This is a genomic window from Sutcliffiella sp. NC1, assembly GCF_027594365.1.
Taxonomy (GTDB): Bacteria; Bacillota; Bacilli; order Bacillales; family Bacillaceae_I; genus Sutcliffiella; species Sutcliffiella cohnii.
The window spans coordinates 2,855,664-2,913,334 of sequence record NZ_CP115153.1 but is presented as its reverse complement, the minus strand read 5'-3'; the positions used below and the strand labels follow the sequence as shown (position 1 = coordinate 2,913,334).

Here is a 57,671-nt window from a genome sequence, read left to right as displayed (position 1 = left end):
TAACTTCGAAACAATTCAAAAACGTATTTCTCGTTTAAAACAAATCGAAAAAATGCGTGAAGATGGTACATTTGATGTACTACCTAAAAAAGAAGTTGTTATGTTAAACAAAGAGTTAGAGCGTCTTGAGAAGTTCTTAGGCGGTATTAAAGATATGAAAGAGCTACCTGATGCATTATTCATCATTGACCCACGTAAAGAGCGCATTGCTGTAGCTGAAGCAAAAAAATTAAACATTCCTATCGTTGGTATCGTAGACACTAACTGTGATCCAGACGAAATCGATGTTGTAATTCCAGCTAACGATGATGCAATTCGTGCTGTGAAATTATTAACTGGTAAAATGGCAGATGCTATCTTAGAAGCTAAACAAGGTGAAGAGACAGCAACAACTACTGCTTAATGATGAACCAAAAAGGTGATAAGAGGGTATAGCCTTTTATCACCTTTTTTTGAAAAAAATTGTTTCAAAGAACATTCGTATGGCATACTATTCTTTGGGAACATATATGTAATGAAAAATCTAGTGTTACAATGCAGGTGGTTGAAGCCATCTCTTATACATAATTGAAGGAGGATTTACTAATGGCAATTACTGCTCAAATGGTAAAAGAATTACGTGAAAAAACAGGTGCTGGAATGATGGATTGTAAAAAAGCACTAACTGAAACAAATGGTGATATGGACCAAGCTATTGATTACTTACGTGAAAAAGGTATTGCGAAAGCTGCTAAAAAAGCTGATCGTATCGCTGCTGAAGGTTTAACTGCAGTTGTGACAAACGGAAATGAAGCAGTTATTTTAGAGGTGAACTCTGAAACTGATTTCGTTGCAAAAAACGAAGGTTTCAAAACATTAATTGGTGAGCTAGGTCAATTCCTACTTGCGAATAAACCAGCTACAGTTGAAGAAGCTTTAACTGCAACAATGGACAATGGCAACACTGTTGAAGCTCATATTAATAGTGCAATTGCAAAAATTGGTGAGAAACTTACGTTACGTCGTTTCGTAGTAGTTACTAAAAATGATGCTGATTCTTTTGGTTCTTACTTACACATGGGTGGACGTATCGGTGTATTAACTGTATTAGAAGGTACAACTGATGAAGCAGCAGCTAAAGACGTTGCAATGCATATCGCGGCAATCAACCCTAAATATGTTTCTCGTGACGAAGTTTCTGCAGAAGAAACTGAACGTGAGCGTGAAATTTTAACTCAACAAGCATTAAATGAAGGTAAACCAGAAAATATCGTTGCGAAAATGGTAGAAGGTCGCCTTAGCAAATATTTCCAAGATATTTGCCTACTTGATCAGCCTTTCGTTAAAAACCCAGATCAAAAAGTACGTGATTTTGTAAAGAGTGTTGGAGGTACAGTAAAATCATTTGTACGTTATGAGGTTGGAGAAGGTATCGAAAAACGTCAAGATAACTTTGCTGAAGAAGTAATGAGCCAAGTTAAAAAATAAGAGGAACAATGTTTATATAGGGAACACTCCATGTGTTCCCTTTTTTAAGAAATACTTTTCCTATTTATTTATGGGAAGACTATCTATTAACAATATCCTTTTATTAAAGTGGAGGTAAAAATGGCTCAAGCAAAATATAAACGCGTCGTATTAAAGTTAAGTGGAGAAGCTCTTGCAGGTGATCAAGGGTTTGGAATTAATCCAACTGTCATCAAATCTGTAACTAGTCAAGTTAAAGAATTAGCTGAACTAGGTGTTGAAGTTGCTGTAGTTGTTGGTGGTGGAAACATTTGGAGAGGAAAAGTTGGTAGCGAAATGGGCATGGATCGTGCTACGGCTGATTACATGGGCATGCTAGCAACTGTGATGAACTCATTAGCATTACAAGACAGCTTGGAAACATTTGGGGTTGAAACGAGAGTACAAACCTCAATTGAAATGAGACAAGTAGCGGAACCTTACATAAGAAGAAAAGCAATTCGTCATTTAGAAAAGAAAAGAGTAGTAATTTTTGCAGCAGGTACTGGGAATCCATACTTTTCTACTGATACAACGGCAGCATTACGTGCAGCGGAAATAGAAGCGGATGTTATTCTAATGGCTAAAAACAATGTTGATGGTGTATATAGTGCAGATCCAACAATTGATGCTACAGCAACTAAATATGAAACATTATCTTATTTAGATGTTTTACGTGAAGGTTTAGCAGTTATGGATTCTACTGCATCATCATTATGTATGGACAATGATATTCCAATCATCGTCTTCTCTATTATGGAAGAAGGAAATATTAAACGAGCAGTATTAGGTGAAAATATTGGTACAATAGTGAGGGGGAAATAACATGAGTAAACAAGTAATTTCTTCAGTAAAAGAAAAAATGGAAAAGGCAATTGCAGCTTATTCGCGAGAGCTAGCAAGTGTTCGTGCTGGACGTGCTAGTGCAAATCTTTTAGATAAAATTACAGTAGATTACTACGGTGCACCTACACCTGTTAATCAACTAGCTTCTATAAACGTTCCTGAAGCTAGATTATTAGTAATTCAACCATATGATAAGTCTTCTATTGGAGATATTGAAAAAGCAATAATGAAATCAGACTTAGGTTTAAATCCTACAAATGACGGTTCTGTACTTCGTATTTCTATTCCTGCTTTAACAGAAGAAAGACGTAAAGATTTAACAAAAGTAGTCAAAAAATATGCAGAAGAAGCGAAAGTAGGTATCCGTAACATCCGTCGTGACGGTAATGATGACCTTAAGAAGCTAGAGAAAAGTGGAGATATTACGGAGGATGAATTACGTAGCTTCACAGAAGACATTCAAAAGCTAACAGATGACCATGTGGCAAAAATTGATAAATTAACTAAAGAAAAAGAACAAGAAATAATGGAAGTATAAGCTAATTAGTTGTAAAATAGAAGAAGTAAAAAGACCCTCTAATGATTACAGGGGGTTTTTTTGTTAATACTGTTACTATAAATAGAATGAAGAGTAAAAACAAAAAAACTCTTGATTTATTTATCTCATTGGAGGATTTTTATGCTGAAAAAAATACAACAATGGAGAGGCAAAGAACCCTCTGGAAATTATAGCAAAGAAGATATTCTTCAAATGCCTGTACCAGAACATATTGCTATTATTATGGATGGTAATGGTAGGTGGGCTCAAAAAAGAGCATTACCTAGAATTGCGGGCCATCATGAAGGAATGAAAACGGTACGGAAGATTACAATTTGTGCTAATGAGCTAGGGGTAAAAGCATTAACGATGTATGCATTTTCAACTGAAAATTGGAAACGCCCTAAAATGGAAGTTGAATATTTAATGAAATTACCAGAAGAGTTTTTAAGTACTTTTCTTCCAGAATTGGTAGAAAAAAATGTAAAAGTTCAATTGATGGGAAACAGAGATGCCATTCCGAATCATACACTTAATGCTGTGGATAAGGCAATCGAAGAAACAAAGCATAATACGGGACTCACATTAAATTTTGCATTAAACTATGGTAGTCGAGATGAAATAGTTCATGCAGTCCGAAACATAGTGGATGATGTTAAAAATGGAAAAATAATAGAATCTGAAATAAACGAGAGTTTGTTTAGCGGTTACTTATATAGTCATGCACTCCCTGATCCTGATTTGCTTATTCGAACAAGTGGAGAATTAAGATTGAGCAATTTTATGTTATGGCAGCTAGCATATACAGAGTTTTATTTTTCAGATGTATTATGGCCAGATTTCAGTGAACAAGAGTTATATAGAGCAATTGCCACTTTTCAGAAACGAGGAAGAAGATTTGGTGGTATATAAGAAGGTGTGGAACATAAAATGAAACAACGGATTATTACAGCAATAGTAGCTGGTGCTATTTTTTTACCGATCGCAATATATGGTGGCCTTCCTTTTGTGATTCTAGTATATTTAATGGCAACAGTCGGTTTATTTGAAGCATTTCGTATGAAAAAAATAGGTCTGACTAGTGTACCAGGAATAATAAGTCTTTTACTTTTATGGTTTTTATTAATACCGAGCAGTTTCCAACTGCATGAATACATCAAGTTATCTAAACTCGAATTAGTTTTGATTGCGGTATTACTATTTCTGACGTATACAGTCATTACAAAAAATAAATTTTCATTCGATGATGTAGGATTTAGTTTGTTATCTATTATTTATGTTGGTCTTGGATTTTATTATTTAATTGAGACAAGAGAACTAGGCATTATCTATCTAATTTTTGCTTTATTTGTTATTTGGACTACGGATTCAGGAGCTTATTTTATTGGGAGATCAATTGGTAAAAATAAATTATGGCCAGAAATAAGTCCAAATAAAACGATAGAAGGTTCTTTAGGTGGGATTTTTTGTGCGGTAATAGTAGCTACAGGTTTTTACTTTCTAGTAAATTTTGATGAACCCCTTGTCGTTATCATAATTTTAGCTATATTACTGTCCATTTTTGGACAAATTGGGGATTTGGTAGAATCTGGTTTAAAGAGACATTACGACGTGAAAGATTCAGGAAGTTTATTACCTGGCCATGGTGGAATTTTAGACAGATTCGATAGTCTACTATTCATCCTTCCTATTCTCCATTTTTTACATAGATTTTTAGCGTAGACATCATGTAAGTAAAAAATTGGACCATGCCCACACACATAGTGTAAAGATTTTTGTTTGTAACGGAAGAAACGGACAAGAAGGTCTAACTATTGCGGAGCTTATTTTCTATTCTATTATTACCTTTCATGTTTTAAAGAGAGAGAGGAGTTCACAAAAGTGAAACGAATTAGTTTATTGGGTGCATCAGGTTCTATCGGTACCCAAACATTGGATGTCATTCGACAACATCCAGAACATTTTGAACTGATAGCTTTTAGTGTCGGAACGAATGTACAAATGGCTATAGAAATTATTAAAGAATTTTCACCAAAACTAGTATCTGTTAATGATATGGATGCGTGGAAAGAATTAAAAACAAAAACCTCTTCTTCCCAGCATGTAGAAATTTTGTATGGAGAAGAAGGAAACCTAGCGGTAGCAACGATACAAGAAGCTGATATATTAGTTAATGCTGTGGTCGGAAGCGTAGGTTTAATACCAACATTACAAGCAATAGAATGTAAAAAAACCATTGCATTAGCAAATAAAGAAACTTTAGTTACTGCAGGACACCTCGTAATGGAGGCTGCAAAGAAAAATGATGTGGACATCCTTCCTGTGGATAGTGAACATTCCGCAATTTTTCAATGTTTACAAGGTGAGCGAGAAAAAAATATACATTCTTTAATCATTACAGCCTCTGGTGGAAGCTTCCGTGATAAAACGAGAGAGCAGTTAGTCGGAGTTACGGTTGATGAAGCTTTACAACACCCAAACTGGTCGATGGGAGCTAAAATAACGATAGATTCTGCCACGATGATGAATAAGGGATTAGAGGTAATTGAGGCTCACTGGTTATTTAACATTCCGTATGACCGCATAAATGTTCTTCTACATAGAGAAAGCATTATTCATTCAATGGTAGAATTCCATGATACAAGTATTATTGCGCAACTAGGCACCCCAGATATGAGGGTACCTATACGCTACGCTTTAACCTATCCAGATAGACTTCCATACGAAGCTGGTAATCGATTAAGTTTGGCCGATATTGGACGGCTGCATTTTGAACAAGCTAATTTTGAGCGATATCGTTGTTTACAATTTGCGTTTGAAGCTGGAAAGATAGGTGGTACTTTACCTACCGTATTAAATGCAGCAAATGAAATAGCTGTATCTGCATTTTTGAATAAACAAATTGACTTTTTAACGATTGAAAGTTTCATTGCACAAGCTATGAACAGACATCAAGTTTTACAAAACCCAGATTTACCAACTATTCAAGACGTTGATAAAGAAACTAGGGAGTTTGTTCGTTCACTATTTGAATAAGAGGTGAGGAACCACGTGGAAACAGTTATTTCTTTTATTATTATTTTTGGAGTGTTAGTTTTTGTTCATGAATGGGGACATTTAATATTTGCGAAACGTGCAGGTATTTTATGTAGAGAGTTTGCTATAGGATTTGGACCAAAAGTGTTTTCTTTTAAGAAAAACGAAACCGTTTATACGATCCGTTTATTACCGATTGGTGGTTTTGTTAGAATGGCTGGGGAAGACCCAGAAATGATTGATGTAAAGGCTGGATATCACGTTGGCCTCTTATTTAATGAGCAGGGTGAAGTTAATAAAGTTGTTATTAACAATAAAGATAAATATCCAGATGCAAAAATAATAGAAGTCGAACATGCAGATCTTGAGCATGAAATGATTATTAAAGGTTACGAGCTTAGTGATGAAGAAACATTAACCTTATATAAAGTTAGTGATGAATCGTATTTTATTGTTGACGGACAAGAAGTGCAAATTGCTCCTTATAAACGTCAGTTTGCATCAAAAACATTATGGCAACGTACAATGGCTATTTTTGCTGGTCCAATGATGAACTTCGTTTTAGCATTTATCATTTTTGCTTTTCTCGGTATTGTCCATGGCTATCCTGTGAACGAGGCGAAGTTAGGGGATTTAACACCAGATGGACCTGCGTTAGCTGCAGGTTTCCAAAAGGACGATACTGTTATTGCTATTAATGACACAACAGTTTCTACATGGGAAGAGATAGTCGCGATCATTCAGGCTAGCCCTAGTGAAGAATTATTATTCCATATTGAACGTAACGGGCAATCTATGAATATTCCTGTAACACCAAAAGCTGATGAAGTAGATGGTGAAACTAGAGGTATTATCGGTGTATACATGCCGATGGAAAAATCGATTGTAACAGCAATTCCTAGAGCAGGAGTTGAGACGTATACGTGGACGAAAGAAATTATTATCGGTGTAGGAAAATTAGTTACAGGGCAATTTTCAATCGATATGCTCTCCGGACCTGTTGGTATATATAAATCTACAGAAGTTGTCGCAGAGTCTGGTATCTTTTTATTAATGAGATGGGCGGCTGTATTAAGTATTAACCTTGGTATTATTAACTTATTACCTATTCCTGCACTAGACGGTGGAAGGTTAATGTTTTTCGCGGTAGAAGCTGTTAGAGGAAAACCAATTGATCGACATAAAGAAGGTTTAGTACACTTAATTGGATTTGCACTATTAATGCTACTAATGCTTGTCGTGACTTGGAATGATATTCAACGATTCTTCTTATAAAATGATTAACAAGATACTTGCATCTTTTTTAGATGCAAGTTCTTTCTTGTTGTTGATTAAGTCTATTAGACAAAAAAATTCGTATTCCGGATGAAAAAATGCGGTAATTTGTCGAAAAACTAGTGAAGTGGAAGAAGTTTCGATAAAATATTAGTTCAACATAGCTAAAATAGTGTACAATAAATGGGACAACTAGTTTTCGTGAAATTCGACATTTTTTTAGTTTTTTAATACAATATATATCTATTAGTCGAATCATCAACACCTTCTAGACTATATTTAACTCATAATAATGGGGGAAGACCATTTAACGATACATGCTGTTAGACGGTAAATCCATGTTATGAGTTATTTTTTTGATAAGGGTTTGAAAGTTATTTGAACAAAGGGAAGAAAGGAGATAGGAGAAAATGTCACAATCACAAGAAAGAAAAGAGAGATTCCGTCTTCTCCTCCAGCAGTTACAGCTAACAAACGATGATATTGTTACGTTTTTTCAAGATGCGGAAATAGAAAAATTAGTTGTAAACAAAATAGATAAAAAATGGGACTTTTATTTTGAATTTGAAAAGCTAATTCCTGCAAATATATATGAGATTTTTAAAGCAGCACTAATCAAAAATTTTTCCCATATTGCAGATATAACGTTTCAAATATCTGTGCGTGAAAGGGATTTAAATGAAAAGTTAATTCAAGAATATTGGCCTATCTTTTTAAAAGAAATGGACGGGTCTTCTCCGCTTTTATTAAATTTATTACAAAATCAATTGCCAACATTAACAGGTCAAAAGATTACGATAACTGCAAGAAATGAAGCAGAAGCAATCACGGTTAAAAGAAAACTAAGTTCGATTATTACTTCAACTTATGAATCTTACGGATTTCCAACGATGATGCTAGATACTACTCTTTCATTTTCTGAACAAGAATTCAAACAATTTGAAGAACAAAAAATGCAAGAAGATAGTGAAAAAGCTCTAGCAGCTGTAACAGAAATGCAGAAGAAAGATTCACAACCTGATTCTGCAGATGTTCCTTCAGGACCAATTATGATTGGTTATGAAATTAAAAATGATAATGAATTATTTAAAACATTAGATGAAATCACAGAAGAAGAGCGGAAAGTGGTTGTACAAGGTTACGTTTTTGATGTTGAAACGAAAGAATTACGAAGCGGTAGAACACTTTTAACTTTAAAAATTACAGATTATACTAATTCTATATTAGTAAAAATGTTCTCAAAAGGAAAAGAGGATATTCCGTTACTACAAGCAATCAATAAAGGAATGTGGCTTAAAATTAGAGGTAGTATTCAAAATGACACATTCGTTCGCGATCTTGTTATGATGGCTTCTGATATTAATCAAATTCAAGGTAAAGAGCGAAAGGATAACGCCCCTGCTGATGAAAAAAGAGTTGAGTTACATCTTCATACTCCAATGAGTCAAATGGATGCAGTAACAGGTGTATCTAAATTAGTTGCTCAAGCAAAAAGATGGGGGCATCCTGCAATTGCTGTAACAGACCACGGTATAGCGCAATCTTTTCCGGAAGCATATTCAGCTGGTAAGAAAAATGGAATTAAGATTTTATATGGAGTAGAGGCAAACCTTGTAGATGATGGAGTTCCAATTGCTTATAACTCTGCTCATCGAGAATTGGCCGAAGAAACTTATATTGTATTTGACGTAGAAACAACAGGCCTTTCTGCAATGTATGACAAAATTATTGAATTAGCTGCTGTAAAAATAAAGGGTGGCGAAATTATAGACCGCTTTGAATCATTTGCTAACCCACACCATCCATTATCTGCTACAACGATTGACCTTACTGGTATTACAGATGATATGGTTCGCGATGCGCCGGAAATAGAGGAAGTATTAAGAAACTTTTATGATTGGATCGGTAATGATATATTAGTAGCCCACAACGCTAGCTTTGATATGGGCTTTTTAAATATTGGATTCCAACGAATTGGTTTAGGAAAGTCAAAAAATCCAGTTATAGATACGTTAGAGCTTGGAAGACTACTATATCCTGAGATGAAAAATCACCGATTAAATACACTATGTAAAAAGTTTGATATAGAACTCACACAGCATCACCGCGCGATTTATGACGCTGAAGCAACTGGTTACTTACTAGTAAAAATGCTAAAGGATGCGAATGAAAAAGGAATTACATTCCACGACGAGTTAAATGATAATAGCGGTAAATCCAATGCATATCAACGTGCTAGACCTTCTCATATAACACTTTTAGCACAAAATGATATAGGCTTAAAAAACTTGTTTAAATTAGTTTCTATTTCTCATATAGAATACTTTTTCCGTGTCCCAAGAATTCCGAGATCAGTATTGGAGAAGTATCGTGAAGGTATACTTGTGGGAACTGCTTGCGACAAAGGTGAAGTATTTGAAGGGATGATGCAAAAGACTCCGGATGAGGTAGAAGAAATTGCAGACTTCTATGATTATATAGAAGTACAACCTCCACCTAACTATGCACATTTGTTAGAATTAGAACTTGTAAAAGATGAGAATTCCTTAAAGGAAATTATAACGAATATCGTAAAACTAGGGGAGAAAAAAGGGTTACCGGTAGTTGCAACTGGAAATGTACATTATTTAAATGAAGTGGACAAAATACATCGTGAAATTTTAGTCCGCTCTCAAGCAGGTGCGAACCCGTTAAATCGTCACAGGCTACCAGATGTTCACTTTAGAACGACTGATGAAATGATTGAGCTTTTCTCTTTTCTCGGAGAAGAAAAAGCAAAGGAAATTGTCGTAACGAATACGCAAAAAATTGCTGATATGATAGATGAAATAAAACCGATAAAAGATGATCTATATACCCCTAAAATAGAAGGGGCAGATGATGAAATACGTAACATGAGTTATAATATGGCTCGAAGCATATATGGAGATGACCTTCCTGAAATTGTAGAGAAAAGAATTGAGAAAGAGTTAAAAAGTATTATCGGTCACGGTTTTGCCGTTATCTATTTAATTTCTCATAAACTCGTAAAAAAGTCGTTAGATGACGGATATCTAGTAGGTTCACGTGGATCTGTAGGTTCTTCATTCGTTGCAACAATGACAGAAATTACAGAGGTAAATCCACTACCACCACATTACGTTTGTCCCGCATGTAAGCACTCTGAATTTTTTGATGATGGTTCTGTAGGTTCAGGTTTTGATTTACCAAACAAAGACTGTCCGAAGTGTGGAGCTGCTTATAAGAAGGACGGCCATGACATCCCGTTTGAAACTTTCTTAGGATTTAAAGGAGATAAAGTTCCTGATATCGATCTAAACTTTTCTGGTGAATATCAGCCAATAGCTCATAACTATACGAAAGTACTGTTCGGAGAAGAGTATGTATATCGTGCCGGAACTATCGGTACTGTAGCTGATAAAACAGCCTACGGATATGTAAAAGGTTACGCAAATGATCGTAATTTAATATTACGTGGGGCTGAAATTGATCGACTATCATCTGGTTGTGTTGGGGTAAAACGAACTACTGGACAGCATCCAGGTGGAATTATAGTAGTACCAGATTATATGGACATATATGATTTCTCTCCAATACAGTACCCAGCAGACGATCGAAATTCAGAATGGAAAACAACGCATTTTGATTTCCATTCCATTCATGATAACTTACTGAAGTTGGACATACTAGGACACGATGACCCTACTGTCATTCGTATGTTACAAGATTTAAGTGGTATTGATCCGAAAACGATTCCTACTGACGATCCAGAAGTAATGAAAATATTTAGTGGTACAGAATCACTCGGAGTAACAGAAGAGCAAATAATGTGTAAAACAGGAACGTTAGGGATTCCAGAGTTTGGTACGAGATTCGTTCGTCAAATGTTAGAAGATACGAAGCCATCCACATTTTCTGAACTTGTCCAAATATCGGGGTTGTCGCATGGAACGGACGTTTGGTTAGGGAATGCACAAGAGTTAATTCATAATCAAACTTGTACGTTAAGTGAAGTAATCGGTTGTCGTGATGATATTATGGTTTACCTCATTTATAAAGGATTAGACCCATCTATGGCCTTCAAAATAATGGAGTCTGTACGTAAAGGGAAAGGCTTAACGGACGAATTTAAAGAAGAGATGATTAAAAACAATGTACCAGGTTGGTATATCGACTCATGCTTAAAAATTAAGTATATGTTCCCGAAGGCGCATGCTGCAGCATATGTATTAATGGCTGTACGTATTGCCTATTTTAAAGTTCATTTACCATTACTCTATTACGCTGCATATTTTACAGTTAGAGCAGATGATTTTGATGTTGATGCTATGGTAAAAGGCTCTAATGCAATTAAAAAAATTATAGAAGAGATAAATGCTAAAGGGTTAGATGCATCACCGAAAGAAAAATCGTTGTTAACCGTTTTAGAGTTAGCTTTAGAAATGTGCGAAAGAGGATTTTCTTTCCAAAAAGTGGACTTATATAAATCAAGTGCATCAGAATTTATTATTGAAGGGGATACGTTAATTCCTCCATTCAATTCAATACCAGGGTTAGGAACTAACGCGGCATTGAATATTGTTAAATCTAGAGAATCTGGAGAGTTTTTATCGAAAGAAGATCTTCAGCAACGTGGAAAAGTGAGTAAAACAATTATGGAATATTTAGATAAACACGGCTGTCTCCAAGGTTTACCAGACCAAAACCAGCTTTCACTTTTCTAAGATACAATCCTAATTTTCAAGATGGATCTCCATGCAGGTTAAATTTAGCACCTTAGAGAATGAAAAATAGGGATGTCATTTTTGAACAGTATTAAGGTTTTTTCTGCCAGATTTAGAACCGAGAGTGGAACGAAGCGGAAGACACTTGACTCCAGCGGGAAGTAGAGGGAAGGTTGAGACCCCACAGGCGAAGCCGAGGAGGCTCGACTCCCTCCCGGCGGAAAGCAAGTGTCTGCAGCGAAGTGAAACGGACAAACTTCAAACCACCAACTCATTTTTTTCAGAGTCGACTGAAAATATACGATTTAACTAGTCTATGTCACGTTGTAGTTAGAAGAAAGAATTAATGGTATCAAACTTGATCATTGTCAAGTTTTTCTACCAAAAAATTGTTTGAAGTTTGCATATTATTAGTGGATATGTTATATTTTTATTGGAAATGCTATATATAAGACGTTAGCAAAGAGTGGGGAAACCCACTCTTTCGTTATTATTTACCCTTCTTCTTTTAGCAAATGCTTGTTTTCTCTTCGTACATAACTGTTGGTAATGAGTAATGCATTCGTTCCCCTGCTATTAGCGGGGGATTTTATTCGAAAAATAGGAAATAAAAAGAGAAGGAAAAAGTAAAGTACATCTTCTCCTTACACATGAAAATTCATACTACGCGTTTCCCATTTTGGGAAAGGAGGATAACAATGAGTGAAAAAGTAACAGAAACCGTTCAACAATTAATGGAACCAATTGTCCTTGAAATGAATTTAGAACTAGTCGATATTGAATATTTAAAAGAAGGATCTTCATGGTTTCTACGTGTTTACGTTGATAAAGATGGTGGAATCGATATTGAAGATTGTGGGGTTGTTAGTGAAAAGTTAAGCGAAAAACTAGACGACTTAGATCCAATACCACATAATTATTTTTTAGAAGTTTCCTCTCCTGGTGCAGAACGACCTTTAAAGAAGAAGGAAGATATCGCGCGTGCTATAGGGAAAAATATTAATGTAAAAACGTATGAACCGATTGAAGGAACAAAAACCTTTGAAGGAACTTTAATATCCTTTGACAATGAAACACTTGTTATACAAGTAACTATTAAGACTAGGAAAAAAGAAGTTTCTATTCCATATGAAAAGGTAGCAAAAGCACGATTAGCAATTATCTTTAGTTAGTTAAACTAGAAAAAATATTAAACTTTGTTTTGGATGTAATGAAAAGACATTTGTATTAAGGGGGACTGTTGTTAGATGAGCAGTGAATTATTAGATGCCCTATCCTTAATGGTAAAGGAAAAAGGTATTAGTGAAGATGTTATTATTGAAGCGATTGAAGCTGCACTGATTTCCGCTTATAAAAGAAACTTTAATCAAGCACAGAACGTTCGTGTAGATTTAAATATGGAAACAGGGACTTTCCGTGTATTTGCTAGAAAAGAAGTTGTGGAGGAAGTGTTCGATCCGCGACTAGAAATTTCTGTAGCAGAAGCACGTCAAATTAATCCGAATTATCAAGAGAATGATGTACTTGAAATGGAAGTTACACCTAAAGACTTTGGTAGAATCGCTGCTCAAACAGCAAAACAAGTTGTAACTCAACGAGTAAGAGAGGCTGAGCGAGGTGTTATCTATTCAGAGTATATCGACCGAGAAGAAGATATAATGACTGGAATTGTTCAGAGAATCGATTCGAAATTTATTTATGTTAGTTTAGGGAAAATTGAAGCATTACTCCCAGTCGGTGAACAAATGCCTAATGAAAGTTATAAGCCACACGATCGTATTAAAGTGTATATTACGAAAGTGGAAAAAACGACAAAAGGTCCTCAAATTTTTGTTTCAAGAACACATCCAGGTTTATTAAAGCGATTATTTGAATTAGAAGTACCGGAAATTTATGATGGGACAGTTGAAATAAAGTCTGTTGCGCGCGAAGCAGGCGACCGTTCGAAAATTTCCGTACATTGTCATAATCCTGAAGTTGATCCAGTAGGAGCTTGTGTTGGTCCTAAAGGACAACGTGTACAAACGATTGTTAACGAACTTAAGGGAGAAAAAATTGACATTGTTCGTTGGTCAAGTGATCCTGTTGAATTTGTAGCAAATGCATTAAGCCCTTCTAAAGTTTTAGAAGTAATCGTAAATGAGGCAGAAAAGGCAACAACTGTAGTTGTTCCAGACTATCAATTATCACTTGCGATTGGTAAGCGAGGTCAAAATGCCCGTCTTGCAGCAAAACTTACAAGTTGGAAAATTGATATAAAAAGTGAGTCAGAAGCGGAAGAGCAAGGTATTTATCCGAGTTTAACTCTCTCATCGGAAAAAGAAGATGAAGAAAGTGACGACTTTCGCGATTAAAGAATAGAGAACGTAAGAAAAGAGGTGAAACCAGGTGAACAATCGCAAAAAAATTCCAATGCGTAAATGTGTAGTTAGTCAAGAAATGAAGCCGAAAAAAGAACTCGTAAGAATTGTCCGTTCAAAAGAAGGTGAGGTTTCCATTGATTTGACAGGAAAGAAGTCTGGTCGAGGGGCATATTTAGCTAAAGATAAAGAAATTATTTTATCAGCTAAAAAACGTAACATTTTATCCCGACATTTAGATGTAGCGATTGAAGATTCATTATATGATGAATTAATTCAACTGGTGGATAAGGAGAAACAACAATTGTGATAAATAATAATTGGTTATCCACGCTTGGTCTTGCTACAAGAGCACGTAAAACGGTTACTGGTGAAGAGTTAGTATTAAAAGAAGTCCGTAGTGGAAAAGCGAAACTTGTATTGCTTGCGGGAGATGCTTCCCAAAATACAGCAAAGAAAATACAAGATAAGTGTAAGCATTATGAAATACCGATTAAAGTTGTCGTCGATCGGTATGAGTTAGGTCGAGCTATTGGAAAAGAAGCTAGGGTCGTCATAGCGATAGTAGATAAAGGATTTGCTACGAAATTATTAACAATGCTCGATTAATTTTTCTGGGGGTGAACGTATGACAAAAATTCGAGTTTATGAATTTGCCAAACAAAATAATATATCAAGTAAGGAAGTCATTACAAAATTAAAGGAATTAAATGTCGATGTTGCTAACCATATGTCAACGATAGATGACGCTTCACTAAAAAAATTGCAACAAACATACAGTGCTAAACAAACAAATAAAACAGAAGGTAATGATCAAGTGAAAGAATCTAACAACAAAGAAGTGAAACGTCCTTCTACAACTACAGTAAAAGAAGGAAATAAAAAACAAACAAGTAACAGTGGGCAAGCTTCTAATAATAACAAAAAGCCTGAAAAGAAAAACAATAACACTCAACAGAACCAGAACAATCAAAATCGTGGTAATAAAAATAAAAAGCAACAAAAAAACAGAAACAATCAACAACAACAAAAACAACAAGCTCCACAGCAACCTAAAGTGAAAGAATTACCAAGTAAAATAACTTTTTCTGAATCCTTATCAGTTGCAGAATTAGCGAAAAAGTTACATAAAGAACCTTCTGAAATTATTAAGAAATTATTTATGTTAGGTGTTATGGCCACTATTAACCAAGAGTTGGAAAAGGATGCTATTGAATTAATTGCTTCAGAGTACGGTGTAGAGGTTGAAGAAGAAATTGTACTTGATGTAACAGATTTAGCCAACTATGAAGAAGAAGATACAGAAGAACAATTAGAAGAACGTCCACCAGTTGTAACGATTATGGGTCACGTTGACCACGGGAAAACTACATTATTAGATTCTATTCGTAATACAAAAGTTACAGCAGGAGAAGCTGGCGGAATAACACAGCATATTGGTGCATACCAAGTAACAGTTGAAGGGAAAAAAATTACGTTCCTAGATACTCCAGGGCATGCTGCGTTTACTACGATGCGTGCACGAGGTGCTAAAGTAACGGATATTACCATTTTAGTAGTTGCTGCTGATGATGGTGTAATGCCACAAACAGTTGAAGCAATTAACCATGCAAAAGCTGCGGAAGTGCCAATTATTGTTGCCGTCAATAAAATCGATAAACCAACTGCAAACCCAGATCGTGTAATGCAGGAATTAACAGAACACGGACTCATACCTGAGGACTGGGGTGGAGATACTATATTTGTACCACTTTCTGCATTAACTGGAGATGGTATTGATTCTTTACTAGAAATGATTCTACTTGTTTCTGAAGTAGAAGAATTAAAAGCAAATCCGAATAGAAAAGCTAATGGAACTGTTATTGAAGCACAATTAGATAAAGGTAGAGGATCTGTTGCTACTTTATTAGTTCAAACTGGTACGTTAAAAGTTGGAGATCCAATTGTTGTCGGAAACACTTTCGGTAAAGTACGTGCAATGGTTAATGATTTAGGACGTCGAGTAAAACAAGTAGGACCATCTACTCCTGTTGAAATAACTGGATTAAATGATGTACCACTTGCAGGAGATACATTCCTAGTATTTAGTGATGAAAAATCTGCACGACAAGTTGGAGAGGCAAGAGCTCAAAAACAATTACAAGAACAAAGATCAGAAAAAACTCGTGTAACTCTAGATGATTTATTTGAACATATTAAACAAGGTGAAATGAAAGAAATCAACTTAATTGTTAAAGCTGATGTACAAGGTTCTGCAGAGGCTCTAGCAGCAGCTCTATACAAAATTGACGTTGAAGGTGTAAAAGTTAAAATTATTCACACTGGAGTAGGGGCTATTACAGAGAGTGATGTTATTTTAGCATCTGCTTCTAACGCAATAGTTATCGGATTTAACGTTCGTCCTGACGTAAATGCAAAACGTACGGCAGACGTAGAAAAAGTAGATATTCGCCTACACCGCATTATTTACAAAGTAATTGAAGAAATTGAAGCTGCTATGCAAGGAATGCTAGACCCAGAATTTGAAGAAAAAATTATTGGTCAAGTAGAAGTACGTACTACCTTTAAAGTGTCTAAAGTTGGTACAATTGCTGGCTCTTACGTAACAGATGGAAAAATTACTCGTGATAGTGGGATTCGACTTATTCGTGATGGAATCGTTATTTTCGAAGGCCAATTAGATGCCTTAAAACGCTTCAAAGATGACGTAAAAGAAGTAAGTCAAGGTTACGAGTGTGGAATTACGATCAAAAACTTTAATGATATTAAAGAAGGCGACGTAATCGAAGCATATGTGATGCAAGAAATTGAAAGAAAATGATTTTATATATAGAATGTGAGTGCATTATTTATAATGCACAATCATTAAAAGATAAACGGGCAGTATTACAAAGAGTATTAACTCGACTAAAACAACGCTTTAATATTTCCGTAGCAGAAATGGACTATCAAGATTTATGGCAACGTACAAAAATTGCTATTGTTGCCGTTTCTGCTAGCCAGCAAATGTTGGATAAAGAGTTGAACAAAGTACTACAATACATTGATTCTTTCCCTGAATGGGAACGAGCAGAAACGTCGTTTGATTGGCTGTAAAGAGGTGATAAAAGGTGACGTTAAGAGCAAATCGTGTTGGAGAGCAAATGAAAAAAGAACTTTCCGATATTATAGGTCGTAAAATTAAAGACCCACGTGTTGGTTTCGTTACTGTTACGGACGTGGAAGTTACAGGAGACTTGCAACAAGCTAAAGTTTTTATTTCTGTATTAGGTGACGAAGAAAAGCGCCAAGATACGTTAATTGGATTAGCAAAAGCAAAAGGTTTTATTCGTAGTGAAATTGGTAAACGAATTCGCTTACGTAAAACTCCTGAACTATTCTTTGAATTTGATGAATCAGTTGATTACGGCAACAGAATTGAAAGTTTACTACAGGAAATTAATAATCAATCCCCTTCTGAAAAGGGTGAATAAAAGGATAGGCTTATGTCTATCCTTTTTCTTACTATATTGAGTGTGAATTTTGTAATTTATTTTGAAAGGATGAACAATTTGGAAGGAGTTTTAATACTAAATAAACCAAAAGGTTATACTTCACATGATTGTGTATTTAAGATACGTAAACTGCTAAAAACGAAAAAAGTAGGACATACGGGCACACTTGATCCAGAAGTTACTGGTGTTTTGCCAATTTGTATCGGAAATGCAACTAAAATAGTGGAATATTTAACAGCGGAAGAAAAGACATACGTTGCAGAAGTAACGTTAGGTAGATCAACTACAACGGAAGATCAAACAGGAGAGACGGTAGATGCCGTAGTTATTGATCGGAAAATTACTATAGAGGAAATAGAGGCTGTTACTAAAAGGTTAATAGGTGAAATTGATCAAACCCCTCCAATGTATTCAGCAGTTAAAATAAACGGGAAAAAATTATATGAATATGCAAGGCAAGGAATTGAAATAGAAAGGCCAACTAGAAAAGTTACTATTCATAATATTGATATTGTTGAGGCTCAAAATGTTTATGAAATAGGAGATGACGTCAAGTTTACAATTCGTGTAACATGTAGTAAAGGTACATATATTAGAACGTTAGCAGTTACAATCGGAGAAAAACTTGGTTTTCCAGCGCATATGTCTTCGTTAGTCCGAACCCAATCTGGAATTTTTACATTAAATGATGCAATTTCTTTTGAACAATTAGAGGAAATGGTACAATTAGATAATGTACGCGATGCACTTATTCCTATTGAAAAAGCATTACGTGGATTGCCTGCATTAACAATTAATGATACAGTAGCAGAGAAAGTAAAAAATGGGGCAGTTTTACCCCTACCAGAAGAAATGAAAGATGAAGATCTTTTTGTTGTGTACTATGAAGGGAAATGTCTCGCTATTTATATGAAACATCCAACTAAGGAAGGTCTAATGAAGCCGCGAAAAGTGTTTCATACATAAGTTTTTACAGAAATAAGGGGTTTATCATGAAAACAGTTTATTTATCACATCCGCTTTCAATCGATGCATTACAATTAAAACCGACAGTGATGGCGTTAGGTTTTTTTGATGGAATTCATCTTGGTCATCAAAAGGTAATTAATACAGCTATAAATATCGCAAAAGAAAATGAGATGCAAAGTGCAGTATTAACACTTGACCCTCACCCTTCTGTCGTATTAAGAAACGATATGAAAAACATTCGTTATATAACTCCTTTGAAAGAGAAAGAGGAAATTTTACAAACTCTAGGAGTAGATATTCTTTATGTAGTCTCCTTCACTCCGGAACTAGCAAAGCTATCACCACAATCTTTCGTTGATCAATACATTAAAGGGTTAAATGTAAAACATATAGTCGCTGGTTTTGATTACTCGTTTGGTAGCTTTGGAAAAGGAACAATGGAAACAATGCCACAATTTTCAAATGGGGCATTTACTCAAACTGTCATAGAAAAATTAACAAAAGATAATCAAAAAGTTAGTTCTTCACTCATTAGAGAAAACTTACAACTAGGAAAAGTAGATAAGGTGAAGGAAATATTAGGTCGCTTTTACTCACTCAAAGGCACGGTAGTAGATGGAGATAAAAGAGGACGAACTATTGGTTTTCCAACTGCAAATATTGAATTAACGGATGAGTATATTATTCCAAAGCCTGGGGTATATGCTGTTACAATGGAAATAAACGATGTAATGTATAATGGCGTCTGCAACGTGGGTGTAAAGCCTACATTTACAGATAATACGAAAGTTTCTATTGAAGTGCATTTGTTTGATTTTAATGAAAATATTTACGGTGAACAAGTAAGAGTAAATTGGCATTTTTATATTAGAAGTGAACAGAAGTTTCCTAGTTTTAAGGAATTAGTACAACAAATTGAGGCGGATAAGCAGTTTGCGATTAATTATTTCCAAAAAAACAATGCTTTAACTTGATTTTTACCTCATAAAGGTGTATTCTATTATACGTACGAAAACCATTGCTTGGCATCTCGATTCACCAACGAATGCTCGGTAATTGGGGTTAAATATTGAAGGAGGTGAATAGGATGGCAATCACACAAGAGCGTAAAACAGCTTTGATTAATGAATTCAAAACACACGATACTGACACTGGTTCTCCAGAAGTTCAAATCGCTGTCCTAACTGAAGAAATTAACAACTTAAACGAACATTTACGTACGCACAAAAAAGATCACCACTCTCGTCGTGGTCTATTAAAAATGGTTGGTAAACGTCGTAACTTACTAACTTACCTACGTAATAAAGACGTAACTCGTTATCGTGATCTAATTAACAAATTAGGTTTACGTCGATAATGTGTAAAAAGCGGGATATTTCCCGCTTTTTTGTTAGGTTTTTTTGTTATATATATATTGATATGAAGTACATCTTTCGTTCATACTATACATAATGAAATTAATTTATACAGGCTTTTTCAAATGAAGTTGCTTTTATTAATCCTTATAATGAATTTTACTGGCAACACATGAGTAAAAGCTTATAAGATAAGCTAGAGAGGGGTAAAACATGGGACAAGACAAACAAGTCTTTTCTATTGATTGGGCTGGAAGACGCCTTACGGTAGAATTAGGTCAATTAGCAAAACAGGCAAATGGCGCTGTGTTAGTTCGTTATGAAGATACTGCAGTTTTAAGTACTGCAACTGCATCAAAAGAACCGAAAAATCTTGATTTCTTTCCGTTAACTGTAAACTATGAGGAGCGTCTTTACGCAGTAGGTAAAATACCTGGAGGCTTCATTAAAAGAGAAGGGCGACCTAGTGAAAAGGCAATATTAGCTAGCCGCTTAATCGACAGACCAATCAGACCATTATTCGCTGATGGGTTTAGAAATGAAGTGCAAGTGATTAGTATTGTACTAAGTGTAGACCAAGATTGTTCTTCTGAAATGGCAGCAATGTTCGGATCATCATTAGCGTTAAGCGTATCTGATATTCCTTTTGATGGGCCAATCGCTGGTGTAACGATCGGGAGAATAAACAACGAATTTATTATTAACCCAACTGTTGACCAGCAAGAACAAAGTGATTTACATCTTGTTGTTGCTGGTACGAAAGACGCAATTAACATGGTTGAAGCTGGCGCAAATGAAGTGCCTGAGGAAGTTATGTTAGAAGCCATTATGTATGGTCATGAAGAAATTAAACGACTTATTGCTTTCCAAGAAGAAATTGTACAAGCCGTTGGAAAAGACAAAATGGAAGTTACTCTATATGAAATAGACGCGACTATTGAAGAAAAAGTTCGTGAAATGGCTGAAGCTAATTTAAACAAAGCAGTACAAGTGGTGGAAAAACATGCTAGAGAAGATGCAATTACGGAAGTAAAGCAAGCAGTACTTGCCCACTTCGAAGAGCAAGAAGCTGATGAAGATACGGTGAAACAGGTAAAAGAAACATTAATCAAACTTGTTAAAGAAGAAGTAAGAAGACTTATCACAGAAGAAAAAGTGCGTCCAGACGGCCGTAAAAAGGATGAAATTCGTCCCCTTTCTTCAGAAGTGGGAATCTTACCTAGAACTCATGGTTCTGGACTATTCACACGTGGACAAACACAAGCTTTAAGTATTTGTACTTTAGGTGCGCTTGGCGATGTGCAAATTTTAGATGGTTTAGGAATTGAAGAAGAGAAACGTTTTATGCATCATTATAATTTCCCACAATTTAGTGTTGGTGAAACTGGACCGATGCGTGGACCAGGTCGTCGTGAAATTGGGCACGGTGCGTTAGGTGAAAGAGCTTTAGAACCAATTTTACCTTCTGAAAAGGATTTTCCATATACTGTTCGTGTAGTTTCTGAAGTTTTAGAATCGAACGGTTCTACATCTCAAGCGAGTATTTGTGCAAGTACTCTTGCTATGATGGATGCAGGTGTACCAATAAAAGCTCCTGTTGCCGGTATTGCAATGGGTCTTGTAAAAAAAGGTGAACACTACACGGTTCTTACTGATATCCAAGGTATGGAAGATCATTTAGGTGATATGGACTTTAAAGTTGCAGGTACTTCAAAAGGTGTAACGGCTCTTCAAATGGATATTAAAATCGCTGGATTGTCTAGAGAGATTTTAGAAGAGGCGCTTCAACAGGCGAAAATCGGCAGAATGCAAATATTAGAGTCAATGTTAAAAACAATCGATACACCTAGACAGCAGTTATCGACGTATGCACCGAAAATTTTAACAATGACTATTAACCCTGATAAAATTAGGGATGTTATTGGACCGAGCGGTAAACAAATTAATAAGATTATCGAAGAAACCGGTGTTAAAATAGATATTGAGCAGGATGGTATGGTATTTATCTCTTCTGTTGATGAAGAAATGAACCAAAAAGCGAAAAAGATTATTGAAGATATCGTTCGTGAAGTGCAAGTCGGTGAAATTTATTTAGGTAAAGTAAAACGTGTTGAAAAATTCGGTGCGTTTGTCGAATTATTTAGCGGCAAAGATGGACTAGTTCACATTTCTGAATTAGCAGAAGAACGAGTTAATAAAGTGGAAGATATCGTAAAACTCGGTGATGAAGTATTAGTAAAAGTTATGGAAATTGATAAGCAAGGTAGAGTAAATCTTTCTAGAAAAGTACTTCTAAAAGAACAAAAAGAAAAAAATGAACAACCATCTTAATACTTTCCAAATAAGTCTGGTATATGCCAGGCTTTTTGTCATTTTTGTAATTATATACGTCTAGCTTCTAGGCCCAACTCAAACTTCGCTTTTGACTTAAACGAGTGCTTCCGCGTTTGTCCATATAATTTACAGTCATAACGGTACTAATGTTCTACTTGTACCTCCCATACATAAAATATATATAAATGGTGGAATATAATAGTAAATATATTTCTACACATTCTTATTGATCAATATTGATTAATAAACATAGGGGGATACAAGGTGAACAGACGATTTTCTACTTTTGTTTTTTGTCTTATAGCAATCATTTCCTACCAAACGACACCATATTTTAATAATTCTACTTCTACATCTATTGTTGCACAAGAAGTTGCTGGGATTAAAGATTCATTAATGCTGGAAATTGAAGAAAAAGCATCAGCATATGAGATTCCCCCTCAAGATGCAAGAATAGATAAAGTATGGAAAGCGGTTCCAGGGTACAACGGTAGAACAGTTGATATTAAAGCATCGTATGAAAAGATGAAAAAAAGCGGTGTGTTCGATGAAAAAAAACTTGTATTTAAACAACTGTCCCCACAAATCCATTTAAAGGATTTATCGGCATCACCGATATATAAAGGGCATGAAGATAAAAAAATGGTTTCGTTTATCGTCAATGTTGCATGGGGAAATGAATATATTCCCGATATGCTTGAAACGTTAAAAAAGCATGAAATTAAGGCTACATTCTTTTTAGAAGGTAGATGGGTAAAGGAAAATCCTTCAATAGCAAAAATGATTGTCGATGCTGGTCATGAGGTAGGGAATCATTCTTATAGTCATCCTAATATGAAAACATTAGGTGCCAATGCCGTAAGAGATCAATTATTAAAAACGAATAGCGTAATTGAAGCAACTACAGGTGTGAAAGTAAAATGGTTTGCTCCACCTAGTGGTAGTTTCCGTCAAGAGGTAGTAGAAATTGCAAAACAATATAATATGGGTACAATAATGTGGAGTGTCGATACGATAGACTGGCAAAGACCGGAGCCAAATGTTATTGTGGATAGAGTAATGGGAAAAGTTCATCCAGGGGCCATTATATTAATGCACCCTACAGATCCCACATCTAAATCGTTAGAAACATTAATTGTTTCTATCAAAGAAAAAGACTTACATATTGGAACGATAAGTAGCCTATTAAGTGAAGAAAGGATGGATTAACGTTAATATTCATCAATCTTATTAGGTAGGGAATAGGAGGATTTCTTTTGGTAACAAAACATACTTGTAAAAATGGTGTAAGAGTTGTACTAGAAAATATCCCAACAGTTAGATCTGTTGCGATTGGGATATGGATTGGTACAGGTTCTAGAAATGAAAATGGAGAAAATAACGGTGTTTCTCATTTCCTAGAGCATATGTTCTTTAAAGGAACAAAAACAAAAACTGCCCGAGAAATCGCGGAAAGTTTTGATTCTATTGGTGGTCAAGTTAATGCGTTTACTTCTAAGGAATATACATGTTATTACGCAAAAGTAATGGATGAGCATTCTAATTATGCACTCAATGTTTTAGCAGATATGTTTTTCCACTCTATTTTCGATGAAGAAGAGCTTGGCAAGGAAAAAAATGTTGTTTACGAAGAAATAAAAATGTACGAAGACGCACCAGACGATATTGTCCATGATTTATTAAGTAAAGCTTCTTATGGGAACCATCCTTTAGGATACCCGATTTTAGGAACAGAAACTACGTTATCGGCCTTTAATGGAGAAACGTTACGTAACTATATGAAAGAAACGTATACGCCTGATAATGTCGTTATATCTATTGCTGGTAACATAGAAGAGTCGTTTATAAAAGAAGTGGAAGAATTGTTTGGTAGTTATGAAACGGGTTATACAAAACCATCTATTCAAAAACCAGTATTTGAAACTGGAAAATTAGCAAGAAAAAAGACTACAGAACAAGCCCATCTTTGTATCGGGTACAATGGTCTTCCTGTTGGTGATGAAGATGTTTATAATTTAATTGTGATGAATAATGTTCTTGGTGGTAGTATGAGTAGTCGTTTATTCCAAGAGGTAAGGGAAGAACGGGGATTAGCCTATTCAATCTACTCCTATCATTCCTCTTTTCAAGATAATGGGATGCTAACAATCTATGGAGGAACTGGAGCTGCACAGCTTGACTTACTTTTTGAAACTGTACAATTGACGATAAATAAGTTGAAGCAAGAAGGAATTACAGAAAAAGAATTAAAAAATAGTAAAGAACAAATAAAAGGAAGTTTAATGTTAAGCTTAGAAAGCACGAATAGTAGAATGAGTCGTAATGGTAAAAATGAATTATTATTAAAAAATCATCGTTCTCTAGATGATATTTTAGAAAAGATAAACAGTATTACCGATAAGTCTGTTAATGAACTAACACATCGGATTTTTAATGATCAATATTCTCTTGCACTTATAAGTCCAGATGGAGAACTTCCAAAAGGTATATAAAATAAGAAAAGCGGAGGCGGCTCGACCTGGCCCGACAAGCATAAGATAGGCGCTGCAGGTGGGCGCTTTTTGCCCACCGGAAGTGACTAGCTTATGACCTCGAGGGCCAAGCCGCCGGAGCTAGACAGAAAGAAAAGCGGAGGCGCATCGCCTTGACCCGTACAAACTGGACTGTTTCGGTAGGAGATAAAGGAAACACGGCGAACGTAGAGAGCCGATGTTGACTTATCGTACGGACGGAACAGGAAGTTTGCTAGGGTCAATGCGCCGGAGCTAGACAGAAAGAAAAGCGGAGGCGGCTCGACCTGGCCCGACAATGAAAGTCCAAGTACAATAGGAAGACTCTCATTTGTACCACCCGCGATGACTGGCTGATGTCGTGAGCCCGATTTCCAAAGAATCAAGACGCGACAACGAAAAATTAACCTTTATAATTTAAATAAAAAATGTCTGCTATTAGTTTAACTAGCAGGCATTTTTTTTGGACAATTCTTTATATATATAGTAAGGAGGTTAGAGTGATGAGATTAAGTGAATTGGGTGGAAAAGAAATTGTTGATGTAAAGAGAGCGGAAAGACTAGGTGTATTAGGTCATACAGATTTAGAAATAAACGAAACAACAGGTGAAATAAAATCTTTAATTATTCCTTCTTTAAAATGGTTCGGTTTAAAGAAGGAAGGAGCCGAAATAAAAGTTCCTTGGAAGCATATAAAAAAAATTGGAACGGATATGATTATTATTGATATTCCAGAAGAGGAAGAAAAAAAGTTCGAATAGTGCACCGTAATATTAGCATGCCAAAAGTAAAGTCAGCCTAAGGCTGGCTTTTTTTGTAGTTATTTTTAGGGGAAATCTCTACCTTCAAACGGGAATGGTCTGTTAAATGTTAGTCAGTTCTTAAAGGACGGATAGTGCTTAATATAAAAATAGACTTAACTGGTATGAATTTCATCTCTGTGTACTTATCACATCTTGATTATTAGCTACATAGGATATCGAAGTAAGTAATTATTAACGGCGTTGTTAGAAAGATATAGAAGAAGGTGACATGTATGCTGACCGGTTTGCACATAGCTGTCATTGGCGGTGATGCAAGACAGCTTGAGGTGATTCGAAAGCTTATTGAATTAGATGCAAAACTTTCTTTAATAGGTTTTGATCAATTAGATCACGGATTTACCGGAGCTTCAAAGGAACAAATGGATGAAGTAGATTTTTCAACGGTAGATTCTATTGTCATCCCTGTTTCGGGAACAAATTTACAAGGTCAAGTGGAAACAATTTTTTCAAATGAAAAAATTTTATTGACGGAAGATATTTTAAAGAAAACACCAGAACATTGTGTTGTTTACTCGGGGATATCTAATAGTTATTTAGACTCCATTGTTTCGTCAACTAACCGAAAGTTAGTGAAGTTATTTGAACGAGACGACGTCGCTATTTACAATGCAATTCCTACTGTGGAAGGAACAATTATGATGGTCATTCAACATACCGATATTACTATTCATAATGCTAACATTGCTGTGCTCGGTCTCGGTAGAGTTGGAATGACTGTAGCTAGAACGTTTGCAGCTCTAGGTGCAAAAGTACGTGTAGGTGCAAGAAGAACGGAGCATATTGCAAGAATATTTGATATGGGGCTCACTCCCTTTCACTTGTCAGAACTTAAAAACAATGTGACAGATATTGATGTTTGTATTAATACAATTCCTCATCCTATCTTGTCCGCAAATGTAATCTCTAAAATGCCAGCCCACACGCTAATTATTGATCTTGCATCAAAGCCCGGTGGTACGGATTTTCGTTATGCAGAAAAAAGAGGTATTAAAGCTCTTTTAGCTCCCGGGCTACCAGGAATAGTTGCTCCGAAAACGGCAGGTCAAATTATTGCAAATGTGTTAAGTCAGCTATTAGGAGAAAGCTTGGAAGATAGAAAGGGGAATGAATGATGCAATTAAAAGGAAAAAGAATTGGTTTTGGTTTAACAGGGTCACATTGTACGTACGATGCAGTAGTTCCTGAAATTGAAAAATTAGTCAATGAAGGAGCAGACGTTATACCTGTTGTTTCATTTACCGTTCAAAATACAAATACTAGATTCGGTGAAGGGCAAGAATGGATTCAAAAAATTGAAGAAATAACAGGAAATAAAGCGATAGACTCCATTGTAAAAGCGGAACCTCTTGGGCCAAAAATTCCATTAGATTGTATGGTAGTCGCCCCTCTAACGGGAAATTCAATGAGTAAGCTTGCAAACGCATTAACGGATTCCCCTGTGTTAATGGCAGCAAAAGCAACTTTAAGAAATCATCATCCTGTCGTATTAGGAATTTCTACTAATGATGCGTTAGGCCTAAATGGAATAAATTTAATGAGACTTATGTCTACTAAAAATATTTATTTTATTCCGTTCGGTCAAGATGCACCGGAGAAAAAGCCTAATTCTATGGTAGCACGGATGAACATGTTAGTTCCTACAGTTGTAGAAGCCATTAATAATAAACAAATTCAGCCAGTAATTGTAGAAAAATATTTGGATGACCTAAATTAATAACAAAAGCACCTGAACTAGATGTAACAACAAACATTCCGATGTGAAAATATTCCCATAAGATAAAAAATAGAGAGGAGAAAAAAATTTCTTCTCTCTTTATTTAATTACTATGCTAAAATAGATGATTAAGTAGCACTATTTATTTTGAGAGGGGTTAGACGGATGAAAGGTTTTAATATTGCTTTAGTTGGTGCGACAGGTGCTGTAGGCCAACAAATGTTGAAAACACTTGAAGAAAGAGATTTCCCAATTAAAGAATTAACACTATTATCGTCGGAACGTTCTGCAGGTACAAAAGTGATATTTAAAGATAATGAATATACAGTCCAAAAGGCAGAGCCAGATAGTTTTAATGGTGTTGACATAGCATTATTTAGTGCTGGTGGTAGTGTGTCCAAACTACTAGCTCCAGAAGCTGCAAAAAGAGGGGCAATTGTAGTAGATAATACTAGTGCTTTTCGAATGGATCCTGAAGTTCCTTTAGTTGTCCCAGAAGTGAACGAGCAAGATTTATTCAATCAAAAAGGAATAATTGCAAATCCAAATTGCTCTACAATTCAAATGGTAGTTACACTTGAGCCTATTAGAAAAAAATATGGGTTATCAAAAGTAATCGTTTCAACTTACCAAGCGGTATCAGGAGCTGGGGCTGCTGCTATTGATGAACTGCACACTCAAACACAAGCAATTTTAAATGGGGATGATTTTACTCCTTCTGTTTTACCAGTGAAAGGAGACGAAAAACATTACCAAATTGCATTTAACGCCATTCCTCAAATTGACAAATTCGAAGATAACGGGTTTACTTTTGAGGAAATGAAAATGATAAATGAAACGAAAAAAATAATGCACATGCCAAACCTATCAGTAGCTGCAACTTGCGTTCGATTGCCAGTAGTCACAGGACACTCTGAATCTGTATATATTGAAGTAGAGGATGAAAACGTGACTGTTCAAGATATTCGAAATTTACTGGAAGAAGCTCCTGGTATTACATTACAAGATAAACCGGAAGAACAATTATATCCGATGCCAGCACATAGTGTCGGTTTGAATGATGTCTTTGTTGGGCGTATACGCCAAGATCTAGATAATAAAAAAGGTTTCCACCTATGGATTGTTTCAGATAATTTATTAAAAGGTGCTGCTTGGAACTCAGTTCAAATTGCAGAAACCCTTACTAAGTTAGGAATTGTTAAATAGTTTAAGAGAGGCATATTTTTGCCTCTTTTTCTAACGAATGTATCGACATCCTCTTGAACGAAACACGTCGTTATTCCTCTTCTATAACGAAAAGTGAAAGTTTAAAGCTCCCAAGGTTTTCTTGGAATCCAACAATGAGGTGTCATACAATGAAAATAGTAGTTCAAAAATTTGGTGGTACATCAGTCCGAAACGAAATGTCGAGGGATCACGCATTCCATCATATTCATAAAAGTGTTCAACGAGGTTATAAAGTTGTAGTAGTTGTTTCTGCCATGGGAAGAAAGGGAGAACCTTATGCAACGGATACGTTATTAAGCTTATTAGAGGAAAGTAAAAGTAACGTATCAAAAAGAGAGTTAGATATGCTGCTTTCATGTGGTGAAGTTATTTCATCGATTGTCTTTAGCAGTATGTTGAATAGCAATGGTATTAAAGCTACAGCATTAAATGGTCCTCAAGCAGGTTTTCGAACAAATAATGAACATACGAATGCAAAAATTATTGATATGAAGTGTGATCACTTGTTAGAAGTGTTGCGTCATCATGATGTAGTGGTGGTAGCAGGCTTTCAAGGTGAATCTAGAACAGGAGATATTACGACGATTGGTCGTGGTGGTAGTGACACATCTGCAGCTGCGCTCGGTGCCGCATTAAGAGCTGAATGGATAGACATTTTTTCAGATGTTGAAGGTGTAATGACTGCAGACCCTAATATCGTGGAAAACGCTAAACCGCTAAATGTCGTGTCATACACAGAAATCTGTAATATGGCCTACCAAGGAGCGAAGGTTGTACACCCTCGTGCAGTTGAAATTGCGATGCAAGCGAGAATACCTTTACGGGTTAAGTCAACGTATTCTGACACCCCTGGAACGTTAGTAACGTCATTAGATAAAATAAGTGATCAACATGTTACAGAACGATTAATTACAGGAATCGCTCACGTTTCAGATGTCACTCAAATAAAAGTAACGGCAAAAGAAGGACAATATAATTTACAGTCTGAAGTATTTCGAGCAATGGCTAATGAGCAAATAAGTATAGACTTTTTTAACATATCACCTACAAATGTGATCTATACTATTGCAGACCAAATGAGTGAAAAGGCAATAGCTGTTTTAAACGAATTAGGGTATAATCCGAAGGTGACAAAACATTGCGCAAAAGTTGCAGTTGTTGGGGCCGGTATGACCGGGGTGCCTGGAGTTACATCTAAAATAGTAACCACACTATCGGAACTAGGGATCCAAATACTTCAATCTGCTGATAGCCATACAACGATATGGGTATTAGTGAAACAAGAGGATATGGAAAAAGCAGTAAAGGCATTGCACGATGCATTCGGTCTAGCACATATAAATAGTGCATTTGTATATGATTCAAAGAAAGAAGGAGAGATAAGCTGGCATGATTAATTTTGGAAAAGTTTCTACAGCAATGGTTACACCGTTTGATAATAAAGGGAATATTGATTTCGCAAAAACAACGCAATTAGTAAACTATTTAATTGACAACGGCTCAGACTCTCTCGTTATTGCTGGAACAACTGGAGAATCACCTACATTAACGAAAGAAGAAAAAATTGCCCTTTTTCGTCATGTAGTGGAAGTTGCAAACGGTAAGGTACCAGTTATTGCGGGTACAGGTAGTAATAACACAAGAGAAACAATCGATTTTACAAAAAAAGCAGAAGCTACTGGTGTTGATGCTATTATGCTTGTTACTCCTTACTACAACAAACCAAATCAAGAAGGGTTTTACCAACATTTTAAAGCGATTGTGGAAGAAACAAGCCTACCAGTCATGCTTTATAATGTACCAGGGAGAACTGCTGCTAACATGACTGCTGAAACAGTCATTAAATTATCAGAAATACGTAACGTTGTTGCCGTAAAAGAGGCAAGCGGAGATTTAAGTCAAATGACCGAAATTATTGCCAATACTTCAGAAGATTTTGTTCTATATAGTGGAGATGACGGTTTAACACTACCTGTCCTTTCTATCGGGGGAACAGGAATAGTATCTGTTGCCTCTCACGTAATTGGTAACGAAATGCAACAAATGATTGATCTTTTTGAAAATGGTGATTGGAAGCAAGCTGCATTGCTACACCAAAAGCTTTTACCAATAATGAATGGTTTATTTAGTGCCCCAAGCCCGACACCTGTTAAAACGGCTTTACAGTTCAAAGGATTAGATGTAGGTGGAGTAAGACTTCCACTTGTACCGTTAACTGAAGAAGAACGAAAAAATATTAATAGTTTAATTTCAAGTTTATAGGAAGAAATATAAAGAACAAAACTGCCGGAGCTAGACTAGTAATTCACAAATTTCCAATTTTATAGTTTCCAGATAAACGAGAAAGGCCAGATTTAAGTTTTTAAATCTGACCTTTTTTTCTTTAATAACCTCAAATATCCTCATAATATCCTTTTTACTTTTTATTGTATTCTTACTCAAGTATAGTGAATTAAAATTTAAATAACTTGTATTCCATTTCTTTCATGCGATATAATATTTCTAAATGACTCGTGCGGATTATTAAAATAAAATTTTTTGTTTTAAGTTGTAGCTAGGTCAGCTTTTCTCTATAAGCAGTACAACGGACTATTGTGGCTGACTATGATTATACATATTTTGCTATTTTTCGTTTTATAGTGGGAAAGTGTAAATGAAAACAAATTAATATTTTTTACTACTTATTAAAATATTTACATATTTTAATGCTTTTCGTTATTTATTTTTTTGTAAAAAGAGAAAAAAGGCATCAAGTTTGCCTATTCATTATATATGTAGGAGGAAAAGACATTGGATGCAACAAAGAAAGAGAAAATTAAATTATTCTCCCTTGGTGGGGTAGGAGAAGTTGGTAAAAACATGTATGTGCTAGAAGTTGGGGAGCATATTTATGTTGTTGATTGTGGGGTTATGATACCAGAGGATGGTATGTTTGGTATCGATATGGTAATGCCGGATATTACTTATTTAGAAGATAATGTTGATAAAGTACGTGGTATCTTTTTAACACATGGACATGAAGATCATATTGGGGCACTTCCGTTCGTACTAAGAAAAGTTCAAGCACCTGTTTACGGTACGAAATTAACTTTAGAATTAGCAAAAGATCTAACGCAAAAAGAGAGTAATTATAATGAATTTAAATTTGTAGAAGTGACAAGTAATACAGTTCTATCTTTTCCAAATGTAACCGTTCAATTTTTCTCTGCGAATCATAGTATTCCTGACTCTGTTGGGATTTCGTTTAAAACCGAACAGGGAGCAATCGTTTATACAGGCGACTTTAAATTTGACCAATCTTTAACAGGTGGAAATAATACAGATATTGGAAAAATTGCGAATATTGGTAATGAAGGAGTCTTGTGTTTACTAAGTGACAGCTTAAATGCAGAAAAACCAGGCAATACCATTTCAGAAAGCGTTGTTCAAAGAGAAATTTCTGACGTATTTTATCATACTACGACTAGAATATTCGTTAGTTGTTTAGCTACAAATATCCAAAGAATACAACAAGTCGTCAATGCTGCAGAGGAAACTGGTCGTAAGCTCGTCATTATTAGTTCGAATTCAAATAAAATTTTAGAAATTGCAAAAAAATTAAATTACTTACAAATTCCAGACGACCTTGTAATTCCAGCAAGTGAAATATCTAAATATGATGATAATAAAATAGTAGTTTTAACAGTAGGTACACATGCTCAAATGTTAGTGTCCTTAACAAAAATGGCAAAAGGTACACATAAATATGTTCAAATTAAAGAGGACGACACAGTCCTAATTGCAACCTCTCCGATTCCGGGGATGGAATTAAATGTATCAAAAGTAATTGATAAATTATTCCGTGCTGGTGCGAACGTAATCTATGGGCAACGAAAAATACATGTATCTGGACATGCTTCACAAGAAGAGTTGAAATTAATGATTAATCTCGTTAAACCTAAATATTTATTACCTATTCAAGGAGAGTACAAAATGCAAATGGCATTAGCAAAGGTTGCTGAAAGTACTGGCCTTACTGCCGACTCCATTTTCTTAACAGAAAAAGGCGATGTTATTGAATTCATAAATGGAGAAGCGAAACATGGTGGTAAAGTACCTGCAGGGAATACTTTAATTGATGGTTTAGGTGTTGGAGATATAGGTAATATTGTGTTAAGAGATAGAAGACTTCTTTCACAAGATGGAATTTTAATCGTTGTTGTTACGATTAGTAAAGAGAAAAAGTTGATTGTTTCAGGTCCTGAAATTATCTCACGAGGGTTTGTATACGTAAGAGAATCAGAAAAATTGTTAGAAGATGCAAGTGAACTTGTAAAGAAAATAATGGATGAAAATATTAAAGGTAAAGTAATTGAATGGTCTACATTAAAGTTAAGTATCAGAGAATCGTTAAACCAATATTTCTTTGAGAAAACGAGAAGAAGACCGATGATTTTACCTATTATTATGGAAGTTTAACAATACGTGAGCCATTCTTTATAGAAACCCTATAAAGAATGGCTCTTTACTTTTCTTAAAAGAAGAATGAAATATATCTTGTCGCGAATACTATAAGGGAGTTTGTTATAGTTGTAAATATATAAAAGGAGTAGATTTTATGTCAAATGAACATACATACACATCTTCTGGGCAAGAGGGAGAACCATCCAAGCAAGAATCAACGAAAGACTCATTAGTAAATAAAATTCAGCAATTAGGCCAAACAAATATACCGCAATTACCACAGGACTCTAAAATTCATTGTTTAACGATTGTTGGTCAAATAGAAGGTCATGTACAGCTTCCACCACAAAATAAGACGACAAAATATGAACATGTTATTCCTCAAATAGTTGCAATTGAGCAAAATCCAAAAATCGAGGGACTGCTAGTCATATTAAATACAGTAGGAGGAGATGTGGAAGCAGGATTAGCTATTTCTGAAATGTTAGCTTCCTTATCTAAGCCAACAGTGTCACTCGTTTTAGGTGGAGGGCATTCGATTGGTGTACCAATTGCTGTAAGTTGTGATTATTCCATTATAGCGGAATCAGCAACGATGACGATTCACCCCGTTCGTTTAACAGGTTTAGTAATAGGAGTTCCTCAAACATTTGAATACTTAGATAAGATGCAAGAAAGGGTTATTAATTTTGTAACGAAGAACTCTAACATTACGGAGGAGAAATTTAAAGAACTGATGCTTTCTAAAGGTAATTTAACGAGAGATATTGGAACGAACGTAGTTGGAGCAGATGCAGTTAAATATGGTCTTATTGATCAAACGGGTGGTGTTGGAGAGGCTATTAGAAAATTAAATGAATTAATTGAAACACGAAATGAAGGTCAGGAAGGACAGATGTTACAATGATTCTTTATACGATGATGCCACAAGAGACGATTTTCCCTACAGCAAGTGACGATTATAGTAAGCAGAGAGTAGTAAGCTATAATGGAATTTCTTTTATGGTGCAACAAACGGAAAATAATTCTTTTCAAATTGTTAGAAATTTAAGTACCGATCCTGCACACTACTTAGACGAGCAATATTCTCCTGGTACGGTTATTAATATTACTTTTGAATAAAGGAAAAGCTGGTTATGAAGTTATGGCAACTTTCCTAACCAGCTTTTTCTTTTGTTAGTCAAGTGGGATATATTACTTAATCACGAAAACTAAAACGCAATAGTTCTTAATTGTGATATAATTGTCGATAATAGTACCGCGTTTTCTGTACTAAATTTATGCAAGTTATGGTGAGAAAAAATGTCAAAGAGAAAAAGAAGAAGAAAAAAACAAAACCGGGATGAATGGAAAAAAACGGTCTCGTTTGAAGTAATAGGATTACTTCTGTTAGCGTTAACGTTTATTTCTATTGCAAAGCTTGGAATTGTAGGACAAGCAACTGTATTATTCCTTCGCTTTTTTAGTGGTGAATGGTATATGATTTTGCTATTAGCGATGTTACTCCTATCAGGATATATTATTTGGAAGCGAGACTTACCTCCATTTTTTACACGTCAATTAGTTGGTACATACATAATTATTTTATCTGTTTTACTATTAAGCCACGTAGCACTATTTCAAATGTTATCGGGTGGAGGTACATTCGCTAATCCATCTGTTATTGCTAATACATGGGAACTGTTTTGGTATGAAGTAAACGGTGAATCGAGTACTACTGATTTAGGTGGTGGTATGATTGGGGCGGTGTTATTCTCTGCTTTTCATTTATTATTTGATGCAAAAGGTGCAAAATGGATTGCCATGATTTTTATCATTATTGGCATTATTTTAGTTACTGGTAAATCGTTAAATGATACGGTAATTAAAATTACAACCGTTTTATTTTCTTTCTTGAAAAAACAATGGACTGCGTTTATTCAAGATATGAAAAACTGGAGGTCACAAAGTAAACAACAAAAGAAAGAGAAAAAAGAAAAAGAAATCAAAAAAGACAAGAAAGAAAAGGGTAGCACTGAAGAAGTGGTAGAGGTTACTGCAGCGACTACTATGGAGGAGGAAGTTACTCCACCTATTATTTCTTCCTTTACTGACAATTCGCAGCAAGAAGGGGTAAATGAAGTTGCGGAAAAGAATGCTAAAGTACATCAGGAAGAAGTAGAAGAAGGGGTTCAAGAAGTAATTCCAAACAATATGGCTTTTACAGAATTAGAAAATAAAGATTATGAACTTCCTTCACTTGATCTGCTTAATAAACCGATAACTAACCATCAGACGACAGAACACGAAAATATTTATGCAAATGCAAGAAAATTAGAAAAAACCTTTGCCAGTTTTGGTGTGAAGGCAAAAGTAACAAAAGTTCATTTAGGACCAGCAGTAACTAAATATGAAGTATATCCAGACGTCGGTGTTAAAGTTAGTAAAATAGTTAATTTAAGTGATGATTTAGCATTAGCGCTCGCTGCGAAAGACATTCGAATTGAAGCGCCAATCCCTGGAAAATCAGCGATTGGTATTGAAGTGCCAAACAATGAGGTGGCGATGGTTAGCTTACGTGAAGTGTTAGATGTGAAACTTGCTGATAGACCTGACTCTAAGTTGTTAATTGGTTTAGGGCGTGACATCTCTGGAGAATCTGTAGTAGCTGAATTAAATAAAATGCCACATTTACTCGTTGCAGGTGCGACAGGTAGCGGGAAGAGCGTTTGTATTAATGGAATTATTACTAGCATTTTAATGAGGGCAAAACCTCATGAAGTAAAAATGATGATGATTGATCCCAAAATGGTAGAGTTAAATGTATATAATGGAGTCCCACATTTATTAGCTCCAGTTGTTACGAACCCTAAGAAAGCATCGCAAGCATTAAAAAAAGTAGTAAGTGAAATGGAACGAAGGTACGAGTTATTTTCACATACTGGTACAAGAAATATTGAAGGGTATAATGAATATATACGTAGACATAACCAAGACGGTGAAGCGGTTCAGCCACAACTACCATATATTGTTGTGATCGTCGATGAGTTAGCTGATTTAATGATGGTAGCATCAAATGAAGTAGAAGATTGTATTACAAGATTAGCCCAAATGGCACGTGCTGCAGGGATTCATTTAATTATTGCAACACAACGTCCATCTGTAGATGTTATAACGGGTGTTATTAAAGCAAACATTCCTTCACGTATTGCGTTTAGTGTATCTTCTCAAACGGATTCTAGAACAATATTAGATATGGGTGGTGCAGAAAAATTACTAGGTAGAGGAGATATGTTATTTTTACCAGTTGGTGCATCGAAACCTGTTCGTGTTCAAGGTGCTTTTCTTTCCGATGAGGAAGTGGAGAGAATTGTGGACTTTGTTATTGCGCAACAAAAAGCTCAATATCAAGAAGAAATGATACCGCAAGATGTTACAGAAGAAGTAGCAGAAGTGGAAGATGAGTTATACGATGAAGCGGTACAATTAGTACTGGAAATGCAAACTGCCTCTGTGTCGATGCTACAGCGCCGATTTAGAGTTGGATATACGAGAGCTGCTAGACTTATAGACGCAATGGAAGCTCGTGGCGTAGTTGGTCCTTATGAAGGAAGTAAACCTCGTACAGTTTTAGTACAAAATAATAACGAAGATGTTGGTTCATAAATAGGTAGTCATATGTACTACCTATTTATGTGGGGAAAATTTACTGGAAAACTAACTGAATGTAGTGATAATAGCTACCTAGTAACAGTATTAAATAAACACAACTAGTATTTTTTTGCGAAGTGATTTAAGGAAAAGGGTATCTTAATTTTTATATTTTCATTCTATTAGAAAAATGATATATTTAGTTGGGATAGTAAAATGTCGTTTTTAATGTAAGTTAGTGGGGGAGTCAACATGACGATTAGGCCAGATAGTAGACATCTATATTTATTAGTAGTCGATAGATTAAAACAAGATATAGAAAATAATGTTTATAGAGAAAAAGAAAAACTACCTTCTGAGTTTGAATTATCTAGGCAGCTTGGTGTAAGTAGGGCTACATTAAGAGAAGCGCTACGTGTTCTAGAGGAAGAAGGTTTCGTCATTAGAAGACATGGTGTTGGAACTTTCGTTAGCCCTAGGCCAGTTTTTTCATCTGGAATTGAGCAATTAAATAGTGTTACAGATATGATTATAGATGCAGGTATGCAACCAGGTACGATTCATATATCATCTACTATTCAAAATCCTACTGATGATGACAATGAAAAGTTTAATGGACTTGAAGGAGAACAAGTACATTATTTTGAACGGGTAAGAACAGCTAACGGACAGCCTGTTGTTTATTGTATTGATAAAATCCCAACAAACATTGTGGAAAATTATCAATATAATAAAAATGAATCGCTTTTACACTTACTAGAAGATGAAGCAGGCAGATATATATCATACGCAGTTGCACAAATAGAACCATTAGGGTTTCACGAAAAAGTTTCTCCAATTCTAGAATGTGAGCCTGAAACGGCACTACTAGTATTAAAACAAATGCATTACGATCAAAACGATGAGCCGGTTTTATATTCGTTAAACTATTTTCGTGCAGATCAATTTAGCTTTCATGTTTTACGTAAAAGAACTTAAAGGTAACATTAATTGTTACCTTTTTTCATTTTGATTACCATAATATTATTATGTAAACCTATATGTGTTCACTTGAAAAATTTACTAATATAACGTTATATTGGATATATGAGTAAATTTGTTTGATCTTGAAAAAATATTATTATGCTTTTCTACATAAAATAAAAGAAGCATAAAAAGGAGGATGAATTATTTGAAGCTTATTAATGAAACAATGCACGAATTAAGCGGAATTACTTTACATACATTAAATACTTCGAAATTTAAAACGAATACATTAGTATTAAAGTTAAAGTCTGCCTTAACAGAAGAAAATGTTACAAAACGAGCACTATTACCATATGTTTTACAAACGGCCACCAATACGTATAAAACATCTACGGAGTTAAGGATCTATTTAGATGAGCTCTACGGTGCTACTCTAAATGTAGATTTAAGTAAAAAGGGTGAATTCCATATTATTACATTTAGAATAGATATCGCGAATGAAAAATTTTTAAAAGACTCCACCCCTTTATTACAAAAAGCGATCAATTTATTAGCAGATGTATTATTAAATCCATTAGTAGAAGGCGGTTACTTTTCATCATCGATTGTTGAAAACGAGAAGCGTACGTTAAAACAACGAATCCAATCTATTTATGATGATAAAATGAGGTATTCCAGTCACAGATTAGTGGAAGAAATGTGTAAAAATGAGCCTTATCGATTAGCTGCTAATGGTGTGAAAGACGATGTGGATACGATAACTGCTCAAAATTTATATGAATACTATGAACAAGTTTTAAATACAGATGATATTCATTTATATGCTATCGGTGATTTAGATGAAGAAGAAGTTATTAATTTTGTCGAGAAAGCTTTCCCACTTAAAAGTCGTCAAAAAAGCTTGCATGAAGTTAATAAAGGGAAAAATGTTACTAGCGAAAATGAAGTAATAGACAGAGATGATGTTAAACAAGGGAAATTAAATATTGGTTATCGTACGAACATAACGTACAATGACTCTTTATATCCTGCATTACAAGTATTTAACGGTATATTCGGAGGATTTTCTCACTCAAAATTATTTATTAATGTGAGAGAGAAGGAAAGTTTAGCATATTACGCTGCATCAAGAGTGGAAAGTCATAAAGGGCTTTTACTTGTTATGTCTGGGATTGACTTTAGTAATTATGAAAAAGCAGTGAAGATTATAAAAGAACAAATGGTAGAAATGCAAAATGGGAACTTTACTGATAATGAAATTGCGCAAACAAAGGCTGTTATAAAAAATCAAATATTAGAAACAATTGATACACCTAGAGGCCAAGTTGAAATACTTTATAATAATGAGTTTGGCAGTATAGATAGAAAAGCGATTGAAGATATTATTTCAAATATAGAGAACGTGACGAAAGAAGATATTATTAACGTAGCAAAACAAATTCAATTAGATACTATTTACTTTTTAACAGGAAAGGAGGATTAATGATGAGAGAGATTGTATTTGATCAACTAGCAGAGAAATTATATTACGAACAACTAGAAAATGGCCTTAAAGTGTACTTATTACCGAAGGAAGGTTTTCATAAGACTTATGCTACCTTTACGACGAAGTACGGTTCCATCGACAACGCTTTTATTCCATTAGGGAAAAAGGAATTTTTAACCGTACCAGATGGAATTGCCCACTTTTTAGAGCATAAGCTTTTTGAAAAAGAGCATGGTGATGTTTTTCAAGATTTTAGTAAGCAGGGAGCTTCTGCAAATGCGTTTACTTCTTTTACGAGAACTGCCTATTTATTTTCAAGTACAACCCAAGTTGAAAAAAATCTTGAAACGTTATTAAACTTTGTACAAGAACCTTATTTTACGGAACAAACAGTTGAAAAGGAAAAAGGAATTATCGGTCAAGAAATTACAATGTATGATGATAATCCGGATTGGAGAAATTACTTTGGATTAATTGAAAATATGTTCCATCATCACCCTGTAAAAATTGATATTGCTGGGACGAAAGAATCTATTGCAAACATTACAGCAGACTTACTTTACACCTGCTATGAAACATTTTATCACCCAAGTAATATGTTACTTTTCGTCGTTGGGGCAATGGATCCTGATAAAATGATGAATTTTATAAAAGATAATCAATCGAAAAAAGAGTTTAAACCTGCAGAGGAAATTTCTCGTCATTTTGAAGATGAACCTGCTACAGTAGCGGAAGAGAAGAAAGTGTTAAAAATGAATGTCCATACGTCTAAATGTTTAGTTGGCTTAAAAGAAGTTAGTCCAAATCGACAAGGAACCGAATTATTAAAGCATGAGTTAACAGTGAATATCATTTTAGACTTACTCTTTGGTAAGAGCTCGAAACATTACAAGCAACTATATGAAGACGGTTTAATTGATGAAACATTTTCTTTTGACTATACAGGTGAAAAAGGCTTTGGTTTTGCAATGATTGGTGGCGATACAGAAAAACCAGATGAATTAGAAGCACAATTAAAGAAGATATTATTCCAATTCCGAAATGAAGCGTTTTACGAAGATGAACTAAATCGAGCTAAAAAGAAAAAGATAGGTTCATTTTTAAGAGCGATCAATTCACCTGAATTTATTGCCAATCAATTTACAAGATACGCTTTTAATGAAATGGATCTTTTTGAAGTAATCCCTCAGTTAGAAAAAATAACATCCGAGGATGTAAAACGTGTTGCGAATGAGATATTAGATGAAAAAGCATTTACTGTTTTTCAAATAGTACCTAAATAGTTTGTTCACCCAACAATAATTGTTTGTATTAGTAAAAGATAAGTTATAATGAGAGAGCGCCTAATTAAGGGGCTCTCTTCATTTTTTCAATTAAAGGATGATGTATTTTGAATAAAACAGCATTACTTATTGGTGCTAGTGGTGGAATAGGGAAGGCGATCGCTTCGCAATTATTAAAAAATGGTTATTTTATTTATTTGCATTATAACAAGAATAAAGATGCAATAGAGGAATTAAAACAGCAATTTGGCGAAGAATCATTAGAAGCGGTTCAAGCTAATTTATCCGATATAAATGGTGTTGATTCGCTAAAAAATCAAATTGGCCAACCAATTCAAACCATTATCTATAATGCGGGTATTAGCTATTACGGGTTAATGACTGATATTTCAAAGGACGATATGGAGGGAATGATTCGTTTACATATTACATCACTCTATGATGTTACAAAAAACTATCTTCCTAATATGATAAAAAATAAAAACGGGAATATTATCGTCATTTCTTCGATTTGGGGTGAGATAGGAGCATCATGTGAAGTGCTGTACTCCATGACAAAAGGAGGTCAACTTGCATTTGTAAAAGCGTTAGCTAAAGAGGTGGCCCCTAGTGGCATTAGAGTAAATGCGGTTTCGCCAGGTGCTATCAATACGCAAATGTTAGACCAATTTTCTACAGAAGAATTAATGGATTTGACGGAAGAAATTCCAATTGGTCGATTAGGATATCCTAGTGAAATAGCTGATGCAGTTTCATTTCTTCTTTCCGATAAGTCTAGCTATATAACTGGTCAAGTTTTATCAGTAAACGGTGGGTGGTATTAAGGAATAATATGGAATAATGTATATTTAATCTTTCTCTACGCATACTAACTTTTGAAGTACAGTATTAAAGGAGGAAGAACAATGTCTGTTTTAGAAAATTGGGATCAATGGAAAGACTTTTTAGGCGATCGTTTACATCATGCTCAATCAGAAGGATTAGATCAAAATACAATTTCGCAATTAGCATTTGAAATTGGTGATTATTTAGCGCAAGAAGTAGAAGCTAAAAACCCACAAGAAAAAGTTTTAGCAGACCTTTGGAGAGTAGCTTCCGAACAAGAACAACATGCAATTGCGAATATGATGGTAAAACTTGTTCAAAACGAAGGGACACTTTAAGAGAGGAGCCAACCTCTCTTTTTTAATGTTGTAGAAGTTGTAGAAATAGAAAATGGAATCTTGACTCCAATATATATTGACTTATTTGCCACTACTATACCCAACAATTCGTTCCGCTTAAGATATTTTCCCTTTACACTTCATATAACGCTTTTTTTCCCATTCTCCGTAAACACATCTGTCTTTAATAATAAAAAACTTTTATTATTTATAACATTTCACTTCCTTATTATTTTGAAATTAGCTATCATAAAGATAAGATTACATACATGAATGCCTCAAATAATATACAAAATAGATAGGAGAGGTAGGATGATCAAAAAAGAGTGGTATTTAGAGTATGAAATAAATAAAAATAGACCTGGATTATTAGGGGATATTTCTTCATTACTGGGGATGCTATCTATTAATATTGTGACCATTAACGGAGTCGATGATTCTAGACGAGGACTACTCCTTTTAAGTGAAACTAATGAACAAATTGTTCGTTTAGAATCAATTTTAAATACAATGGATACGATAAAAGTAACGAAATTAAGAGAACCTAAGCTTCGCGATCGGTTAGCGGTCCGCCATGGGCGTTACATTCAAAGAGATGCCGATGATAAAAAAACTTTTCGTTTCGTTCGAGACGAATTAGGTTTACTCGTCGATTTTATGGCTGAGCTATTTAAACGTCAAGGTCATTTACTCGTAGGGATAAGAGGAATGCCTAGAGTCGGTAAAACAGAATCTATTGTTGCTTCTAGCGTTTGTGCAAATAAAAGATGGCTTTTCGTTTCCAGTACTCTTTTGAAGCAAACTATTCGAAGCCAATTAATTCAAGACGAATATGATGAAAATAATTTGTTCATTATTGATGGAATTGTTTCCACTAAAAGAGCGAACGAGAAGCATTGGCAGTTAGTTAGGGAAATCATGAGCTTGTCTGCAGTGAAAGTAGTAGAGCACCCAGATATTTTTGTACAAAACACAGAGTATAAATTGCAAGATTTTGATTACATTATTGAATTAAGAACGAACCCCGATGAGGAAATTACATATGAACCAGTTCAATCAAATCGGATGTTTGACGAAAACCCGTTTGGAGGATTTGATTTTTAATATTTGGAAGGTGTTACCAATTGACAGAACTAGGCAGTCGATTAAAAGAAGCTAGAATAGCAAAAGATATGTCATTAGATGATTTACAAGCAGTAACGAAAATACAAAAAAGATATTTAGTCGGGATAGAAGAAGGTAACTATTCCATGATGCCAGGAGCTTTTTATGTGCGTGCTTTTATTAAGCAGTACGCGGAGGCAGTTGGTTTAGAGCCTGATGAAATTTTTGAACAATATAAATCAGACATTCCTGTAAATGTAAATCAAGATATCCCTGAAAAGTTATCAAGGGTAAAATCAAGAAGACATTTACCGAAGGATGATTCGAAAATTGTTCAACTATTACCTAAATTATTATTAATACTAGGAGCAATTGTACTATTAGTAGTATTTTGGCAATTTCTCCAAAAGTCAGGCAATAACGCAACGGATAATAATAACGATGTGGACAGTGGATTACGTGTTGAACGAGAAACAAACCCAGAAGTAATTGACACACAACCAGATTCCAAAGATGAAGAAGAAAATACGGAAGAAGAGCCAACTCCAGAGGAAGAAGAGGAAGTGGGGGGCCAAGGGGAACTTCAATTAACAAACCAATCTGGACGTCACTACACATATACGCTAACTGGGACGGAAAGCTTTAACGTCGAATTAATTGCTACTGGTAGACCGTGGCTTCAAGTTGAAAATTTCGCAGGAAACGTGTTTTTAAGTAGAACTCTTGAAGAGGGAGAAAGTGAACAATTTGATTTCTCCAATGAGGAAGGGATTTACTTTAACATAGGTAATGTCACATTTCTAACTCTAACGATAAATGGTGAGCCTTTTGAGTTTCCTGATGGAGGAATTACACAAGGAATTAGAATTCAATTTGAGAAAGAAGAGCAACAGTAAAAAGTCATCTTTTTAGGATGGCTTTTTTCTTAGTTTTAATATGATAAAGTGTGTTTTATGGCGATAATAGAAATGGAGTCACCATTCTCTTTTTTTAATCATCAAGTACATAGGAAAGATTAGACAAAATGACAAACATCTTGTATAGTTTAAAGGCAGATTAGGTTAGGAGGAATCACTGTGAACTTACCAAATAAAATTACCGTATCACGAATTTTACTAATTCCAATATTTTTAATTATAATGCTTGCTCCCTTAGATTGGGGTACGCTCCAAATCGGGGATGTCCTTATTCCCTATACACATCTTGTAGGTGCAGTCATTTTTATTTTTGCATCTGTAACGGATTGGGTCGATGGATATTACGCTAGAAAGCTAAACTTAGTTACAAATTTAGGGAAGTTTTTAGACCCTCTAGCAGACAAGCTATTAGTTTCAGCCGCGCTGATTACACTAGTTGAATTAGAAATGGCACCTGCTTGGATAGTAATCATTATTATAAGCAGAGAGTTTGCAGTGACAGGCTTACGTCTTGTTTTAGCTGGAGAGGGAGAAGTTGTTGCTGCGAATATGTTAGGGAAGATTAAAACATGGGCACAAATAGTAGCTATTTCAGCTTTGCTATTACATAATATTCCTTTTGAATTTATCGGAGTCCCTTTTGATAGAATAGCCTTATGGGTAGCGATGATATTTACCATCATTTCAGGGTGGGACTATTTTTATAAGAACCGTACAGCACTTATTAATTCAAAATAATAAGGTTGTATAACTTAGAAGGGGTAGGGTCTGTATGAACAAAAATGCTGAAATTATCGCAGTAGGTTCAGAATTGTTATTAGGTCAAATATGTAATACAAACGCACAATTCCTTTCAAAAGAACTAGCTCAGCTTGGTATTAACGTATATTTTCATACGGTCGTAGGAGATAATGCAGACCGATTAAAGCATGCGATTGAAATTGCTAAAAAAAGGTCAAATCTAATCATATTTACTGGTGGTTTAGGTCCTACTAAAGATGATTTAACGAAAGAAACAATCGCATCAATTCTAGGAAAAAAACTAGTGATGGATGAGGAAGCTTTGTTTTCAATTAAAGAATATTTTCAAAAAACAAAAAGAGTAATGACGGAAAATAATAAAAAGCAAGCACTGGTCCTCGAAGGTTCTCACGTGCTTCCAAATGATTACGGAATGGCACCAGGAATGGTTGTGGAAGAGGCTGGTTATACTTATATGCTATTACCTGGACCGCCCAAAGAATTGCAACCGATGTTTCTATCATATGGAAAACTATCATTAGCTTCGAAAGTGGATGTTAGTGAACATATTATTTCGAGAGTATTACGTTTTTTCGGAATAGGGGAATCCCAATTAGAAACTGAAATTGAATCGTTAATTGATTCTCAAACTAATCCAACGATAGCACCACTTGCTGGAGATCATGAAGTAACACTTAGGATTACAGCGAAACATCAATCAATCGATAAAGCGAATGAGCTATTAAATAATACGGAAAAAGATATTTTATCTATAGTTGGAGAATTTCACTACGGATATAATGACGACACCATCTTTTCTGTATTATTTCAAAAGCTAAAACAGTTAAATGTTTCTATTAGTAGTGCTGAAAGTTTAACTGGAGGAATGTTTGGAGAAGAAATAACACAATTTTCTGGTGCATCTTCCATATTTGATGGGGCTGTTGTTTGTTACACAAATGAAGTAAAAGAAAAAGTATTAGGTGTATCAAGCAATGTTTTATCAGAATATGGAGCAGTAAGTGAACAGTGCGCTAGCTCATTAGCAAACGGAATTAAATCATTAATGAATACGGATATCGGAATAAGCTTTACTGGAGTAGCTGGACCAAGCGATTTAGAAGGGAAACCAGTCGGAACGGTATTTATCGGAATGTCTTTGCCAGATGGTAAAACGATTGTTAAACAGTTGAATATTCCTAGTACTAGGGAAGGTATTCGGATACGAACAGTAAAATACGGTTGTTTTTATTTATTAAAAGAATTAATGCATAGAAATGCTTGAGCGGTTTAAAATCGTTTCAAGCATTTTATCGTTTAACTAATGCAAAATTAAAAAATTGAATGCCGAAAATAATTTTTATAAGCTCAAATTTAAAATTTTGGAATAGAAAAAAGTATTTTTGATAACAATTTCAAAAAATAAAAGCGAATAAACGTTCGTTTTTTAGTTGCTAAAAACAGAAAAAAAAGGTATAGTATTAATAGTTTGATAGAGAAAAAGGAGGAAATTTCGTGAGTGATCGTAAAGCTGCCTTAGATATGGCGTTAAAACAAATAGAAAAACAATTTGGTAAAGGATCTATTATGAAGTTGGGGGAGCAAACAGATCGTAAAATTTCAACATCCCCAAGTGGATCTTTAGCTCTTGATATTGCTTTAGGTGCTGGTGGTTATCCTAAAGGAAGAATAATTGAAATATACGGACCAGAATCATCTGGTAAAACGACTGTTGCTCTTCATGCTATTGCGGAAGTTCAAATGAATGGTGGACAAGCAGCGTTTATTGATGCAGAGCATGCGTTAGATCCTGATTATGCACAAAAGTTAGGTGTAAACATTGATGAATTACTGTTATCTCAGCCTGATACTGGAGAACAAGCTCTAGAAATAGCGGAAGCGTTAGTTCGTAGTGGTGCTGTTGATATTCTAGTAGTTGACTCCGTTGCAGCTCTAGTTCCAAAAGCGGAAATTGAAGGTGAAATGGGAGACTCCCACATCGGTCTTCAAGCCCGCTTAATGTCCCAAGCTCTACGTAAATTATCTGGTTCTATTAATAAATCGAAAACTATTGCTATTTTCATTAACCAAATTCGTGAAAAAGTAGGAGTTATGTTTGGAAACCCAGAAACAACTCCTGGTGGACGTGCCTTAAAGTTTTATTCATCTGTACGTTTAGAAGTACGACGTGCTGAACAATTAAAACAAGGCGGCGACGCAGTAGGTAATAAAACGAAGATTAAAGTAGTGAAGAATAAAATAGCTCCACCATTTAAAACGGCTGAAGTGGATATTATGTACGGAGAAGGTATTTCAAAAGAAGGCGAGCTTATCGATATGGCATCTGAATTAGATATTATTCAGAAGAGCGGTTCTTGGTATTCTTATAACGAAGATCGAATCGGTCAAGGTCGTGAAAATGCGAAACAGTTTCTAAAGGAAAACAAACACATTATGGAAGAAGTATCGAAAAAATTGCGTGACCATTTTGCTTTAGATAAAGACGTAGTAGTACCTGCAGATACTGAAGAAGATCAAGAAGAATTTACTTTATAAGTTAAGTAATCAGGACATCTATAAGTAGGTGTCCTTTTCTGTTATTGATAAGACATAAAAGTTGTCTTTATTACAATGTTTTCCATTATATTAAACATAAAAATAAAATTAATACAAAATATTTTTCAAAAGCTGGCATGTTTTCTGTAATTATGACGTATTTTAGTAATTTCTGTATGAGGACAGGCTTGACAATGAAAATTTACACATTTACAATTAAAATGTATATTTTACATTTTGTTAGAATAAAAGAGCTATAAAAAGCTAAAAGCCTTAGAGCAGTATATTGAAAGATGAAACAATGTACATGCCGACAAATGAAATCTAGCAAGAAACAATTTCATAGCAAGAGGAGGTGGCATTATGGAAGCATTAATACCTATCATCTCCGCTTTGCTTGGTCTAGTCGTCGGTGCAGTTGTTGGCTTTTATGTTCGTAAAACCATTGCTGAACAACGAATTTTAGGAGCGAAAAATGCAGCGGAACAAATTGTCGAAGAGGCAAATAGGGAAGCTGAGTCGTTGAAAAAAGAAGCGTTACTCGAAGCAAAGGATGAAATTCACAAACTTCGCACGGATGCAGAACAAGATATTCGTGAACGTAGAAACGAACTACAAAAACAAGAAAATCGTTTAATGCAAAAAGAAGAGAATCTCGATCGTAAAGATGAAACGTTAGACAAGCGAGAAGAAACCCTTGAAAAACGTGAAGATTCTCTAAACGAGAGACAACAGCATATTGAAGAATTAGAAAGCAAAGTGGAAGAGATGGTGCGCAAACAGCAATCTGAGCTAGAACGCATTTCGGCTTTAACTCGTGATGAAGCAAGAGCAATCATTATCGATCGGGTTGAAAATGAGCTTTCTCATGATATTGCCCTAATGGTAAAAGAAAGTGAAAATAGGGCAAAAGAAGAAGCGGATAAAAAGGCAAAAGAGGTTCTATCTTTAGCTATCCAACGATGTGCTGCTGACCATGTGGCAGAAACAACGGTTTCCGTTGTAAACTTGCCTAACGATGAGATGAAAGGCCGAATTATTGGTCGTGAAGGTCGAAACATCCGTACACTTGAAACACTAACAGGAATTGATTTAATTATTGATGATACTCCTGAAGCTGTTATTCTTTCTGGATTTGACCCAATTCGTCGAGAAACTGCTCGTATGGCTTTAGATAAGCTAGTACAAGATGGAAGAATCCATCCTGCCCGTATCGAAGAAATGGTTGAAAAATCACGTCGTGAAGTAGATGAGTTTATTAGGGAGGCTGGGGAGCAAACAACATTTGAAGTTGGTGTTCACGGCTTACATCCTGATTTAATCAAAATACTTGGTAGGTTGAAATTCCGTACAAGCTACGGTCAAAACGTGTTAAAACATTCGATGGAAGTTGCATTCTTATCTGGTTTAATGGCAGCGGAACTCGGTGAAGATGAAACGCTTGCTCGTCGTGCTGGTTTACTACATGATATCGGTAAAGCTATTGATCATGAAGTAGAAGGAAGTCACGTTGAAATAGGTGTTGAACTTGCTACAAAGTATAAAGAACATCCAGTTGTAATTAACAGTATTGCTTCCCATCATGGTGATTCTGAACCTACGTCTATTATTGCGGTATTAGTGGCAGCGGCTGATGCACTATCAGCAGCAAGACCAGGTGCTCGTAGTGAGACGTTAGAAAATTACATTCGTAGATTAGAGAAATTAGAAGAGATTTCCGAGTCTTATGAAGGTGTAGAAAAATCATTTGCAATACAAGCTGGACGTGAAGTTCGCATCATGGTGAAACCAGATTCGATTGATGATTTAGAAGCTCATCGACTTGCGAGAGATATTCGTAAACGCATCGAAGAAGAACTAGATTATCCAGGTCACATAAAAGTAACAGTTATTCGTGAAACGAGAGCTGTAGAATACGCAAAATAAAGTGGTGGATTTCCGCCACTTTATTTTTTTCTGCGCTTAGGAAAAGATAATACGTAAATGTGGAGGATAACTTCTAATGAGATGTTGTTCGGTTAAACTTCTACCCGACCAATTCAGTTCGTCGGAGCGATACGTCTCCGCTTTTCTTTGTCTAGCTCCGGCGCATTGGCCCTCGAGTCATAAGCCAGTCACTTCCGGTGGGCAAAGAGCGCCCACCTGCAGCGCCTGTCTTATGCTTGTCGGGCCAGAGCGAGCCGCCTCCGCTTTTCTTTGTCTAGCTCCGGCGCATTGACCCTATCAAACTTCCCAGTCCGTCCGTACGATAAGTCAACATCAACTCGCTTTACAGCTCGTTGTGTTTCCTTTATCTCCTACCGGACTAGTCCAGTTTGTACGGGTCAGAGCGATGCGCCTCTGCATTTCTATTTGATAATTACTTTATTGTATGCCAAACTATAAAAAACAAAGCATTACATAGAAGGAAGGACATTGATCTATATGAAAATATTGTTTATTGGGGATGTAGTTGGTTCGCCAGGAAGAGACATGGTGAAAGAGTACGTACCTAAATTAAGAAATAAATATAAACCAGATGTAACAATTGTGAATGGAGAAAATGCTGCTGGTGGAAAAGGAATAACGGAAAAGATTTATCAAGGTTTTTTAGAAGCCGGTGCGCAAGTTATCACTTTAGGTAATCATTCATGGGATAATCGAGAAATATTTGATTTTATAGATGATGCGAAATATTTAATAAGACCCGCTAACTTTCCAGAAGGAAACCCTGGAAAAGGGATTGTATATGTACCTTTTGGTAGTAAGGAAATTGCGATCATTAACCTCCAAGGTAGAGCTTTTCTTCCTCCGATTGATTGTCCATTTTTAAAAGCGGATGAACTAGTAAAAGAAGCGAAAAAAAGAACCCCTTATATTTTTGTTGATTTTCACGGTGAGGCTACAAGTGAAAAACAAGCTATAGGTTGGTATTTAGACGGCAGAGTAAGCGCAGTAGTAGGTACACATACACATGTACAAACAAATGACAATCGCATTTTGCCTGACGGTACCGCATATATTACGGATGTAGGCATGACAGGTCCTTATGACGGAATATTAGGCATGGACCGTGAAGTAGTACTAAAAAGATTTTTAACCGCCTTACCTGTTAGATTTGAAGTGTCAAAAGGAAGAACACAATTGAATGGCGTCATTATAGAACTGGATAAGAAAGATGGAAAGGCGAAATCTATTAATCCAATCATCATTAATGATGACCATATTTTCTTTGAATAGCACAGTTATTCGAAAATTATAAAAATTAAACATATACAAGCAGGAATACATTTCTAAATCTCTGAATATAGTATCAATGAAATTATTTTCAGTAATTGTACTCTACAATAAGTCACGGATACTGTAATGTAAGGAGGAACTAGAAATGGAGATATTAAAGGTTTCAGCCAAGTCCAACCCTAACTCTGTAGCAGGAGCTCTTGCAGGTGTATTAAGAGAAAGAGGTGCTGCAGAAATTCAGGCAATTGGTGCAGGTGCACTAAACCAAGCGGTAAAAGCAGTTGCAATTGCAAGAGGATTTGTAGCGCCAAGTGGAGTAGATTTAATTTGCATCCCCGCCTTTACAGACATATTAATTGATGGGGAAGAACGGACTGCTATAAAACTCATTGTGGAACCGAGATAAAATCTTTACGTAGCCTGTTTGCGTCATGCAAACAGGCTGATTTTATGCCCAGATGTAATACTGCCTAAAAGACGGTACCGCGAAAGCAAACGAGTCAACCAAGTGAACCGACAAACTCTAACGGCAGTGTATTTTCAAAGTAGATGCAAGCCAAAAATTTGCACCACCACAGTATGAATATGAAAATAGGCTATGACTATCGTTAATAACGATAACCGTGAGTGGAACGCAGCGGAGGGAACTTGACTCCTGCGGGAGACGCGTGAGCCTTGAGACCTCTTCGAGAGCGAAGCGTAGGAGGAGGCTCAAGCCACGCCCGCGGAAAGCAAGTTCCCGTAGCGAAGTGAAACGGACAAACTTCAAACCGCTAACCTATTTTCGAAGTAGGATTATTATTATTTAGGAGAGATACAATGAACACAAAAATTTTTGATGCACATAGTGATGTACTTTATAAAATGTGGTTAGACCCAACTATTTCATTTCATAACAGTCCTCAATTGCACATAACTTCACAACAATTAAAATCTAGCGGATCAAAAATACAATGTTTCGCTATTTACGTACCAGAAAACGTAAAAATTCATGCGTTTGAAGTTGCAATTCAAATGATTGATATTTTCTATGAAAAAATAATAAACAAAACTCCAAACTTAAAACTAATACGAACGAAAGAAGATATCAATCATTTAAAAGATGAGGAAATAGGAGCTATTCTCACGCTGGAAGGGTGTGAATCAATAGGTTCTAGTATAGAGCGTTTAAGGGCATTGTACCGCCTTGGAGTTAGTTCGATAGGTCTTACATGGAACTTTGCTAATGAAGTAGCTGACGGCGTTCTAGAAAGAAGAGGTGCTGGGCTAACGAACTTCGGAAGAGAAGTAGTGTTAGAAAACAATAAACATAACATATGGACAGATGTTTCTCACCTTTCAGAAATAGGTTTCTGGGAAGTAATGGAATTAGGTAATCACGTTATTGCCTCACATTCAAACGTAAAAGAAATTTGTAATCATCCGAGGAATTTAACGAACGAACAAATAAAGATGTTAATAGAAAAAGACGGGGTTATCGGTATAACATTTGTTCCGCCCTTTTTAGTAGAAAATGGAAATGCAACTGTATTTGATATTATAAAGCATATTGATCATGTATGTGCACTAGGAGGAGAAAATAATGTTGGGTTTGGCTCTGACTTTGATGGCATCACAGAAACTGTTCAAGGATTAAGTACCTTTTCAGAATATGAGAATTTAATTAATATTCTATTAAATTATTATACTGATACACAAGTTCAAAAGTTTTTATTTGACAATTTCGTTAGAAAATTCCCAGGAAACTAGAAAAATACAGTAAACAGGGAGCGCTTTCATACTTTTCTAAAAAAATTTCTAATTTTTTCAAAGAAATTCATACAAAGTATTGTATTTTTAAAAGAATAGGTCTAAAATGAAAGCGTTTAGTACATATCCAATATTCAATACAAACTTAATTTTTTGAATTATTAAGCGTAATTTATAGTTATTTAATTGGAAAAGTGCTACACTATTGATGAATCATTTTAAAATAATTTTGAATGTATTTTTAAAGGGGTGTAAGTCACATGATCAATCAACTTTCATGGAAAGTTGGAGGGCAACAAGGGGAAGGTATCGAAAGTACTGGTGAGATATTTTCCATCGCGCTAAACAGACTAGGATACTACTTATATGGTTATCGCCATTTCTCTTCACGTATTAAAGGTGGTCATACGAATAATAAAATTCGTGTAAGTACAACACAAGTTCGTTCTATTTCAGACGATCTTGATATATTAGTAGCCTTTGACCAAGAGACAATTGATGTAAACTATCATGAATTACGTCAAGGTGGGGTAGTCCTTGCTGATGCAAAGTTTAAACCAACAATTCCTGAAGACGGAAAAGCGACTTTGTATGCGGTTCCATTTACAGAAATTGCATCTGAATTAGGAACTTCTTTAATGAAGAACATGGTTGCTGTTGGTGCTTCTGCTGCAATTTTAGACCTTGATATCGAATCTTTCCGTGTAGTAGTTCAGGAAATTTTCGGACGTAAAGGGGAACAAATTGTAGAAAAGAATATGGAAGCGATTAAAGCTGGGGAACAGTATGTTAAGTCTCAATCAGAAGATGTTCCTTTAATGAAATTAGAAAAAGCTGATGGAAAACAACGTTTGTTTATGATTGGAAACGATGCGATTGCACTAGGTGCTGTAGCGGCAGGATCTCGCTTTATGCCTGCTTACCCAATCACACCAGCTTCTGAAATTATGGAATACTTAATCAAGAAATTACCTGATTTTGGTGGAACTGTTATTCAGACAGAAGATGAGATTGCAGCTTGTACGATGGCAATCGGTGCAAACTATGCTGGTGTTCGTGCTTTAACTGCATCTGCTGGACCTGGTTTATCATTAATGATGGAGGCTATCGGTCTTTCTGGAATGACAGAAACTCCTCTAGTAGTAGTTGATACTCAACGTGGTGGTCCAAGTACAGGATTACCTACTAAAATAGAACAATCTGATTTAATGGCAATGATTTACGGTACTCACGGTGAAATTCCTAAAGTAGTTATTGCACCAAGTACAGTCCAAGAAGCTTTTCTTGATACAGTAGAAGCGTTTAACATTGCAGAAGAATATCAATGCCCGGTTATTTTACTAACAGATCTGCAATTATCATTAGGTAAACAAACAGTAGAACCATTAGATTATAATAATGTAGAAATAAGACGTGGTAAGTTAGTAACAGAAGAGTTACCAGAAGCTGAAAATAAAGCATATTTTAAACGATATGAAGTAACAGAAGATGGAGTTTCTCCGCGTGTTATTCCAGGTATGAAAAATGGAATCCATCACGTTACTGGTGTTGAGCATGATGAAACAGGTAAACCTTCAGAGGTTGCTGGAAATCGTCAAGCACAAATGGATAAACGTTTACGTAAGTTAAACAACATTAAGTTCAATAATCCTATCCATGTACATGCACCTCATGAAGAACCAGATGTTTTAATAGTAGGATTTAACTCTACTAGAGGAACAATCGAAGAAGCAATGGGAAGATTGGAAAATGACGGTGTGAAAGTAAACCATGCTCAAGTTCGTTTAATCCATCCATTCCCGACGGAAGAATTGCTTCCATATGTGAAAGCAGCGAAAAAAGTGTTTGTTGTGGAATACAACGCTACAGGGCAATTAACAAGCATTCTAAAGATGAATGTTGGACATGCTGAGAAAATAAGTAGCATCTTGAAGTATGATGGAGATCCATTCTTACCGAAAGAAATTCACGCGAAGTGCAAGGAGCTGTTATAAATGGCAACATTTAAAGATTTTCGTAATAGTGTAAAACCTAACTGGTGTCCTGGTTGCGGAGACTTCTCCGTACAAGCAGCTATCCAACGTGCAGCAGCAAATGTTGGTCTTGTTCCAGAAGAATTAGCAGTAATTTCTGGTATTGGTTGTTCAGGACGTATTTCTGGATATATTAATTCATACGGATTCCATGGTATTCATGGACGTTCACTACCAATCGCTCAAGGTGTAAAAATGGCTAATAAAGATTTAACTGTTATTGCATCTGGTGGTGACGGAGATGGGTTTGCAATTGGACTAGGTCATACTATCCATGCCATTCGTCGTAATATTGACGTAACTTATATCGTAATGGATAACCAAATTTACGGTTTAACGAAAGGTCAAACATCTCCTCGTAGTGATGTAGGTTTTAAAACAAAATCTACACCACAAGGTTCAATTGAATCTTCCTTATCTGTAATGGAAATGGCTCTAACAGCTGGTGCTACATTTGTTGCACAAAGTTTCTCTACAGATTTAAAAGATTTAACAGCGCTAATTGAAAAAGGAATTCAACATAAAGGTTTCTCTTTAATTAACGTTTTCAGTCCATGTGTAACATATAACAAAGTAAACACGTATGACTGGTTTAAAGAAAACTTAACAAAGTTAAATGATATTGAAGGTTATGACCCGCATAACAAAGTTAAGGCAATGCAAACGTTAATGGAACATAACGGATTAGTTACTGGATTAATCTATCAAAATACGGAACAAAAATCTTATCAAGATCTTGTTCATGGGTATAGTGAAACTCCATTAGCAACATCAAACATTGAATTAACAGAAGAACAATTTAATAAACTAGTTAAAGAATTCATGTAACAACGATAACCCATCTTACCTAAATAGTAAGATGGGTTTTTCAACTTTTACTATCGTGATTTTACAAAAGCTCTGCACATTCACTACCAAAACTAGCTTCCAATGATTATAGTAATGTCGATGTTTTATTAGTGAAACTCATTATATGGACATATTTTTACAACTATCCTTTTACGGTTGTTTAGTTTAGGATAAAATTATATACTATGATAATGTAGTGTTTGTTTGGTTATAAGGAAAGGAGTTTCAAAATGAACGAGAAACAAAGGTTAGAATCGCAACAAATTGCAACAAAAAATCCATCGGACAAAAAATCCGAAAAGGACTATAGTAAATTTTTTGAAAGTGTTTATGTCGCTCCTTCTTTGAAAGATGCAAAAAAACGTGGAAAAGAAGAAGTAAAGTACCATAAAGATTTTAGTATATCTCAAGAATTTCATGGCTTAGGACAAGGCAAGAAGTTTTATATTAGAACTTATGGTTGCCAAATGAACGAGCATGATACGGAAGTGATGGCTGGTATTTTTCTAGAATTAGGTTATGAACCAACAGACGGTGTGGAAGACGCTGACGTCATTCTACTAAATACTTGTGCAATCCGTGAAAATGCTGAAAATAAGGTGTTCGGTGAGCTTGGTCATTTAAAACATTTGAAAAGTGAAAAGCCAGATCTTTTGATAGGTGTTTGTGGTTGTATGTCGCAAGAGGAATCAGTTGTAAATAAAATTCTTAAAACCTACCAACAAGTTGATATGATTTTCGGTACACATAATATTCATCGTCTTCCTAATATTTTAAATGAAGCTTATATGTCTAAAGAAATGGTCGTAGAAGTATGGTCTAAAGAAGGGGATGTCATTGAGAATCTCCCTAAAGTACGTAAAGGTAATATTAAAGCTTGGGTCAATATTATGTACGGGTGTGATAAATTCTGTACGTATTGTATTGTTCCTTATACACGCGGAAAAGAGCGTAGTAGACGTCCAGAAGATATTATTCAGGAAGTACGCCATTTAGCTGCACAAGGTTATAAAGAAATTACTCTTCTTGGCCAAAACGTTAATGCTTATGGTAAAGACTTTGAAGACAGAAAATACGGTTTAGGCGACCTTATGGACGAAATTCGTAAAATTGATATTCCTAGAATCCGTTTCACGACTAGTCACCCAAGAGATTTTGACGATCACTTAATAGAAGTGTTAGGTAAAGGCGGTAACTTATTAGATCACATCCATTTACCAGTACAATCAGGTAGTTCAGAAATATTGAAAATAATGGCTCGTAAATATAGTCGTGAGCAATATTTAGAACTTGTTCGTAAGATTAAGGAAGCGATGCCGAACGCTTCTCTAACTACTGATATTATTGTAGGGTTCCCTAACGAGACGGAGGAACAGTTCGAAGAAACACTTTCCTTATATCGTGAAGTTGAATTTGATTCTGCTTATACGTTTATTTATTCACCACGTGAAGGTACACCAGCTGCTAAAATGAAAGATAATGTACCAATGGAAGTGAAAAAAGAGCGTCTACAAAGGTTAAACGCTATCGTTAATGAGATTTCAGCTAAAAAACTTAAAGAATATGAAGGTAAAATTGTTAATGTGCTTGTAGAAGGAGAAAGTAAGAAAAATCCCGAAGTACTTTCAGGCTATACAGAAAAGAGTAAATTAGTAAACTTCAGAGCACCTAAATCTGCTATTGGGCAAATAGTATCTGTGAAAATTACAGAAGCAAAAACATGGACATTAAATGGGGAAATGGTTGAACAACCAGTTGAGGTGAAATAAAATGGCGAAATATACAAAACAAGAAATAATTACAAAGGCAAGAGAATTAGCAACAATGATTTCAGAAACAGAAGAAGTTGAATTTTTTACAAAAGCGGAAGAAAAAATTAATGAAAATCAAAAAGTAAAAGAAATGATTGCTAGTGTGAAAAGTTTACAAAAACAAGCTGTAAACTTTCAACATTATGGGAAAGAATCAGCTTTAGAAAAAACGGAAGCAAAATTAGACAACTTATTACAAGAAATTGACGAGATTCCAATTGTTCAAGATTTCAAAGAGTCTCAAAAGGAAGTTAATGATTTATTGCAATTAGTTGCGTCTACCATTACAAAAACGGTAACGGATGAGATCATAAAAACAACTGGTGGAGATGTCCTCCGTGGAGAAACAGGATCATTCGTTCGTAATAGTTCAGGAAGTAGCTGTAATTAATATTTTAAAGGTGAGAGGAATCCATTCCTTTCGCCTTTTTTATTTTTTAAACTGTTTTAAAATCACCTTTCTTTCCTCATTAAATGGCCTTGATGAAAAGTAAAGGTTCGCACCTTCTTACATAGCTTGAAAAAATAGGCACATTTTCTATTATAGCTGCATACAATGAAGTATACGTATTTCTGAAATGATTTTATTTTGAGTATACGGGAATTTAAAAGCACAATAGTCATTTAACCCGCATAGGATGAAATGAACATTGTATTGAGGAGGGTGCATACTCGAATGGCTGACTACAGAGAAATAATTACGAAAGCTGTCACAGGTAAAGGTAGAAAGTTTACGCAGTCTACACATACGATTAAACCTGCACATCGTCCTACTAGCATTTTAGGTTGTTGGGTTATCAACCATAAATATAATGCAAAAAAGGTAGGAGACGCAGTCGAAGTGAAAGGAACATACGACATTAATACGTGGTTCTCTCATAGCGACAATACAAAGACAGAAGTAGTGACAGAGACAGTTTCTTACACTGATGTTGTGAAGCTTAAATACAGAGATGAAAACAGTTTAGGTGATGAAATTGAAGTAGTCGCTCGTGTTTTACAACAGCCAAATTGCTTAGAGGCTAGTATT

The 57,671-nt window shown here is 35.3% G+C and carries 51 protein-coding genes (2 of these 51 cut by a window edge); all 51 read left to right on the top strand.

Features of this window, described 5'->3' with window-relative positions:
- Nucleotides 1-403: the 3' portion of a 30S ribosomal protein S2 gene (gene rpsB / locus O1A01_RS15185; RefSeq protein ID WP_066413309.1), read on the top strand. It extends 305 nt beyond the left edge of the window; 403 of the gene's 708 nt are visible here — the last part of the coding sequence; the start codon falls outside the window, past its left edge; its stop codon occupies nt 401-403.
- 182 nt (nt 404-585) lie between these two features.
- Nucleotides 586-1,467, top strand: coding sequence for a translation elongation factor Ts (tsf, locus tag O1A01_RS15180; protein ID WP_066413307.1), 882 nt, complete (start codon nt 586-588; stop codon nt 1,465-1,467).
- Between the two features lie 120 nt (nt 1,468-1,587).
- Nucleotides 1,588-2,310, top strand: coding sequence for a UMP kinase (gene pyrH / locus O1A01_RS15175; RefSeq protein WP_066413305.1), 723 nt, complete (start codon nt 1,588-1,590; stop codon nt 2,308-2,310).
- 1 nt (nt 2,311) lies between these two features.
- Nucleotides 2,312-2,869 carry a ribosome recycling factor gene (gene frr / locus O1A01_RS15170; RefSeq protein WP_066413303.1) on the top strand — a complete coding sequence of 186 codons (558 nt, stop codon included), beginning with the start codon at nt 2,312-2,314 and terminating at the stop codon, nt 2,867-2,869.
- 141 nt (nt 2,870-3,010) lie between these two features.
- Nucleotides 3,011-3,781 carry an undecaprenyl pyrophosphate synthase gene (locus O1A01_RS15165; RefSeq protein ID WP_066413301.1) on the top strand — a complete coding sequence of 257 codons (771 nt, stop codon included), beginning with the start codon at nt 3,011-3,013 and terminating at the stop codon, nt 3,779-3,781.
- 18 nt (nt 3,782-3,799) lie between these two features.
- Nucleotides 3,800-4,591 (top strand): phosphatidate cytidylyltransferase, encoded by a 792-nt coding sequence (locus O1A01_RS15160; RefSeq protein ID WP_066413294.1) that lies wholly within the window; start codon nt 3,800-3,802, stop codon nt 4,589-4,591.
- A gap of 159 nt (nt 4,592-4,750) precedes the next feature.
- A complete protein-coding gene (gene dxr, locus O1A01_RS15155; RefSeq protein WP_066413290.1) occupies nt 4,751-5,905 on the top strand; it encodes a 1-deoxy-D-xylulose-5-phosphate reductoisomerase in 1,155 nt (384 codons plus the stop codon).
- 15 nt (nt 5,906-5,920) lie between these two features.
- Complete coding sequence (rseP, locus tag O1A01_RS15150; RefSeq protein WP_066413288.1) at nt 5,921-7,180, top strand: RIP metalloprotease RseP; 1,260 nt, start codon at nt 5,921-5,923, stop codon at nt 7,178-7,180.
- A 410-nt stretch (nt 7,181-7,590) separates the two neighbouring features.
- Nucleotides 7,591-11,904 carry a PolC-type DNA polymerase III gene (locus O1A01_RS15145; protein ID WP_270064448.1) on the top strand — a complete coding sequence of 1,438 codons (4,314 nt, stop codon included), beginning with the start codon at nt 7,591-7,593 and terminating at the stop codon, nt 11,902-11,904.
- A gap of 698 nt (nt 11,905-12,602) precedes the next feature.
- Nucleotides 12,603-13,076 carry a ribosome maturation factor RimP gene (gene rimP, locus O1A01_RS15140; RefSeq protein WP_270064447.1) on the top strand — a complete coding sequence of 158 codons (474 nt, stop codon included), beginning with the start codon at nt 12,603-12,605 and terminating at the stop codon, nt 13,074-13,076.
- A gap of 75 nt (nt 13,077-13,151) precedes the next feature.
- A complete protein-coding gene (nusA, locus tag O1A01_RS15135) occupies nt 13,152-14,258 on the top strand; it encodes a transcription termination factor NusA (RefSeq protein ID WP_066413282.1) in 1,107 nt (368 codons plus the stop codon).
- Nucleotides 14,259-14,292: 34 nt separating this feature from the next.
- Nucleotides 14,293-14,574 (top strand): RNase P modulator RnpM, encoded by a 282-nt coding sequence (gene rnpM, locus O1A01_RS15130; protein ID WP_066413279.1) that lies wholly within the window; start codon nt 14,293-14,295, stop codon nt 14,572-14,574.
- Complete coding sequence (locus O1A01_RS15125; protein WP_412766298.1) at nt 14,574-14,873, top strand: YlxQ family RNA-binding protein; 300 nt, start codon at nt 14,574-14,576, stop codon at nt 14,871-14,873. The genes rnpM and O1A01_RS15125 overlap by 1 nt, the downstream gene beginning before the upstream one ends.
- A 19-nt stretch (nt 14,874-14,892) precedes the next feature.
- Nucleotides 14,893-17,085: a translation initiation factor IF-2 gene (gene infB / locus O1A01_RS15120; RefSeq protein ID WP_270064446.1), complete on the top strand. Its 2,193-nt coding sequence runs from the start codon at nt 14,893-14,895 to the stop codon at nt 17,083-17,085.
- Complete coding sequence (locus O1A01_RS15115) at nt 17,082-17,360, top strand: DUF503 domain-containing protein (RefSeq protein ID WP_066413273.1); 279 nt, start codon at nt 17,082-17,084, stop codon at nt 17,358-17,360. The genes infB and O1A01_RS15115 overlap by 4 nt, the downstream gene beginning before the upstream one ends.
- A 14-nt stretch (nt 17,361-17,374) precedes the next feature.
- Nucleotides 17,375-17,737, top strand: a complete 363-nt coding sequence (gene rbfA, locus O1A01_RS15110; protein ID WP_066413270.1) for a 30S ribosome-binding factor RbfA — start codon at nt 17,375-17,377, stop codon at nt 17,735-17,737.
- 78 nt (nt 17,738-17,815) lie between these two features.
- A complete protein-coding gene (gene truB, locus O1A01_RS15105) occupies nt 17,816-18,724 on the top strand; it encodes a tRNA pseudouridine(55) synthase TruB (RefSeq protein WP_270064445.1) in 909 nt (302 codons plus the stop codon).
- Nucleotides 18,725-18,750: 26 nt separating this feature from the next.
- Entirely contained in the window at nt 18,751-19,701 is a 951-nt protein-coding gene (gene ribF, locus O1A01_RS15100; protein ID WP_066413264.1) for a bifunctional riboflavin kinase/FAD synthetase, read from the top strand.
- A 113-nt stretch (nt 19,702-19,814) separates the two neighbouring features.
- Entirely contained in the window at nt 19,815-20,084 is a 270-nt protein-coding gene (rpsO, locus tag O1A01_RS15095) for a 30S ribosomal protein S15 (RefSeq protein ID WP_066413262.1), read from the top strand.
- A gap of 211 nt (nt 20,085-20,295) precedes the next feature.
- Nucleotides 20,296-22,413, top strand: a complete 2,118-nt coding sequence (gene pnp / locus O1A01_RS15090) for a polyribonucleotide nucleotidyltransferase (protein WP_270064444.1) — start codon at nt 20,296-20,298, stop codon at nt 22,411-22,413.
- 360 nt (nt 22,414-22,773) lie between these two features.
- Entirely contained in the window at nt 22,774-23,625 is an 852-nt protein-coding gene (locus O1A01_RS15085; RefSeq protein WP_270066421.1) for a polysaccharide deacetylase family protein, read from the top strand.
- 47 nt (nt 23,626-23,672) lie between these two features.
- Nucleotides 23,673-24,908 (top strand): M16 family metallopeptidase, encoded by a 1,236-nt coding sequence (locus O1A01_RS15080; RefSeq protein WP_066413253.1) that lies wholly within the window; start codon nt 23,673-23,675, stop codon nt 24,906-24,908.
- Nucleotides 24,909-25,429: 521 nt separating this feature from the next.
- Nucleotides 25,430-25,687 carry a YlmC/YmxH family sporulation protein gene (locus O1A01_RS15075; RefSeq protein ID WP_066419597.1) on the top strand — a complete coding sequence of 86 codons (258 nt, stop codon included), beginning with the start codon at nt 25,430-25,432 and terminating at the stop codon, nt 25,685-25,687.
- A 275-nt stretch (nt 25,688-25,962) separates the two neighbouring features.
- Complete coding sequence (gene dpaA / locus O1A01_RS15070; protein WP_066419598.1) at nt 25,963-26,862, top strand: dipicolinic acid synthetase subunit A; 900 nt, start codon at nt 25,963-25,965, stop codon at nt 26,860-26,862.
- A complete protein-coding gene (locus O1A01_RS15065) occupies nt 26,862-27,464 on the top strand; it encodes a dipicolinate synthase subunit B (RefSeq protein WP_094366127.1) in 603 nt (200 codons plus the stop codon). Before dpaA ends, O1A01_RS15065 begins: the two co-directional genes overlap by 1 nt.
- A 165-nt stretch (nt 27,465-27,629) precedes the next feature.
- The gene (gene asd, locus O1A01_RS15060) at nt 27,630-28,670 is read left to right on the top strand and encodes an aspartate-semialdehyde dehydrogenase (protein ID WP_066419602.1); all 1,041 of its coding nucleotides are present in this window, start codon (nt 27,630-27,632) and stop codon (nt 28,668-28,670) included.
- 149 nt (nt 28,671-28,819) lie between these two features.
- The gene (gene dapG, locus O1A01_RS15055) at nt 28,820-30,088 is read left to right on the top strand and encodes an aspartate kinase (RefSeq protein WP_270064443.1); all 1,269 of its coding nucleotides are present in this window, start codon (nt 28,820-28,822) and stop codon (nt 30,086-30,088) included.
- Nucleotides 30,081-30,953, top strand: a complete 873-nt coding sequence (dapA, locus tag O1A01_RS15050; RefSeq protein ID WP_066419607.1) for a 4-hydroxy-tetrahydrodipicolinate synthase — start codon at nt 30,081-30,083, stop codon at nt 30,951-30,953. Before dapG ends, dapA begins: the two co-directional genes overlap by 8 nt.
- 528 nt (nt 30,954-31,481) lie before the next feature.
- Nucleotides 31,482-33,149 (top strand): ribonuclease J, encoded by a 1,668-nt coding sequence (locus O1A01_RS15045; RefSeq protein WP_066419611.1) that lies wholly within the window; start codon nt 31,482-31,484, stop codon nt 33,147-33,149.
- 139 nt (nt 33,150-33,288) lie between these two features.
- Nucleotides 33,289-34,041, top strand: coding sequence for a ClpP family protease (locus O1A01_RS15040; protein WP_066419616.1), 753 nt, complete (start codon nt 33,289-33,291; stop codon nt 34,039-34,041).
- Nucleotides 34,038-34,256: a YlzJ-like family protein gene (locus tag O1A01_RS15035; protein ID WP_066419618.1), complete on the top strand. Its 219-nt coding sequence runs from the start codon at nt 34,038-34,040 to the stop codon at nt 34,254-34,256. Before O1A01_RS15040 ends, O1A01_RS15035 begins: the two co-directional genes overlap by 4 nt.
- Before the next feature lie 180 nt (nt 34,257-34,436).
- On the top strand, nt 34,437-36,779 hold the full coding sequence (locus tag O1A01_RS15030; protein ID WP_066419620.1) for a DNA translocase FtsK: 2,343 nt from the start codon (nt 34,437-34,439) through the stop codon (nt 36,777-36,779).
- A gap of 237 nt (nt 36,780-37,016) precedes the next feature.
- Complete coding sequence (locus O1A01_RS15025) at nt 37,017-37,742, top strand: GntR family transcriptional regulator (RefSeq protein ID WP_066419622.1); 726 nt, start codon at nt 37,017-37,019, stop codon at nt 37,740-37,742.
- Between the two features lie 214 nt (nt 37,743-37,956).
- The gene (gene yfmF, locus O1A01_RS15020; protein WP_235858237.1) at nt 37,957-39,213 is read left to right on the top strand and encodes an EF-P 5-aminopentanol modification-associated protein YfmF; all 1,257 of its coding nucleotides are present in this window, start codon (nt 37,957-37,959) and stop codon (nt 39,211-39,213) included.
- A gap of 2 nt (nt 39,214-39,215) precedes the next feature.
- Entirely contained in the window at nt 39,216-40,499 is a 1,284-nt protein-coding gene (gene yfmH / locus O1A01_RS15015) for an EF-P 5-aminopentanol modification-associated protein YfmH (protein WP_066419626.1), read from the top strand.
- A gap of 107 nt (nt 40,500-40,606) precedes the next feature.
- Entirely contained in the window at nt 40,607-41,323 is a 717-nt protein-coding gene (gene ymfI / locus O1A01_RS15010; protein ID WP_066419628.1) for an elongation factor P 5-aminopentanone reductase, read from the top strand.
- 81 nt (nt 41,324-41,404) lie between these two features.
- A complete protein-coding gene (locus O1A01_RS15005; RefSeq protein ID WP_066419630.1) occupies nt 41,405-41,662 on the top strand; it encodes a DUF3243 domain-containing protein in 258 nt (85 codons plus the stop codon).
- A 312-nt stretch (nt 41,663-41,974) separates the two neighbouring features.
- A complete protein-coding gene (locus O1A01_RS15000; protein WP_066419631.1) occupies nt 41,975-42,766 on the top strand; it encodes a DUF3388 domain-containing protein in 792 nt (263 codons plus the stop codon).
- A 20-nt stretch (nt 42,767-42,786) separates the two neighbouring features.
- Entirely contained in the window at nt 42,787-43,662 is an 876-nt protein-coding gene (locus O1A01_RS14995; protein ID WP_270064442.1) for a helix-turn-helix domain-containing protein, read from the top strand.
- A 180-nt stretch (nt 43,663-43,842) separates the two neighbouring features.
- Nucleotides 43,843-44,421: a CDP-diacylglycerol--glycerol-3-phosphate 3-phosphatidyltransferase gene (gene pgsA, locus O1A01_RS14990; protein WP_066419635.1), complete on the top strand. Its 579-nt coding sequence runs from the start codon at nt 43,843-43,845 to the stop codon at nt 44,419-44,421.
- A gap of 34 nt (nt 44,422-44,455) precedes the next feature.
- Nucleotides 44,456-45,709 carry a competence/damage-inducible protein A gene (locus O1A01_RS14985; protein ID WP_270064441.1) on the top strand — a complete coding sequence of 418 codons (1,254 nt, stop codon included), beginning with the start codon at nt 44,456-44,458 and terminating at the stop codon, nt 45,707-45,709.
- Nucleotides 45,710-45,939: 230 nt separating this feature from the next.
- Nucleotides 45,940-46,980, top strand: a complete 1,041-nt coding sequence (gene recA / locus O1A01_RS14980; RefSeq protein ID WP_066419640.1) for a recombinase RecA — start codon at nt 45,940-45,942, stop codon at nt 46,978-46,980.
- Between the two features lie 363 nt (nt 46,981-47,343).
- The gene (gene rny / locus O1A01_RS14975; protein ID WP_066419642.1) at nt 47,344-48,906 is read left to right on the top strand and encodes a ribonuclease Y; all 1,563 of its coding nucleotides are present in this window, start codon (nt 47,344-47,346) and stop codon (nt 48,904-48,906) included.
- A gap of 498 nt (nt 48,907-49,404) precedes the next feature.
- Nucleotides 49,405-50,199 carry a TIGR00282 family metallophosphoesterase gene (locus tag O1A01_RS14970; protein WP_066416602.1) on the top strand — a complete coding sequence of 265 codons (795 nt, stop codon included), beginning with the start codon at nt 49,405-49,407 and terminating at the stop codon, nt 50,197-50,199.
- Between the two features lie 145 nt (nt 50,200-50,344).
- Nucleotides 50,345-50,605: a stage V sporulation protein SpoVS gene (gene spoVS / locus O1A01_RS14965; RefSeq protein WP_003211281.1), complete on the top strand. Its 261-nt coding sequence runs from the start codon at nt 50,345-50,347 to the stop codon at nt 50,603-50,605.
- 413 nt (nt 50,606-51,018) lie between these two features.
- On the top strand, nt 51,019-51,948 hold the full coding sequence (locus O1A01_RS14960) for a dipeptidase (RefSeq protein ID WP_270064440.1): 930 nt from the start codon (nt 51,019-51,021) through the stop codon (nt 51,946-51,948).
- 260 nt (nt 51,949-52,208) lie between these two features.
- The gene (locus O1A01_RS14955) at nt 52,209-53,942 is read left to right on the top strand and encodes a 2-oxoacid:acceptor oxidoreductase subunit alpha (protein ID WP_066416521.1); all 1,734 of its coding nucleotides are present in this window, start codon (nt 52,209-52,211) and stop codon (nt 53,940-53,942) included.
- Complete coding sequence (locus O1A01_RS14950; RefSeq protein WP_066416524.1) at nt 53,943-54,809, top strand: 2-oxoacid:ferredoxin oxidoreductase subunit beta; 867 nt, start codon at nt 53,943-53,945, stop codon at nt 54,807-54,809.
- A 251-nt stretch (nt 54,810-55,060) separates the two neighbouring features.
- Complete coding sequence (miaB, locus tag O1A01_RS14945) at nt 55,061-56,599, top strand: tRNA (N6-isopentenyl adenosine(37)-C2)-methylthiotransferase MiaB (protein ID WP_066416526.1); 1,539 nt, start codon at nt 55,061-55,063, stop codon at nt 56,597-56,599.
- Nucleotide 56,600: 1 nt separating this feature from the next.
- Nucleotides 56,601-57,032, top strand: a complete 432-nt coding sequence (locus O1A01_RS14940; protein WP_066416528.1) for a YlbF/YmcA family competence regulator — start codon at nt 56,601-56,603, stop codon at nt 57,030-57,032.
- 285 nt (nt 57,033-57,317) lie between these two features.
- Nucleotides 57,318-57,671, top strand: the 5' portion of a protein-coding gene (locus O1A01_RS14935; RefSeq protein WP_066416530.1) for an outer spore coat protein CotE. The gene runs 186 nt beyond the window's last position; the window shows 354 of its 540 coding nt (coding positions 1-354); it begins with the start codon at nt 57,318-57,320; the stop codon falls past the right edge of the window.

What these genes read in the sequence shown, in the direction of transcription:
- O1A01_RS14960 (WP_270064440.1), top strand. Translation starts at nt 51,019, where the DNA reads ATGAACACAAAAATTTTTGATGCACATAGTGATGTACTTTATAAAATG.
- infB (WP_270064446.1), top strand. Translation starts at nt 14,893, where the DNA reads ATGACAAAAATTCGAGTTTATGAATTTGCCAAACAAAATAATATATCA.
- O1A01_RS15075 (WP_066419597.1), top strand. Translation starts at nt 25,430, where the DNA reads ATGAGATTAAGTGAATTGGGTGGAAAAGAAATTGTTGATGTAAAGAGA.
- O1A01_RS15000 (WP_066419631.1), top strand. Translation starts at nt 41,975, where the DNA reads ATGATCAAAAAAGAGTGGTATTTAGAGTATGAAATAAATAAAAATAGA.
- O1A01_RS15025 (WP_066419622.1), top strand. Translation starts at nt 37,017, where the DNA reads ATGACGATTAGGCCAGATAGTAGACATCTATATTTATTAGTAGTCGAT.
- dapG (WP_270064443.1), top strand. Translation starts at nt 28,820, where the DNA reads ATGAAAATAGTAGTTCAAAAATTTGGTGGTACATCAGTCCGAAACGAA.
- O1A01_RS15165 (WP_066413301.1), top strand. Translation starts at nt 3,011, where the DNA reads ATGCTGAAAAAAATACAACAATGGAGAGGCAAAGAACCCTCTGGAAAT.
- tsf (WP_066413307.1), top strand. Translation starts at nt 586, where the DNA reads ATGGCAATTACTGCTCAAATGGTAAAAGAATTACGTGAAAAAACAGGT.
- spoVS (WP_003211281.1), top strand. Translation starts at nt 50,345, where the DNA reads ATGGAGATATTAAAGGTTTCAGCCAAGTCCAACCCTAACTCTGTAGCA.
- rimP (WP_270064447.1), top strand. Translation starts at nt 12,603, where the DNA reads ATGAGTGAAAAAGTAACAGAAACCGTTCAACAATTAATGGAACCAATT.
- miaB (WP_066416526.1), top strand. Translation starts at nt 55,061, where the DNA reads ATGAACGAGAAACAAAGGTTAGAATCGCAACAAATTGCAACAAAAAAT.
- O1A01_RS15030 (WP_066419620.1), top strand. Translation starts at nt 34,437, where the DNA reads ATGTCAAAGAGAAAAAGAAGAAGAAAAAAACAAAACCGGGATGAATGG.
- dpaA (WP_066419598.1), top strand. Translation starts at nt 25,963, where the DNA reads ATGCTGACCGGTTTGCACATAGCTGTCATTGGCGGTGATGCAAGACAG.
- pyrH (WP_066413305.1), top strand. Translation starts at nt 1,588, where the DNA reads ATGGCTCAAGCAAAATATAAACGCGTCGTATTAAAGTTAAGTGGAGAA.
- O1A01_RS15145 (WP_270064448.1), top strand. Translation starts at nt 7,591, where the DNA reads ATGTCACAATCACAAGAAAGAAAAGAGAGATTCCGTCTTCTCCTCCAG.
- O1A01_RS15035 (WP_066419618.1), top strand. Translation starts at nt 34,038, where the DNA reads ATGATTCTTTATACGATGATGCCACAAGAGACGATTTTCCCTACAGCA.
- O1A01_RS15115 (WP_066413273.1), top strand. Translation starts at nt 17,082, where the DNA reads ATGATTTTATATATAGAATGTGAGTGCATTATTTATAATGCACAATCA.
- frr (WP_066413303.1), top strand. Translation starts at nt 2,312, where the DNA reads ATGAGTAAACAAGTAATTTCTTCAGTAAAAGAAAAAATGGAAAAGGCA.
- pnp (WP_270064444.1), top strand. Translation starts at nt 20,296, where the DNA reads ATGGGACAAGACAAACAAGTCTTTTCTATTGATTGGGCTGGAAGACGC.
- ribF (WP_066413264.1), top strand. Translation starts at nt 18,751, where the DNA reads ATGAAAACAGTTTATTTATCACATCCGCTTTCAATCGATGCATTACAA.
- O1A01_RS14985 (WP_270064441.1), top strand. Translation starts at nt 44,456, where the DNA reads ATGAACAAAAATGCTGAAATTATCGCAGTAGGTTCAGAATTGTTATTA.
- O1A01_RS15040 (WP_066419616.1), top strand. Translation starts at nt 33,289, where the DNA reads ATGTCAAATGAACATACATACACATCTTCTGGGCAAGAGGGAGAACCA.
- O1A01_RS15065 (WP_094366127.1), top strand. Translation starts at nt 26,862, where the DNA reads ATGCAATTAAAAGGAAAAAGAATTGGTTTTGGTTTAACAGGGTCACAT.
- O1A01_RS15005 (WP_066419630.1), top strand. Translation starts at nt 41,405, where the DNA reads ATGTCTGTTTTAGAAAATTGGGATCAATGGAAAGACTTTTTAGGCGAT.
- yfmF (WP_235858237.1), top strand. Translation starts at nt 37,957, where the DNA reads ATGCACGAATTAAGCGGAATTACTTTACATACATTAAATACTTCGAAA.
- nusA (WP_066413282.1), top strand. Translation starts at nt 13,152, where the DNA reads ATGAGCAGTGAATTATTAGATGCCCTATCCTTAATGGTAAAGGAAAAA.
- yfmH (WP_066419626.1), top strand. Translation starts at nt 39,216, where the DNA reads ATGAGAGAGATTGTATTTGATCAACTAGCAGAGAAATTATATTACGAA.
- dapA (WP_066419607.1), top strand. Translation starts at nt 30,081, where the DNA reads ATGATTAATTTTGGAAAAGTTTCTACAGCAATGGTTACACCGTTTGAT.
- asd (WP_066419602.1), top strand. Translation starts at nt 27,630, where the DNA reads ATGAAAGGTTTTAATATTGCTTTAGTTGGTGCGACAGGTGCTGTAGGC.
- O1A01_RS14950 (WP_066416524.1), top strand. Translation starts at nt 53,943, where the DNA reads ATGGCAACATTTAAAGATTTTCGTAATAGTGTAAAACCTAACTGGTGT.
- O1A01_RS14955 (WP_066416521.1), top strand. Translation starts at nt 52,209, where the DNA reads ATGATCAATCAACTTTCATGGAAAGTTGGAGGGCAACAAGGGGAAGGT.
- O1A01_RS14970 (WP_066416602.1), top strand. Translation starts at nt 49,405, where the DNA reads ATGAAAATATTGTTTATTGGGGATGTAGTTGGTTCGCCAGGAAGAGAC.
- O1A01_RS14940 (WP_066416528.1), top strand. Translation starts at nt 56,601, where the DNA reads ATGGCGAAATATACAAAACAAGAAATAATTACAAAGGCAAGAGAATTA.
- rny (WP_066419642.1), top strand. Translation starts at nt 47,344, where the DNA reads ATGGAAGCATTAATACCTATCATCTCCGCTTTGCTTGGTCTAGTCGTC.
- O1A01_RS15160 (WP_066413294.1), top strand. Translation starts at nt 3,800, where the DNA reads ATGAAACAACGGATTATTACAGCAATAGTAGCTGGTGCTATTTTTTTA.
- rpsO (WP_066413262.1), top strand. Translation starts at nt 19,815, where the DNA reads ATGGCAATCACACAAGAGCGTAAAACAGCTTTGATTAATGAATTCAAA.